The organism is Enterobacter cloacae complex sp. P47BA, assembly GCF_014930485.1.
GTDB lineage: Bacteria > Pseudomonadota > Gammaproteobacteria > Enterobacterales > Enterobacteriaceae > Enterobacter > Enterobacter bugandensis.
This window is the reverse complement of the sequence record NZ_JADBRF010000011.1, coordinates 114,743-171,205: the sequence shown is the minus strand read 5'-3', so window position 1 is coordinate 171,205 and position 56,463 is coordinate 114,743. Positions and strand designations below refer to the sequence as shown.

Annotated in this window: 55 protein-coding genes and 1 riboswitch (2 of these 56 only partly in view); of the genes, 27 read left to right on the top strand and 28 right to left on the bottom strand. The window is 57.9% G+C overall.

Going from position 1 to position 56,463, the window contains the following annotated elements; translation table 11 throughout:
* The 4 genes from galT to modE all read right to left on the bottom strand — a co-directional run.
* Positions 1-850, bottom strand: partial view of a galactose-1-phosphate uridylyltransferase gene (gene galT / locus IM299_RS13255; RefSeq protein WP_048957134.1) — the 5' portion only. Its footprint begins 197 nt before the window's first position; 850 of the gene's 1,047 nt are visible here — the first part of the coding sequence; the start codon lies at positions 848-850; its stop codon lies beyond the left edge, outside the window.
* Positions 851-859: 9 nt separating this feature from the next.
* On the bottom strand, positions 860-1,876 hold the full coding sequence (gene galE, locus IM299_RS13250; RefSeq protein WP_041910754.1) for a UDP-glucose 4-epimerase GalE: 1,017 nt from the start codon (positions 1,874-1,876) through the stop codon (positions 860-862).
* 200 nt (positions 1,877-2,076) lie between these two features.
* Positions 2,077-3,549 (bottom strand): molybdate ABC transporter ATP-binding protein ModF, encoded by a 1,473-nt coding sequence (modF, locus tag IM299_RS13245; protein WP_193357626.1) that lies wholly within the window; start codon positions 3,547-3,549, stop codon positions 2,077-2,079.
* Positions 3,550-3,616: 67 nt separating this feature from the next.
* Positions 3,617-4,405 carry a molybdenum-dependent transcriptional regulator gene (gene modE / locus IM299_RS13240; protein WP_047367754.1) on the bottom strand — a complete coding sequence of 263 codons (789 nt, stop codon included), beginning with the start codon at positions 4,403-4,405 and terminating at the stop codon, positions 3,617-3,619.
* Between the two features lie 127 nt (positions 4,406-4,532).
* On the opposite strand from modE, the gene IM299_RS13235 reads away from it, so the two are divergent.
* The 4 genes from IM299_RS13235 to modC all read left to right on the top strand — a co-directional run bounded on the left by IM299_RS13235 (position 4,533) and on the right by modC (position 7,384).
* A complete protein-coding gene (locus IM299_RS13235; RefSeq protein WP_041910751.1) occupies positions 4,533-4,682 on the top strand; it encodes an AcrZ family multidrug efflux pump-associated protein in 150 nt (49 codons plus the stop codon).
* Positions 4,683-4,860: 178 nt separating this feature from the next.
* Positions 4,861-5,634 carry a molybdate ABC transporter substrate-binding protein gene (gene modA, locus IM299_RS13230; RefSeq protein WP_193357625.1) on the top strand — a complete coding sequence of 258 codons (774 nt, stop codon included), beginning with the start codon at positions 4,861-4,863 and terminating at the stop codon, positions 5,632-5,634.
* On the top strand, positions 5,634-6,323 hold the full coding sequence (modB, locus tag IM299_RS13225; protein WP_041910749.1) for a molybdate ABC transporter permease subunit: 690 nt from the start codon (positions 5,634-5,636) through the stop codon (positions 6,321-6,323). The genes modA and modB overlap by 1 nt, the downstream gene beginning before the upstream one ends.
* A 2-nt stretch (positions 6,324-6,325) precedes the next feature.
* Positions 6,326-7,384 (top strand): molybdenum ABC transporter ATP-binding protein ModC, encoded by a 1,059-nt coding sequence (gene modC / locus IM299_RS13220; RefSeq protein ID WP_028012403.1) that lies wholly within the window; start codon positions 6,326-6,328, stop codon positions 7,382-7,384.
* Here the strand turns inward: modC and IM299_RS13215 are convergent, their stop codons facing one another.
* Positions 7,385-8,203 (bottom strand): pyridoxal phosphatase, encoded by an 819-nt coding sequence (locus IM299_RS13215; RefSeq protein WP_045259940.1) that lies wholly within the window; start codon positions 8,201-8,203, stop codon positions 7,385-7,387. It abuts the gene before it with no gap.
* Positions 8,204-8,343: 140 nt separating this feature from the next.
* Here IM299_RS13215 and pgl point away from each other — a divergent pair, with 140 nt between their 5' ends.
* Both pgl and tisB read left to right on the top strand, forming a co-directional pair.
* Positions 8,344-9,339: a 6-phosphogluconolactonase gene (pgl, locus tag IM299_RS13210; protein WP_193357624.1), complete on the top strand. Its 996-nt coding sequence runs from the start codon at positions 8,344-8,346 to the stop codon at positions 9,337-9,339.
* Between the two features lie 443 nt (positions 9,340-9,782).
* Entirely contained in the window at positions 9,783-9,872 is a 90-nt protein-coding gene (gene tisB / locus IM299_RS13205) for a type I toxin-antitoxin system toxin TisB (protein ID WP_023332440.1), read from the top strand.
* A 55-nt stretch (positions 9,873-9,927) separates the two neighbouring features.
* On the opposite strand, the gene IM299_RS13200 is transcribed toward tisB, so the two are convergent.
* Complete coding sequence (locus tag IM299_RS13200; protein WP_041910745.1) at positions 9,928-11,211, bottom strand: putative acyl-CoA thioester hydrolase; 1,284 nt, start codon at positions 11,209-11,211, stop codon at positions 9,928-9,930.
* A 224-nt stretch (positions 11,212-11,435) separates the two neighbouring features.
* Here IM299_RS13200 and hutI point away from each other — a divergent pair, with 224 nt between their 5' ends.
* From hutI to hutH, 5 genes are all read left to right on the top strand, one after another.
* The gene (gene hutI / locus IM299_RS13195; protein WP_048957138.1) at positions 11,436-12,656 is read left to right on the top strand and encodes an imidazolonepropionase; all 1,221 of its coding nucleotides are present in this window, start codon (positions 11,436-11,438) and stop codon (positions 12,654-12,656) included.
* Positions 12,653-13,591 carry a formimidoylglutamase gene (gene hutG / locus IM299_RS13190; protein ID WP_049136995.1) on the top strand — a complete coding sequence of 313 codons (939 nt, stop codon included), beginning with the start codon at positions 12,653-12,655 and terminating at the stop codon, positions 13,589-13,591. The genes hutI and hutG overlap by 4 nt, the downstream gene beginning before the upstream one ends.
* A 19-nt stretch (positions 13,592-13,610) precedes the next feature.
* Positions 13,611-14,345: a histidine utilization repressor gene (locus IM299_RS13185; RefSeq protein ID WP_193357623.1), complete on the top strand. Its 735-nt coding sequence runs from the start codon at positions 13,611-13,613 to the stop codon at positions 14,343-14,345.
* Positions 14,346-14,471: 126 nt separating this feature from the next.
* Positions 14,472-16,160: a urocanate hydratase gene (gene hutU / locus IM299_RS13180; protein WP_047363797.1), complete on the top strand. Its 1,689-nt coding sequence runs from the start codon at positions 14,472-14,474 to the stop codon at positions 16,158-16,160.
* Entirely contained in the window at positions 16,157-17,677 is a 1,521-nt protein-coding gene (hutH, locus tag IM299_RS13175) for a histidine ammonia-lyase (RefSeq protein ID WP_047363795.1), read from the top strand. The genes hutU and hutH overlap by 4 nt, the downstream gene beginning before the upstream one ends.
* An 84-nt stretch (positions 17,678-17,761) precedes the next feature.
* On the opposite strand, the gene IM299_RS13170 is transcribed toward hutH, so the two are convergent.
* Entirely contained in the window at positions 17,762-18,238 is a 477-nt protein-coding gene (locus tag IM299_RS13170) for a kinase inhibitor (protein ID WP_028012412.1), read from the bottom strand.
* Between the two features lie 48 nt (positions 18,239-18,286).
* Positions 18,287-19,594, bottom strand: a complete 1,308-nt coding sequence (gene bioA / locus IM299_RS13165; protein ID WP_063942844.1) for an adenosylmethionine--8-amino-7-oxononanoate transaminase — start codon at positions 19,592-19,594, stop codon at positions 18,287-18,289.
* Between the two features lie 68 nt (positions 19,595-19,662).
* Between bioA and bioB the strand changes: the two genes are divergently transcribed.
* The 4 genes from bioB to bioD are packed head-to-tail and all read left to right on the top strand — an operon-like array spanning position 19,663 to position 23,290.
* Complete coding sequence (gene bioB, locus IM299_RS13160; RefSeq protein WP_193357622.1) at positions 19,663-20,703, top strand: biotin synthase BioB; 1,041 nt, start codon at positions 19,663-19,665, stop codon at positions 20,701-20,703.
* Positions 20,700-21,857: an 8-amino-7-oxononanoate synthase gene (gene bioF, locus IM299_RS13155; protein ID WP_193357621.1), complete on the top strand. Its 1,158-nt coding sequence runs from the start codon at positions 20,700-20,702 to the stop codon at positions 21,855-21,857. Before bioB ends, bioF begins: the two co-directional genes overlap by 4 nt.
* The gene (bioC, locus tag IM299_RS13150) at positions 21,841-22,596 is read left to right on the top strand and encodes a malonyl-ACP O-methyltransferase BioC (RefSeq protein WP_060573559.1); all 756 of its coding nucleotides are present in this window, start codon (positions 21,841-21,843) and stop codon (positions 22,594-22,596) included. Before bioF ends, bioC begins: the two co-directional genes overlap by 17 nt.
* Positions 22,589-23,290, top strand: a complete 702-nt coding sequence (gene bioD / locus IM299_RS13145) for a dethiobiotin synthase (protein WP_060573558.1) — start codon at positions 22,589-22,591, stop codon at positions 23,288-23,290. The genes bioC and bioD overlap by 8 nt, the downstream gene beginning before the upstream one ends.
* Here the strand turns inward: bioD and IM299_RS13140 are convergent.
* Complete coding sequence (locus IM299_RS13140; protein WP_047363785.1) at positions 23,253-23,975, bottom strand: ABC transporter ATP-binding protein; 723 nt, start codon at positions 23,973-23,975, stop codon at positions 23,253-23,255. The two genes, bioD and IM299_RS13140, sit on opposite strands and share 38 nt — an antisense overlap.
* Positions 23,976-24,725: 750 nt before the next feature.
* On the opposite strand from IM299_RS13140, the gene uvrB reads away from it, so the two are divergent.
* Positions 24,726-26,741, top strand: coding sequence for an excinuclease ABC subunit UvrB (gene uvrB, locus IM299_RS13135; protein WP_028012419.1), 2,016 nt, complete (start codon positions 24,726-24,728; stop codon positions 26,739-26,741).
* Between the two features lie 74 nt (positions 26,742-26,815).
* Here the strand turns inward: uvrB and yvcK are convergent, their stop codons facing one another.
* Positions 26,816-27,724: a uridine diphosphate-N-acetylglucosamine-binding protein YvcK gene (yvcK, locus tag IM299_RS13130; RefSeq protein ID WP_193357620.1), complete on the bottom strand. Its 909-nt coding sequence runs from the start codon at positions 27,722-27,724 to the stop codon at positions 26,816-26,818.
* A gap of 225 nt (positions 27,725-27,949) precedes the next feature.
* Positions 27,950-28,083: riboswitch (molybdenum cofactor riboswitch) on the top strand.
* Between yvcK and moaA the strand changes: the two genes are divergently transcribed.
* The 6 genes from moaA to IM299_RS13100 all read left to right on the top strand — a co-directional run bounded on the left by moaA (position 28,071) and on the right by IM299_RS13100 (position 31,550).
* Entirely contained in the window at positions 28,071-29,060 is a 990-nt protein-coding gene (gene moaA, locus IM299_RS13125) for a GTP 3',8-cyclase MoaA (RefSeq protein WP_193357619.1), read from the top strand. It overlaps the preceding riboswitch by 13 nt.
* A 24-nt stretch (positions 29,061-29,084) precedes the next feature.
* On the top strand, positions 29,085-29,597 hold the full coding sequence (gene moaB / locus IM299_RS13120; RefSeq protein ID WP_028012422.1) for a molybdenum cofactor biosynthesis protein B: 513 nt from the start codon (positions 29,085-29,087) through the stop codon (positions 29,595-29,597).
* Positions 29,598-29,600: 3 nt separating this feature from the next.
* Positions 29,601-30,086, top strand: coding sequence for a cyclic pyranopterin monophosphate synthase MoaC (moaC, locus tag IM299_RS13115; protein ID WP_193357618.1), 486 nt, complete (start codon positions 29,601-29,603; stop codon positions 30,084-30,086).
* A complete protein-coding gene (moaD, locus tag IM299_RS13110; protein ID WP_193357617.1) occupies positions 30,079-30,324 on the top strand; it encodes a molybdopterin synthase sulfur carrier subunit in 246 nt (81 codons plus the stop codon). The genes moaC and moaD overlap by 8 nt, the downstream gene beginning before the upstream one ends.
* Position 30,325: 1 nt before the next feature.
* Positions 30,326-30,778, top strand: a complete 453-nt coding sequence (gene moaE / locus IM299_RS13105) for a molybdopterin synthase catalytic subunit MoaE (protein ID WP_028012424.1) — start codon at positions 30,326-30,328, stop codon at positions 30,776-30,778.
* A gap of 64 nt (positions 30,779-30,842) precedes the next feature.
* Positions 30,843-31,550, top strand: coding sequence for a Bax inhibitor-1/YccA family protein (locus IM299_RS13100; RefSeq protein ID WP_193357616.1), 708 nt, complete (start codon positions 30,843-30,845; stop codon positions 31,548-31,550).
* Positions 31,551-31,654: 104 nt separating this feature from the next.
* Here IM299_RS13100 and IM299_RS13095 read toward each other — a convergent pair whose 3' ends face one another.
* From IM299_RS13095 to IM299_RS13085, 3 genes are read right to left on the bottom strand one after another with little or no spacing between them, the layout of a single operon-like run.
* A complete protein-coding gene (locus IM299_RS13095) occupies positions 31,655-32,617 on the bottom strand; it encodes a YbhN family protein (RefSeq protein ID WP_193357615.1) in 963 nt (320 codons plus the stop codon).
* Positions 32,617-33,855 (bottom strand): cardiolipin synthase ClsB, encoded by a 1,239-nt coding sequence (clsB, locus tag IM299_RS13090; protein WP_045259955.1) that lies wholly within the window; start codon positions 33,853-33,855, stop codon positions 32,617-32,619. The genes IM299_RS13095 and clsB overlap by 1 nt, the downstream gene beginning before the upstream one ends.
* Positions 33,852-34,613, bottom strand: coding sequence for an endonuclease/exonuclease/phosphatase family protein (locus IM299_RS13085; RefSeq protein ID WP_193357614.1), 762 nt, complete (start codon positions 34,611-34,613; stop codon positions 33,852-33,854). The genes clsB and IM299_RS13085 overlap by 4 nt, the downstream gene beginning before the upstream one ends.
* Positions 34,614-34,746: 133 nt before the next feature.
* Between IM299_RS13085 and IM299_RS13080 the strand changes: the two genes are divergently transcribed.
* Positions 34,747-35,157 (top strand): YbhQ family protein, encoded by a 411-nt coding sequence (locus IM299_RS13080; protein WP_028012428.1) that lies wholly within the window; start codon positions 34,747-34,749, stop codon positions 35,155-35,157.
* On the opposite strand, the gene IM299_RS13075 is transcribed toward IM299_RS13080, so the two are convergent.
* The 5 genes from IM299_RS13075 to cecR are packed head-to-tail and all read right to left on the bottom strand — an operon-like array spanning position 35,119 to position 40,759.
* Positions 35,119-36,225: an ABC transporter permease gene (locus IM299_RS13075; RefSeq protein WP_193357613.1), complete on the bottom strand. Its 1,107-nt coding sequence runs from the start codon at positions 36,223-36,225 to the stop codon at positions 35,119-35,121. The two genes, IM299_RS13080 and IM299_RS13075, sit on opposite strands and share 39 nt — an antisense overlap.
* A 9-nt stretch (positions 36,226-36,234) precedes the next feature.
* Positions 36,235-37,368 (bottom strand): ABC transporter permease, encoded by a 1,134-nt coding sequence (locus IM299_RS13070; RefSeq protein WP_193357612.1) that lies wholly within the window; start codon positions 37,366-37,368, stop codon positions 36,235-36,237.
* Positions 37,358-39,097 (bottom strand): ATP-binding cassette domain-containing protein, encoded by a 1,740-nt coding sequence (locus IM299_RS13065; protein WP_041910725.1) that lies wholly within the window; start codon positions 39,095-39,097, stop codon positions 37,358-37,360. The genes IM299_RS13070 and IM299_RS13065 overlap by 11 nt, the downstream gene beginning before the upstream one ends.
* Positions 39,090-40,085 carry a secretion protein HlyD gene (hlyD, locus tag IM299_RS13060; protein WP_188245782.1) on the bottom strand — a complete coding sequence of 332 codons (996 nt, stop codon included), beginning with the start codon at positions 40,083-40,085 and terminating at the stop codon, positions 39,090-39,092. Before hlyD ends, IM299_RS13065 begins: the two co-directional genes overlap by 8 nt.
* On the bottom strand, positions 40,085-40,759 hold the full coding sequence (cecR, locus tag IM299_RS13055) for a transcriptional regulator CecR (RefSeq protein WP_045630915.1): 675 nt from the start codon (positions 40,757-40,759) through the stop codon (positions 40,085-40,087). The genes hlyD and cecR overlap by 1 nt, the downstream gene beginning before the upstream one ends.
* A gap of 205 nt (positions 40,760-40,964) precedes the next feature.
* On the opposite strand from cecR, the gene rhlE reads away from it, so the two are divergent.
* A complete protein-coding gene (gene rhlE / locus IM299_RS13050) occupies positions 40,965-42,347 on the top strand; it encodes an ATP-dependent RNA helicase RhlE (protein WP_028012434.1) in 1,383 nt (460 codons plus the stop codon).
* Between the two features lie 97 nt (positions 42,348-42,444).
* Positions 42,445-44,622, top strand: coding sequence for an ATP-dependent DNA helicase DinG (gene dinG / locus IM299_RS13045; protein ID WP_193357611.1), 2,178 nt, complete (start codon positions 42,445-42,447; stop codon positions 44,620-44,622).
* Here dinG and IM299_RS13040 read toward each other — a convergent pair.
* The 5 genes from IM299_RS13040 to IM299_RS13020 all read right to left on the bottom strand — a co-directional run bounded on the left by IM299_RS13040 (position 44,609) and on the right by IM299_RS13020 (position 49,978).
* The gene (locus IM299_RS13040; protein WP_047362738.1) at positions 44,609-45,112 is read right to left on the bottom strand and encodes a fimbrial protein; all 504 of its coding nucleotides are present in this window, start codon (positions 45,110-45,112) and stop codon (positions 44,609-44,611) included. The genes dinG and IM299_RS13040 overlap by 14 nt on opposite strands.
* Before the next feature lie 5 nt (positions 45,113-45,117).
* Entirely contained in the window at positions 45,118-46,107 is a 990-nt protein-coding gene (locus IM299_RS13035) for a fimbrial protein (protein WP_193357610.1), read from the bottom strand.
* A 22-nt stretch (positions 46,108-46,129) separates the two neighbouring features.
* Complete coding sequence (locus IM299_RS13030) at positions 46,130-48,673, bottom strand: fimbria/pilus outer membrane usher protein (RefSeq protein WP_193357609.1); 2,544 nt, start codon at positions 48,671-48,673, stop codon at positions 46,130-46,132.
* 24 nt (positions 48,674-48,697) lie between these two features.
* Positions 48,698-49,372 (bottom strand): molecular chaperone, encoded by a 675-nt coding sequence (locus IM299_RS13025; RefSeq protein ID WP_193357608.1) that lies wholly within the window; start codon positions 49,370-49,372, stop codon positions 48,698-48,700.
* 69 nt (positions 49,373-49,441) lie between these two features.
* The gene (locus tag IM299_RS13020) at positions 49,442-49,978 is read right to left on the bottom strand and encodes a fimbrial protein (RefSeq protein ID WP_028012440.1); all 537 of its coding nucleotides are present in this window, start codon (positions 49,976-49,978) and stop codon (positions 49,442-49,444) included.
* A 255-nt stretch (positions 49,979-50,233) separates the two neighbouring features.
* Here IM299_RS13020 and ybiB point away from each other — a divergent pair, with 255 nt between their 5' ends.
* Complete coding sequence (gene ybiB / locus IM299_RS13015; RefSeq protein WP_047368145.1) at positions 50,234-51,196, top strand: DNA-binding protein YbiB; 963 nt, start codon at positions 50,234-50,236, stop codon at positions 51,194-51,196.
* 119 nt (positions 51,197-51,315) lie between these two features.
* On the opposite strand, the gene ybiJ is transcribed toward ybiB, so the two are convergent.
* From ybiJ to mcbA, 3 genes are all read right to left on the bottom strand, one after another.
* Complete coding sequence (ybiJ, locus tag IM299_RS13010) at positions 51,316-51,576, bottom strand: DUF1471 family protein YbiJ (protein ID WP_048957009.1); 261 nt, start codon at positions 51,574-51,576, stop codon at positions 51,316-51,318.
* A 286-nt stretch (positions 51,577-51,862) separates the two neighbouring features.
* Complete coding sequence (locus IM299_RS13005) at positions 51,863-52,129, bottom strand: DksA/TraR family C4-type zinc finger protein (protein ID WP_193357607.1); 267 nt, start codon at positions 52,127-52,129, stop codon at positions 51,863-51,865.
* A gap of 124 nt (positions 52,130-52,253) precedes the next feature.
* Entirely contained in the window at positions 52,254-52,520 is a 267-nt protein-coding gene (gene mcbA / locus IM299_RS13000) for a DUF1471 family periplasmic protein McbA (RefSeq protein ID WP_028012443.1), read from the bottom strand.
* A gap of 243 nt (positions 52,521-52,763) precedes the next feature.
* On the opposite strand from mcbA, the gene rlmF reads away from it, so the two are divergent.
* A complete protein-coding gene (rlmF, locus tag IM299_RS12995) occupies positions 52,764-53,675 on the top strand; it encodes a 23S rRNA (adenine(1618)-N(6))-methyltransferase RlmF (protein WP_041910718.1) in 912 nt (303 codons plus the stop codon).
* 45 nt (positions 53,676-53,720) lie between these two features.
* Here rlmF and ybiO read toward each other — a convergent pair whose 3' ends face one another.
* A complete protein-coding gene (gene ybiO / locus IM299_RS12990; RefSeq protein WP_028012445.1) occupies positions 53,721-55,934 on the bottom strand; it encodes a mechanosensitive channel protein in 2,214 nt (737 codons plus the stop codon).
* 124 nt (positions 55,935-56,058) lie between these two features.
* Positions 56,059-56,463 carry the 3' portion of a glutamine ABC transporter ATP-binding protein GlnQ gene (gene glnQ / locus IM299_RS12985; RefSeq protein ID WP_028012446.1) on the bottom strand. It continues 318 nt past the right edge of the window, so the window shows 405 of its 723 coding nt (coding positions 319-723); the start codon falls outside the window, past its right edge — the gene reads right to left on this strand; the stop codon is at positions 56,059-56,061.

The following is a 56,463-nucleotide window of genomic DNA, read 5'->3' as shown; positions in this document are numbered from 1 at the left end:
GCGCGCCGTGCCAGCCCATGGAGTACGGGAAGGAGCACTGGAACAGGTTGTCGTAACGGCTGGTCAGCTTTTTCAGCGCCAGCGCCAGGTCGTCGCGCTGCGCGTCGCTGAGATCGGTAATGCGCTGAACGTGCGCTTTCGGCAGCAGCAGCGTCTCAAACGGCCAGGCGGCCCAGTAAGGCACGACCGCCAGCCAGTGTTCGGTTTCCACTACGGTACGGCTGCCGTCGGCCAGCTCGCGCTGGGTGTAGTCCACCAGCATGGGTGAGCCGTTTTCTGCGAAATAGTCCTTCTGGAGACGGTCTTCACGCTCGGCTTCGTTGGGCAGGAAGCTGTTCGCCCAGATCTGGCCGTGCGGATGCGGGTTAGAGCAGCCCATCGCCGCGCCTTTGTTTTCGAACACCTGCACCCACGGATAGCTCTGCCCCAGCTCAGCGGTTTGCGCCTGCCAGGTGCTGACCACCTCTTTCAGCGCGTCCACGCTCAGCTCCGGCAGCGTTTTGCTGTGATCGGGCGAGAAGCAGATCACGCGGCTGGTACCGCGCGCGCTTTCGCAGCGCATCAGCGGGTCGTGGCTCGCGGGGGCATCCGGGGTGTCGGTCATCAGGGCGGCAAAATCGTTGGTAAACACGAAGGTGCCTTTGTAGTCCGGGTTTTTATCCCCGGTCACGCGCGTGTTGCCCGGACAGAGGAAGCAATCCGGGTCGTGCTGCGGCAGGGTCTGTTTTGCAGGCGTCTCCTGCGCCCCTTGCCAGGGACGCTTGGCGCGATGCGGAGAGACCAAAATCCATTGCCCGCTTAGCGGGTTAAAACGACGATGCGGATGATCGACGGGATTAAACGAAGTCATGACGGATCCTTAGTCCGGATAACCCTGCGGGTGGCGTGACTGCCAGTGCCAGGTATCCTGTGCCATTTCATCAAGCGTGCGGGTGACACGCCAGTTAAGTTCTTTATCGGCTTTGGTGGCATCGGCCCAGTAAGCAGGCAGGTCGCCATCACGACGCGGAGCGAAGTGGTAGTTCACCGGCTTACCGCAGGCTTTGCTGAAGGCGTTAACCACGTCCAGCACGCTGCTGCCGACCCCGGCACCGAGGTTATAAATATGCACGCCCGGTTTGTCAGCCAGCTGCTGCATGGCTGCAACGTGGCCGTCTGCTAAATCCATCACGTGGATATAGTCACGCACGCCGGTGCCGTCTTCGGTCGGGTAGTCATTGCCAAAAATGGCCAGCGACTCGCGACGGCCTACCGCCACCTGGGCGATGTACGGCATCAGGTTGTTCGGGATACCCTGCGGATCTTCACCCATATCGCCAGACGGATGGGCGCCGACCGGGTTGAAGTAGCGCAGCAATGCGATGCTCCACTCCGGCTGGGCTTTTTGCAGGTCGGTCAGGATCTGCTCTACCATCAGCTTGCTTTTGCCGTATGGGCTTTGCGGCGTACCGGTCGGGAAGCTTTCAACGTAAGGAATTTTTGGCTGATCGCCATAGACGGTGGCGGAGGAGCTAAAGATAAAGTTTTTGACGTTTGCCGCGCGCATGGCGGAGATCAGACGCAGGGTACCGTTGACGTTGTTGTCGTAATACTCAAGCGGTTTCGCAACGGATTCACCGACCGCTTTCAGCCCCGCGAAGTGGATCACCGCTTCGATGGCGTGGTCGTGAAGGATCTCGGTCATCAGCGCTTCGTTGCGGATGTCGCCTTCTACGAAAGTCGGCTGTTTACCGCCAAGACGTTCAATCACCGGCAGCACGCTGCGCTTACTATTGCACAGGTTGTCGAGGATGATCACATCGTGACCATTTTGCAGCAGCTGCACACAGGTATGACTTCCGATGTAACCGCTACCACCTGTTACCAGAACTCGCATAATTCGCTCCATTGGGCCTATGGTATGTAATAACCATAGCATAACAGAGACGCAAAAAGTGTGACATGGGATAAAATAGTGGAATCGTTTACACTCGTTTTCACACTCGCTTTTTCGATGACGTAGAGCATTCTAGATCAAAGAGATAGCGATGTATTGATGCAAGTTATCTGAAAAGAGGAGGGCGGTGCCCTCCGCGGTTAATTTACGTTGCTGAGAAGATAGCGATAACCCTCACCGTCCGCGACAAACTCGAGGCGGTGGGTGATGCAGGAGGGGGCATCTTCGGCATGGTGTGAAACGAACAGCAGCTGCGTTTCACCTTCGCTAATCAGCACGTCCACAAAGCGGCGGACCAGCTGTCGGTTAAGCGGATCCAGCCCCTGCAGCGGCTCGTCGAGGATCAGGAGCGTAGGGTGTTTTACCAGCGCGCGAACGATCAGTGCCAGGCGCTGCTGCCCCCACGACAGGCTATGAAACGGCGCGTCAGCCACCCGGTTATCCATCCCCAGAATATCCAGCCACTGCTGGGCCAGCTTGTGCTGTTTATCTGACACCGCCTGATAAATGCCGATGGAATCAAAATAGCCGGAAAGGATCACGTTGCGTACCGTGGTACTGACCCGGTAATCCAGATGCAGGCTGCTGCTAACGTAGCCAATGTGCTTTTTGATATCCCAGATGGTTTCGCCGCTGCCGCGACGGCGGCCAAACAGCGTCAGATCGTTACTGTAGCCCTGCGGGTGATCGCCGGTTATCAGGCTCAGCAGCGTGGATTTCCCCGCGCCGTTGGGACCGACAATCTGCCAGTGTTCGCCAGGATTGACCGTCCAGCTGAGGTGATTCAGGATCGGTCGTTCGTCATAGGAGACTACGCCATCGCGCAGGACGATAAGCGGCTGCCTGGGGTCGAGACCGTGGCGTGCTGCCGGCGCGTCGGGATCCGGCAGCGCAATGCCCGCCAGCTTTTCGCTGTGCGCAAGCTGGGCAATCAGCGCCTGTCGGAGCAGCGCGGATTTTTCTCCGGTTTCGATCAGGCTACAGTCTGCCAGCACGCCCGCGTTTTGCACGAAGTCAGGAATTTCATCGAAGCGGTTCAGCACCAGTACGATCGTATAGCCTTCCTGATTCAGAGAGTCCAGCAGGGCAGCCAGCTGGGCGCGGGAGTGGACATCCAGCCCGTCAAAGGGCTCATCCAGAATCAGCAGCTCCGGCTGGCTCATGAGCGCCTGGCACAGCAGCGTTTTCCGCGTCTCGCCGGTAGAGAGGTACTTAAAGCGCCGGTTCAGCAGCGCGGAAATGCCAAACTGTTCCGCCAGATGCTGACAGCGGGCGGGATCTTTCACCTCATCCTGAATAATTTCCGCCGCCGTGCGGCCGGTATCTTCTTCGCCAGGACTGAGTAAATCGGTATTGTTGCGCTGCCACTCGTCGCTGACCAGCTTCTGCAGCTGTTCAAAGGACAGGCGCGTCAGGCGCGTGAAATCGCTCCGGCATTCGCCTTTGAGAAGGGTAAGCTCTCCGGCCAGCGCGCGGGCCAGCGCGGATTTACCGCTGCCGTTAGTGCCGACAAACGCCCAGCTTTCACCCGCGCGTATTGTCAGATCGGCAATCGTCAGCGTTCGGGTATCGCTAAGACGAAACGTACCTTGCGAAATATGCAATGATGACATGATATATCCCATTTTTTGCAGCAATAGATATCAGGGATACGCACTGTCGTCACGATTGTCAATGCGCTCAGCACAATGTGGCGATAATCACACGGTCCGCGTTGAAATATGCGGTGACGACAGCACCTTCTTCTAAATCGTTCGCCTCGCTGAGCGGGACCGTGGCGCAAAGCGCCTGTCCGTCTGCCAGGGGCATCAGCACTTCGCACTGCTCCTTGCCGCGTTCGATATGGCTGATGGTACCCCGCAGCTGGTTATCAGCCGCCTTTGCCTTGTCCGGATCGCGTGTGATATTGACCCAGGGTGCTTTCAGCAACACCAGCACCTCTTTACCTTCATCCAGGTCAAGGCGCTCTGCGCTCTGGGCCGTTATCGCCGCTTTCAGACGGGTGACACCATCGGCAAGCAGGATCTCAACATGCTGCTGTACCTGGAGATTATCGCGCGCCGTCACCGTACCAAACCACTGGTTGCGGGCGCTGGTCTGCAACGAGAAGCGGGAAATGGCTGCCAGCAAGCTGTCCAGCGGAACGTTGTCGTCGTCACTCAATACATCGAACGCTTTTTGCTGAATCTGGCCCAGGAGATCGTAGAGCTGAATCAGGCGCAGGCCGTAGCGTGTGACGACAGCACCTCCACCGCCTTTGCCCCCTGTGGCTCTGTCCACCAGCGGATGCTCGCTCAGGGTGTTCATGTCATTGATGGCATCCCAGGCGCTTTTATAGCTAATCCCGGCGTTCTTAGCGCCCTGGCTAATTGAGCCGGTTTGTTCTATCTGTTTAAGCAGGGCAATACGTCGGGGATCGGCGAAAAGCTTTTGCTGAAGTCGGAGAGTAAGAAGAATTTCGGCCTGCATAACAGTGTCCTGGCAAAAAGAATATTGTGACCCAAATGGTGCAGGGCGCAAAGGGCACCGCACAAAAGGGGATGTTTTTCTTACTTTTCAGGGTAGAATAGCCCATTCACAAAATCTGGAGAAAACCATGTTAGAGTTGTTGAAAAGTCTGGTATTCGCCGTGATCATGGTACCAGTAGTGATGGCCATCATCCTCGGTGCCATCTACGGCCTGGGTGAAGTGTTCAACATCTTTTCGAATATCGGTCACAGAGACCGTGCGAAAAAGCAGCATTAATTTCCCACAAAACGCCCGGCTTGCCCGGGCGTTTTGCTCTCAAGCTTTTCTTACTTTCGCCGATATAATTTAACGTAACACACCGTGTTACCCCTTGAGCGGTACGAATTACCGCTGGGATCTCCCTGATGATACCGTTATATTAATATGTATATAACGCTACTCACAGGAGTTACAGATGGCACGTTCATGGGTACGCCTTTTCGCAGGGGCAACGCTGACGCTTTCACTTACCGGACACGCGCTGGCGGACGAAGGTAAAATCACGGTCTTTGCGGCGGCGTCGTTGACCAACGCGCTGCAGGATATTGCGGCGGCGTATAAAAAAGAGAAAAACGTCGAGGTAGTCTCCTCTTTTGCCTCTTCCTCTACGCTGGCACGGCAGATAGAAGCGGGCGCTCCGGCAGATCTGTTTATCTCTGCTGACCAGAAGTGGATGGACTACGCGGTGGAGAAGAAATCGATTGATGCGGCGACCCGCGAAACGCTGCTGGGCAATAGCCTTGTTGTGGTTGCACCGAAGGCCAGCGCGCAGGGTGAAATCACCATCAATAAAGAGACAAACTGGACCCGCCTGCTGAACGGTGGCCGTCTGGCGGTGGGTGACCCGGAACACGTTCCGGCCGGGATTTACGCCAAAGAAGCGCTGCAAAAGCTGGGCGCGTGGGAGACCCTGTCACCAAAACTGGCCCCGGCGGAAGATGTGCGCGGCGCGCTGGCGCTGGTGGAGCGTAACGAAGCTCCGCTGGGCATTGTGTATGGTTCCGATGCCGTTGCCAGCAAGGGCGTAAAAGTGGTTGGCGCCTTCCCGGAAGACTCCCACAAGAAAGTGGAATATCCTGTGGCGATTGTTGATGGACATAAAAATGCGACCGTAACGGCCTTCCGCGATTATCTGAAGGGGCCGGAGGCGTCCGCAATCTTTAAACGTTATGGATTTACGACTCACTGATGATACTGACCGATCCTGAATGGCAGGCTGTTCTGCTGAGCCTTAAAGTCTCTTCCCTGGCGGTTGCGCTGAGTTTGCCCTTTGGGATCTTTTTTGCCTGGCTACTGGTTCGCTGTCGGTTCCCCGGCAAAGCGCTGCTCGACAGCGTCCTTCATCTTCCCCTGGTTTTACCGCCCGTGGTGGTCGGTTATCTGCTGCTGATTTCGATGGGGCGACGCGGTTTTATCGGCGAAAAGCTCTACGACTGGTTCGGAATCACCTTTGCCTTTAGCTGGCGCGGTGCGGTACTGGCGGCGGCGGTGATGTCATTCCCGCTGATGGTCAGAGCGATCCGCCTCGCGCTGGAAGGCGTGGATATGAAGCTCGAACAGGCAGCCCGCACGCTCGGTGCCGGGCGCTGGCGCGTCTTTTTTACCATCACGCTTCCGCTTACGCTGCCGGGCATCATTGTCGGGACGGTGCTGGCGTTCGCCCGCTCGCTGGGCGAGTTTGGTGCGACCATCACCTTTGTGTCGAACATTCCCGGCGAGACGCGGACCATCCCATCGGCCATGTATACCCTGATTCAGACGCCAGGGGGAGAGAGTGCCGCAGCGCGGCTGTGCATCATCTCTATCGTATTAGCCCTGGTTTCGCTGCTGGTTTCTGAATGGCTGGCACGGCTAAGCCGCGAACGGATGGGGAAATAACGATGCTGGAACTGAATTTCACCCAGACGCTGGGAAACCATACTCTGACGCTTAACGAGACGCTGCCTGCAAGCGGCATCACCGCCGTCTTCGGCGTGTCGGGCGCGGGTAAAACGTCTCTGATTAACGCCATCAGCGGCCTGACGCGCCCGCAGTCAGGGCGCATTGTCCTGAACAACCGCGTCCTGAATGACGTGGAGAACAAGATTTACCTTTCGCCGGATAAACGCCGCATCGGCTATGTTTTTCAGGACGCGCGCTTATTCCCGCACTACAGCGTGCGCGGCAACCTGCGCTACGGCATGGCGAAAAGCATGGCCGGGCAGTTTGATAAGCTGGTGACGCTTTTAGGCATTGAACCCCTGCTCGACAGGCTGCCGTCCTCGCTCTCCGGCGGGGAGAAACAGCGTGTGGCTATAGGCCGCGCGTTGCTGACCGCCCCCGAACTGCTGCTGCTCGACGAGCCGCTGGCCTCGCTGGATATACCGCGCAAGCGCGAGCTTTTGCCTTACCTGCAGCGTCTGACCCGCGAAATTAATATTCCGATGCTCTACGTCAGCCATTCGCTGGATGAGATCCTGCATCTGGCCGACAAAGTGCTGGTGCTGGAAGAGGGCAGCGTGAAGGCCTTCGGCAACCTGGAAGAGGTGTGGGGCAGTAGCGTGATGCACCCCTGGTTACCCAGGGAGCAGCAGAGCAGCATCCTGAAGGTGAGCGTTCTGGAGCATCATCCGCACTACGCGATGACCGCCCTGGCGCTGGGCGACCAGCATCTTTGGGTCAATAAGATCGACAAACCGTTGCAGTCCGCGCTGCGGATCCGCATCCAGGCGTCGGACGTCTCGCTGGTGCTGCAGCCGCCGCTGCAAACCAGTATTCGAAATATTCTGCGCGCCAAAGTGGCGGAGTGTTTTGATGATAACGGGCAGGTAGAGGTGAAGCTCGACGTGGGCAGCAGGACGCTCTGGGCGCGCATCAGCCCGTGGGCCAGGGATGAGTTAGCAATCAAGCCCGGCCTGTGGCTTTACGCGCAAATCAAGAGCGTTTCGATCACCGCCTGATTACAGCAGGTGGGTATAGATGTACTGCGCGATGCTGTCGGTGGTGTTGTCGCCAATTACCACGTTAGCGCGCGCTTTTACCGCGTCGTCGGCATTGCCCATCGCCACGCCCGTACCGACGGCTTCCAGCATGCTGATGTCGTTGTAGTTGTCGCCGAAGGCGATCGCGTCCTGCATTGACCAGCCCTGCGATTCCACGTACTGCGTCAGACGCTTGCCTTTGCTGTTGCCTTTGCGGGCAATATCCACCTGATCGTGCCAGGACCATTCGCACTCCAGCCCCAGCGTGTCCTCGACGTGTTTCGCGAAGGTATTCAGTTTGGTGGTGTCTTCATCCGTCAGGGCAAACTTCCAGATAGCCTCAACGTCCTGGGCCGCCTGACGCAGAGAGGATACCTGGGTAAAGACCGGACGCTGCGCTTCTGGCAGGGACAACGCCCAGTTGCTGGTGCGTACCACATGGCCGGTTGGGCGCTCGTACACCATCGCGTTATCCACATACATCAGGCCGTGAACATTATGCTCATCCAGCAGATCGATCAGCTGCAGCGCCTGGGGAACCGGCAGCGGGTCGGAGGCTAAAACCTTTTTTGCCTGATAATCATACAAATAAGTGCCATTACAACAAATTGCAGGTGTATCCAGCGCCAGTGCCTGATAAAAAGGGTGAATGGCTACGTGATGTCGACCCGTTACGATAAGGAGTTGATATCCCACTTCCTGCGCGCGTTTAAGCGCTTCAAGGGAGGAGGGGAGCAGGGTTTTCTGAGGGGTAAGTAATGTTCCGTCTAAATCCAGTGCAATCACACGCGAGGTCATTTGTTCTTCCGGGTTAATGTTGAATTTTAGGTCTCAGGGGATGTTACACCGAGAGTAAATCGCTGCAAAATTCCTGGCTAAAATTCAGCATTCACCGTTAAAAATAATCACTTTCACGTGCAGTGAGGAAAGGAGTATTCATGAAACAAACCGTTTATACCGCCAGTCCTGAAAGTCAGCAGATCCACGTCTGGCGCTTGAATGCAGAAGGTTCGCTCACGCTGGTTCAGGTTGTTGATGTGCCGGGCCAGGTGCAACCGATGGTCGTCAGCCCGGATAAACGTTTCTTATACGTGGGTGTGCGCCCGGAGTTTCGCGTGCTGGCCTACCGCATCTCTCCTGACGACGGCGCGCTGACCTACACCGCTGAAGCGCCACTGCCGGGCAGCCCAACCCACATCTCGACCGATCGTAAAGGCCGCTTCATTTTTAGCGGTTCTTACAATGCCGGTTGCGTCAGCGTGACCCGTCTTGACGATGGTATTCCGGTAGAAACTGTCGACGTGGTGGAAGGGCTGGAAGGCTGCCATTCGGCGAATATCTCCCCGGACAACCGCACGCTGTGGGTGCCTGCGCTGAAGCAGGATCGAATCTGCCTGTTCACCCTGAGCGACGATGGTCACCTGGTGGCGCAGAATCCGGCTGAAATCACCACCGTTGAGGGCGCAGGTCCTCGCCATATGGTCTTCCACCCGAACCAGCAATATGCCTACGTCGTTAACGAACTGAACAGCTCGGTGGACGTATGGGCGCTGAAAGATCCAAACGGCCAGATTGAGTGCGTGCAGACGCTGGATATGATGCCATCTGATTTCTCCGACACCCGCTGGGCGGCAGATATCCACATTACGCCAGATGGCCGTCATCTGTACGCCTGTGACCGTACCTCCAGCCTGATTACCGTGTTTAGCGTTTCCGAAGACGGCAGCGTGCTGGCGGTTGAAGGCTTCCAACCGACGGAAACTCAGCCGCGCGGCTTTAATATCGATCACAGCGGTAAATACCTGATTGCGGCGGGGCAGAAATCCCACCACATCGCGCTGTATGAAATCAAAGGCGAGCAGGGCCTGCTGGAAGAGAAAGGACGCTATGCGGTAGGTCAGGGGCCAATGTGGGTGGTGGTTAACGCGCACTAAGCGGCTTAAAACAAAAAACCTCGCGAATGCGAGGTTTTTTTATGCCCGGTGGTAGCCGGGTGAGCACATCAAAACGTAACCAACAGGATCATCATAATGTCGACTCAAGGCGATGTAAATTCATCGTCAACGAACAAAGGAGAACACGGAATGATCAGTGAATAGTATATAAATAATAATCAGTCACTTAAGTGCTTTTGCTTTATAAATTCCTAAATTGGTTTTAACTGTTTTTATGTACAGTGGTGATTTGATATCATTCTGTGCGTTGGTTCGATGTGTTGCAGTTCCGCGATTCAGGATCCTTTTTAAGTCCTGGCTGTCGGGTGGTGCCGACGGTGCCTAAACTGCGGAGCACATCAAAACATAACCAACACACCTCTGGTGACAGGCAGCGGAAAGGTAAACCAGAGGAGAAGTGCTCTATACCAAAGGAGTGGCGTATGAGCGGTGTGGAATGGGCAATTCTGTTCCTGCAACTCATGGTTGCGATTATGCAACTATTGGATGCGTATCTTAAGTTTGGAGCCTGACGCATTCAGTCGCAGTAAAAAGGGGGATTAAACTCCCCCTTTTACTCTCATCTCGTTACTGCTTCGGCTCAGCAACCACGTTGCTGCCCAGACCGCGGTTGTTGTATTCCCACATGCGGTTGAAGTTCGCGTCGTTCAGGTTGCGCTGCACGTTTCCTTTATCGTCCACCGCACCGGTGTTGCCGGAGAACGGACGTTTGGAGACAGCCGCATCAGCCCACGGCTTCGCCACGTTAAAGCCTTCGTTGATCACGCTGTCGCGGATAACGACCTGGCCGTTGGTCGCAGAGTCCACGTCCAGGGAGCGTCCCAGCTGCGCCACGCCGTCACCGGCCGCGTTAAAGCGGCTGTTCACGGCCAGGAAGCCGTAAAACAGGTTAGACTGGGTTGCCGGAGCAAACACATAGCCTTCCTGCTGGGTACGGGAATTCACCACGCGGAAATCGGTGTTATCAAACACTACCGCGCCGCGACCGGACACCAGATCAACGTCACCTTCAACATAGCTGTTGGTCACCAGCGTACGGGTCAGACGGTTGTTCTGCAGCGTGTTCTGTACGCCGCTGTTGGTCACGAAGAAGGTGTTCTGACGGCCCAGAATATTGACGTTGTTAATCTGCACCTTATCGCCGTCGCTACGCAGCGCAACGGCCTGGTGGTTACCGGCATCCACGCTGTCACCCAGGGTATTCTGAATGGTCAGGTTCTGCAGTTGCAGGCCATTATTCTGCGACCAGAACACCGCCGAGCACATCACGCCAATGGTGGCGGAACGCTTGCTCTGGCAGTTATCGAACATATACCACGCCGGTTTGCCCGGCATATATTTGCCTGCCGGGTTTACCAGGTGACGCCAGGCGGTGCTGTCGATTTCGGAATCAATCGCCAGGCCAATTTTTACGTCGATGGCTTTTTCACCCAGACCGTAAATCGTAATGCTGCCAGGAGCCGCCGGAACATACACGGTGCCTTCGTATTCACCCGGCAGGATCGCGATGTACTGGCGAGACGCGCTGTGTTTAGTGATTGCCGCGTCAACCGCTGCCTGGATAGTGGTATGCGTTACGCCCTGCGCGCCAGCCGGGCCAACAACGAAGTCAGGCTGTTTAGGCAGGTTAATAGAAGACGGTGTCCACGGCGCGGCGTTAGGATCCATCGCCGAGAAGTAATGGGCGCGGTCGAAATTCTTCGCTTCATCCGCGGACAAAATCGGGCGGGAGGCGGTACCGGGCGCTACCTGCTCAGAAGGACGCTGATCCGGTGGTGTAGAACTGCATGCGGATAATGTCACGCCAAAGGCGAGCGCTAACGCCAGACGGGAAATCCTGGAAATGTTCAAGGTGAAGCTCCTGGGTATGCAAGTCTTTACGGGATAGACGAAATAGCCTGCTTTTTTATACTAAGTTGAGCGAAACGGGAAGATAAAAAGGGTAAAAGTTGCATTTTTTGCCCGGAGGTGACGGGAAAGTCATCACAAATAAATAACATTTTCCCTTAAGGCGGTTGACAGCAGACGATGGATGCAAATAAATGTCTATACAACCCATGACAAGTGGAATGCCCATGCAGCTTCAACCTGACGATGTTATATGGCGAAATGCGCGCCTGGCAACAATGGTTCCCGATACATCCGCGCCTTATGGCCTGAAAGAGCAGCACGCGCTGGTCGTGCGCGGCCAAACTATCCTTGGCGTGCTTCCTGAATCTGACCTTCCTTCCGGACACCGTCACGTCATCGATCTTGAGGGACGTCTGGTCACGCCTGGCCTGATTGACTGCCATACCCATCTGGTATTTGGCGGCGACCGCGCGGCGGAGTGGGAACAGCGTCTGAACGGCGTCTCTTACCAGACCATCAGCGCTCAGGGGGGCGGGATTAACGCCACCGTGACGGCAACGCGCAGCAGTTCCCTGGAAACCCTGCTGAAACTTGCGCAGCAGCGGCTCCAGCGTCTGATGAATGAAGGCGTCACCACGGTTGAAATCAAATCGGGATACGGACTCAACGCCGAGGCCGAAGAGAAGATGCTGCAGGTTGCCCGCCAGTTGAGCCTCAATAATCCGGTTGATATCAGCCCAACGCTGCTGGCGGCCCATGCGGTTCCGGCAGAATATCGACAGGATCCAGATGCGTACCTCACGCTGGTTTGCGAGCAGATACTGCCCACGCTGTGGCAAAAAGAGTTATATGAAGCAGTAGACGTGTTTTGTGAAAACGTCGGCTTTACCCCGTCGCAAACCGAGCGCCTCTTTAAGGCGGCGACCGCGCTCGGTATCCCGGTGAAAGGGCATGTTGAACAGCTGTCGAATCAGGGCGGAGCGGCGCTGGTCAGCCAATATAACGGACTGTCGGCCGATCATATCGAATATCTCGACGACGCGGGCGTTCAGGCGATGGCGCAAAGCGGTACGGTTGCGGTACTGCTCCCCGGCGCGTTCTATTTTCTGCAGGAGCGCCAGCGTCCGCCGGTTGATCAGCTCCGAAAACGTGGTGTGCCGATGGCCGTCGCCACCGACTATAACCCCGGCACCAGCCCGTTTGCCAGCCTGCACCTGGCGATGAATATGGCCTGCGTCCAGTTTGGCCTCACCCCCGAAGAGGCCTGGGCTGGCGTCACGCGGCATGCGGCGCAGGCGCTGGGCCGCGGCGCAACGCACGGGCAGCTGCAGTCGGGGTTTGTCGCTGATTTTATCGTCTGGGATGCTCACCATCCTGTAGAGATGGTCTACGAGCCGGGACGCAATCCGCTGTATCAAAGTATTTTCCGTGGGGAGGCAGTATGAAGTTATGGCGGCCCGTCGCCGAAACGGTCTGGCAGGGGCGAGACGACAGTGCCGAAGCCAGCAATGCAACGCGCATTTTCCAGACGATACAACAGCAGGCGCTGTTCACGCCGCTTTCATCCGGCATCGCGCTGATAGGATTTGAATGCGATGCAGGGGTTAAACGCAATCAGGGCAGGCCCGGCGCCGCGCAGGCCCCTGATATTCTGCGCAAAGCACTGGCGAATATGGCAAGCCATCAGGGACACGAACGGCTGGCGGATATGGGCTCGGTGTACGTTGAAAGCGATGAGCTTGAACCCGCGCAGCGGGCGTTAAGCGATGCCGTGACGGCCTGCCAGCAGTCCGGGATGCGCACCCTGGTGTTTGGCGGCGGGCATGAAACCGCCTGGGCGCACGGTCGGGGTGTTCTGGATGCGTTCCCCGGCGAGCGCGTGGCGGTGATAAACCTGGATGCGCATCTCGACCTGCGCAAGGCCGACCGGGCGACGTCCGGTACGCCGTTTCGTCAGCTGGCTCAATACTGCGATGAATGCGGGCGCGAGTTTCGCTACGCCTGCTTTGGCGTCAGCCGCGCGGCGAACACCCAGGCACTGTGGGATGAGGCCGAACGCCTGAACGTCACGCTGGTGGAGGATCTTCATTTCAGACGCGAGGCATTATCGGCCTTGGAAAAGGTGCTGGCGCAGGCCGATCGTATCTATCTGACGATCGATCTGGACGTCCTGCCCGCGGGCGAAATGCCCGCCGTTTCCGCCCCTGCGGCGTTAGGCGTCCCGGCAATGGATCTAATGCCGGTTATTGAACAAATCTGCCGCAGCGGTAAGCTGCAGGCCGCCGATCTGGTAGAGTTTAACCCGCAGTACGATCGGGACGGGCAGGGCGCAAAGCTCGCCGCCCGTCTGGCCTGGCAAATTGCTCACTGGTGGGCATAACACTATTAAAGGAGTCACGATGTTTTCACGCTCACCCCTGCCGCAACCGAGCCCGCCCGCGCCTTTCTATGAAAAGGTGAAGCAGGCGATCAGCGAAAAAATCGCCACCGGCGTCTGGCGCCCGCACGATCGCATTCCGTCGGAGGCCGAGCTGGTGGCGCAGTTCGGTTTTAGCCGGATGACCGTCAACCGGGCGCTGCGCGAGCTGACCGACGAAGGGCTTCTGGTGCGTCTGCAGGGCGTCGGGACGTTTGTGGCGGAACCGAAAGGGCAATCCGCCCTGTTTGAAATCCGCAGTATTGCGGACGAAATTGCCGCGCGTAATCATCAGCACCGCTGTGAAGTGCTGGTGCTCGAAGAGACCCAGGCCAGCGCCGAGCAGGCGGCAGAGCTGAATGTCAAAGAGGGAAACCGCATCTTCCACTCCGTGATGGTGCATTTCGAAAACGATATTCCGGTGCAGATTGAAGATCGCTGCGTGAACGCCGAACGGATACCGGACTATCTGAACCAGGATTACACCCAGACCACCCCGCACGCCTATCTGTCGCTTGTCGCACCGCTGACGGAAGGGGAGCACATTGTGGAGGCCGTGCGCGCCACGCCGCAGGAGTGCGAGCGGCTGCGCATTAAAGAGCACGACCCGTGCCTGCTGATCCGCCGTCGAACCTGGTCCTCGTCGCACATTGTGTCGCATGCCCGGCTGCTTTTCCCGGGGAACCGTTACCGGCTGCAGGGCCACTTTATGTCATAAGTTTTATAAGCGTGATCGCTAACGCAATATAACAAAATTGTATCTTTTTTGTTAAATCTGACCTTGTGTGTGCTTGTCTATACAAGTATATCTAAATGCATCATCTGTCCCGTATAGGAGCACACAATGTCGTCAGGTAAATACCGCCAGCAGGATGTCCGCGCCGCGCGTGGCACCACGCTTACTGCCAAAAGCTGGCTCACCGAAGCCCCGCTGCGCATGTTGATGAACAACCTCGATCCTGAAGTGGCGGAAAACCCCCACGAACTGGTGGTCTACGGCGGCATAGGCCGTGCCGCACGCAACTGGGAATGCTATGACGCAATTGTAAAATCCCTGACCGAACTCGAACACGACGAAACCCTGCTGGTGCAGTCCGGCAAACCGGTTGGCGTATTCAAAACCCATAAGAACGCGCCGCGCGTGCTGATCGCCAACTCTAACCTCGTGCCACACTGGGCCACCTGGGAACACTTCAACGAGCTGGACGCGAAAGGGCTGGCGATGTATGGCCAGATGACCGCCGGGAGCTGGATCTACATCGGCAGCCAGGGGATTGTGCAGGGCACCTACGAAACCTTCGTGGAAGCGGGGCGCCAGCACTATAACGGCTCGCTGAAAGGCCGCTGGGTGCTTACCGCCGGTCTGGGCGGGATGGGCGGCGCGCAGCCGCTGGCCGCTACGCTGGCCGGCGCGTGCTCGCTGAACATTGAATGCCAGCAGAGCCGCATTGATTTCCGTCTGCGTACCCGTTACGTCGACGAACAGGCCGAGAATCTCGATGACGCGCTGGCGCGCATCAAAAAGTACACCGCTGAAGGCAAAGCGGTGTCGATTGCCCTGTGCGGCAACGCGGCGGATATTCTGCCGGAGCTGGTTGCCCGCGGCGTGCGTCCGGATCTCGTTACCGACCAGACCAGCGCCCATGACCCGCTGCACGGTTACCTGCCAAAAGGCTGGACGTGGGAAGACTACCAGCAAAAAGCGGAAACCGACCCTGAAGGCACGGTACTGGCGGCTAAGCGTTCGATGGCGGAACACGTCTCCGCGATGCTGGCCTTCAGCCAGTTGGGCATTCCAACCTTTGACTACGGCAACAACATCCGCCAGATGGCGAAAGAGATGGGCGTGAATAACGCCTTCGACTTTCCCGGCTTCGTGCCTGCCTATATCCGTCCGCTGTTCTGCCGCGGCATCGGCCCGTTCCGCTGGGTGGCCTTGTCCGGCGATCCGCAGGATATCTACAAAACTGACGCCAAAGTGAAGGAGATCGTCGCAGACGACGAACACCTGCACCACTGGCTGGATATGGCTCGCGAACGCATCAGCTTCCAGGGCTTGCCGGCGCGCATCTGCTGGGTAGGGCTGGAGTGGCGGCAAAAGCTGGGTCTGGCCTTCAACGAAATGGTGCGCAGCGGTGAAGTCTCCGCGCCTATCGTCATTGGCCGCGACCATCTGGACTCCGGCTCCGTCGCCAGCCCAAACCGTGAAACCGAAGCCATGCGCGACGGATCTGACGCGGTCTCCGACTGGCCATTGCTTAATGCCTTGCTGAATACCGCCAGCGGCGCCACCTGGGTCTCTCTGCACCACGGCGGCGGCGTCGGGATGGGCTTCTCTCAGCACTCAGGGATGGTCATCGTCTGTGACGGAACCGATGAAGCGGCTGCGCGCATCGCCCGCGTGCTGCACAACGACCCGGCAACCGGCGTGATGCGTCACGCGGATGCGGGTTACGAGATTGCCATTGACTGTGCCAAAGAGCAGGGACTGAACCTGCCGATGATCCCTGCCACACAAGGAAAGCATGCATGAACGCGTTAACACTCACTCCCGGCTCGCTGACGCTCAAACAGCTGCGTAACGTCTGGCGCCAGCCGGTCACCCTTTCACTTGATGAAAGCGCCCACGCCGCGATAAACGACAGCGTCGCCTGCGTAGAAGCGATTGTTGCCGAAGGGCGCACCGCCTACGGGATTAACACCGGCTTTGGCCTGCTGGCGCAGACCCGCATCGCCACGCACGATCTGGAAAACTTACAGCGTTCGCTGGTGCTGTCGCACGCGGCGGGCGTCGGCCAGCCGCTGGATGATGAGATTGTCCGTCTGATGATGGTGCTCAAAATCAACAGCCTGGCGCGCGGTTTCTCGGGCATTCGCCTGAGCGTGATCCAGGCGCTGATGGCCCTGGTGAATGCAGAAGTCTATCCGTGGATCCCGGCAAAAGGTTCCGTCGGCGCCTCCGGCGATCTCGCCCCGCTGGCGCACATGTCGCTGCTGCTGCTGGGTGAGGGCAAAGCGCGCTGGCAGGGCGAGTGGCTCCCTGCGAAAGAAGCGCTGGCAAAAGCCGGCTTAACGCCAATCACCCTCGCGGCAAAAGAGGGGCTGGCGCTGCTCAACGGCACGCAGGCGTCGACGGCCTTTGCGCTGCGCGGCCTGTTTGAAGCGGAAGATCTCTTTGCCTCCGCGGTGGTGTGCGGTGCGCTGACCACCGAGGCGGTGCTTGGCTCGCGTCGTCCGTTTGACGCGCGTATTCACGCGGTGCGCGGCCAGCGCGGGCAGATTGATGCCGCCGCCATGTACCGCCACGTGCTTACCGACACGAGTGATATTGCGGATTCACACCATAACTGCGAGAAGGTACAGGATCCGTATTCCCTGCGCTGTCAGCCGCAGGTGATGGGCGCGTGCCTGACGCAGCTGCGCCAGGCAGCAGAGGTGCTGCTGGTGGAGGCCAACGCGGTCTCCGACAACCCGCTGGTATTCGCCGAGGAAAACGAGGTGGTCTCCGGGGGCAACTTCCACGCCGAGCCGGTGGCGATGGCGGCGGATAATATCGCGCTGGCGATTGCCGAAGTCGGGGCGTTATCCGAGCGCCGCATCGCGCTGATGATGGATAAACACATGTCCCAGCTGCCACCGTTCCTGGTGCGTAACGGCGGGGTTAACTCAGGCTTTATGATCGCTCAGGTGACGGCCGCAGCGCTGGCAAGCGAAAACAAAGCGCTGTCGCACCCGCACAGCGTGGACAGCCTGCCAACCTCGGCGAACCAGGAAGATCACGTGTCGATGGCCCCGGCGGCCGGGCGTCGTCTGTGGGAGATGGCCTCCAACACCCGCGGCGTGCTGGCGGTGGAGTGGCTGGCGGCGTGTCAGGGTATCGATCTGCGCGAAGGGCTTAAATCCAGCCCGCTGCTGGAGCAGGCGCGCCATGTGCTGCGCGAGCACGTCACGCATTACGATGACGACCGCTTCTTTGCGCCGGATATTGATAAGGCGATGCAGCTTCTGGAAGAGGGACGCCTTGTGGGACTGCTACCTTCGGTGCTGTGATGTTTTGCCCGGTAGCGCTGCGCTTACCGGGCCAACGAATGCGAAATCCAGGCCGGGTAAGGCATAGCCGCCACCCGGCTTTTTTCAGGAATACATCGCCGTAATCGACGCGCTCCCCAGGGAATGGAAATGCACGTTAAACCCGACCATCGCGCCGCTCGCGCCTTCATCGACCTCAATCTTCTCCACATCCAGCGCGTGCACCGTGAAGATATAGCGGTGGGTTTCCCCTTTTGGTGGCGCTGCGCCGCCGTAGCCCGCTTTACCAAAGTCAGTGCGCGTCTGAATGGCACCTTCAGGCAGGGCAACCAGGTCTGAACCGGAACCCTGCGGCAGCACGCGCGTGTCGGCGGGCAGGTTCGCCACAACCCAGTGCCACCAGCCCGAGCCGGTCGGCGCGTCCGGGTCGTAGCAGGTCACGACAAAGCTTTTGGTTCCTGCAGGAACGTCGTCCCACGCCAGGTGCGGGGAGATATTATCCCCCTGATAGCCCATGCCGTTGAAAACGTGGCGTTCGGGGAGTTTTTCACCGTCGCGCAGATCTTTACTGATGATTTTCATACGGTTTACCCTCGTTATTCACTCGTTCAGGAAGTGTAACGCATGGGATTAAATCGCGAAATGCGCGGGAATGTTAACGGCTGTTACGACCGCGTCGGTTAATTTACGCAGCTGCTCCGGCGTGATGCTGTACGGCGGCATCAGGTAGATAAGCTTGCCGAAAGGCCGCACCCAGACGCCCTGCTCAACGAAGAAGCGCTGCAGCGCCGCCATGTTCACCGGGCGGGTGGTTTCAATCACCCCGATGGCACCCAGCACGCGCACGTCCGCCACAAAATTCGCCCCCGAGGCGGCGCTCAGCTCTCCTTTCAGCTGTGCCTCAATCGCCGCGACCTGCGTCTGCCACTCGCCGCTCTCCAGAATGGCGAGGCTTTCGCTTGCCACGGCGCAGGCCAGTGGGTTGCCCATAAACGTTGGGCCGTGCATAAAGCAGCCCGCCTCGCCGTCGCTGATGGTGTCGGCAACCTGACGAGTGGTGAGGGTGGCGGAGAGCGTCATGGTGCCGCCGGTCAGCGCTTTACCCAGACACAGAATATCCGGCGCAATGCCCGCGTGTTCGCAGGCAAACAGCTTGCCGGTGCGGCCAAAGCCGGTGGCAATTTCATCGGCAATCAGCAGAATGCCCTCGCGGTCGCACATCTTGCGAATGCGCCTCAGCCATTCCGGATGGTACATCCGCATTCCGCCCGCGCCCTGCACGATCGGCTCAAGAATAACGGCGGCTATCTCATGGCGATGCGCCGCCATCAGCCGCGCGAAGCCCACCATGTCCATCTCGTTCCACTCGCCGTCGAAGCGGCTCTGTGGCGCAGGGGCAAACAGGTTTTCCGGCAGATAGCCCTTCCACAGGCTGTGCATGGAGTTGTCCGGATCGCAGACCGACATCGCCCCGAAGGTATCCCCGTGATAGCCGTTGCGGAAGGTGAGGAACCGCTGGCGCGTTTCGCCCTTCGCATGCCAGTACTGCAGCGCCATCTTCATCGCCACTTCCACCGCCACCGAGCCGGAATCGGCCAGGAAAACGCACTCCAGTGAGTCAGGCGTCATCGCCACCAGGCGACGGCATAAATCCACCGCGGGCTGATGGGTGATTCCGCCAAACATCACGTGCGACATCTGGTCAATCTGGGCCTTCATCGCCGCGTTCAGGCGCGGATGGTTGTATCCGTGAATGGCCGCCCACCAGGAGGACATTCCGTCAACCAGCCGCTCGCCGCTGGCGAGATGCAGCTCGCAGCCGTGGGCAGAGGCCACCGGATAGACGGGAAGGGGGCGGGTCGTGGAGGTGTAAGGGTGCCAGATATGCTGCTTGTCGAAGGCGAGATCGTCCTGGGTCATAATCGACTTGTAAACCATTTTGAAAAGTTTTAGGTTTACGAGTATAAACCGAACCGAAAATTAACAAAACCCTTTGGAGAAGCCCCATGGCTCACCACGCACGCTGGACGATGTCGCAAGTTACTGAATTATTCAACAAACCTTTCCTTGAGCTGATGTTTGAAGCGCAACAGGTGCATCGTCAGCACTTCGATCCGCGTCATGTTCAGGTCAGCACGCTGCTGTCGATCAAGACCGGCGCCTGTCCTGAAGACTGCAAATATTGCCCGCAGAGCGCGCGCTACAAAACCGGTCTCGAATCCGAGCGTCTGATGGAAGTCGAGCAGGTCCTCGACTCCGCGCGCAAGGCGAAAAACGCCGGTTCAACCCGCTTCTGCATGGGCGCCGCGTGGAAGAATCCACATGACCGCGACATGCCCTATCTGGAGCAGATGGTGAAGGGCGTGAAGGAGATGGGCCTCGAAGCCTGCATGACCCTCGGTACGCTCAACGAGGAGCAGGCGCTGCGCCTCTCTGCCGCGGGGCTGGACTACTACAACCACAACCTCGACACCTCCCCGGAATTTTACGGCAACATCATCACCACGCGCACCTATCAGGAGCGCCTGGACACGCTGGACAAAGTGCGTGATGCAGGGATCAAGGTCTGCTCCGGCGGCATCGTGGGCTTAGGCGAAACGGTGAAAGACCGCGCGGGTCTGCTGCTGCAGCTGGCGAACCTGCCGACCCCGCCGGAAAGCGTGCCCATCAACATGCTGGTGAAGGTCAAGGGCACGCCGCTGGCGGATAACGAGGACGTGGATGCGTTTGATTTTATTCGCACTATCGCGGTGGCGCGCATCATGATGCCAACCTCTTACGTCCGCCTTTCTGCGGGCCGCGAGCAGATGAACGAGCAGACCCAGGCGATGTGCTTTATGGCCGGAGCCAACTCCATCTTCTACGGCTGCAAGCTGCTGACCACGCCGAACCCTGAAGAGGACAAAGACGTCCAGCTGTTCCGCAAGCTGGGGCTGAACCCGCACCAGACCGGGGTGCTGACGGGCGATAACGAGCAACAGCAGCAGCTGGAGCAGCAGATTTTCAACGCCGACACCGACCAATTCTACAACGCGGCAGCCGTATGACCTGGCAGGCACGGATTAATGCCGCGCTGGAAGAACGCCGGGCGGCAGAGGCGTTTCGCGTTCGCAGAGTGGTGGAAAACGGCGCGGGCCGTTTTCTGACCCGCGAGGAACGGCAGTTTTGTAATTTCTCCAGCAATGACTATCTCGGGCTGAGCCAGCATCCGGCCATCGTCCGCGCCTGGCAGCAGGGCGCGGAGCGGTTTGGCGTGGGCAGCGGTGGCTCGGGGCACGTCAGCGGATACACCACGGCGCATCAGGCGCTGGAGGAAGAACTGGCTGACTGGCTGGGCTACCCGCGTGCGCTGCTGTTTATCTCCGGGTTTGCCGCCAACCAGGCGGTCATCACGGCCCTGATGGGTAAAGAGGACCGCATTGTCGCCGACCGTTTAAGCCACGCCTCGCTGCTGGAGGCGGCAAACTTAAGTCCCGCCCAGCTGCGCCGCTTTGCCCATAACGATGCGTCACAGCTCGCCTCGCTGCTTGATAAACCCTGCGATGGGCAACAGCTGGCGGTCACGGAAGGGGTGTTCAGCATGGACGGCGACAGTGCGCCGCTTGCCGCGCTTCACGAGGCCGCAAAGCGGCAAAACGCCTGGCTGCTGGTCGATGATGCTCACGGCACTGGCGTGATGGGCGATGAAGGACGCGGCAGCGCCCATCAACAAAACGTGAAGCCGGAACTGCTGGTGGTTACCTTCGGCAAAGGCTTTGGCGTCAGCGGCGCTGCCGTGCTGTGCAGCGAATCTGTCGCCGACTATCTGCTGCAGTTTGCCCGACACCTCATCTACAGCACCAGCATGCCCCCGGCGCAGGCCGTGGCGCTGTCGGCGTCGCTGGCGGTGATCCGTAGCGCAGAAGGGGATGAACGCCGTCAGCAGCTGGCAGAGCACATCTCCTGCTTCCGTCAGGGACTGGCGGCGCTTCCCTTCCAGAGTCCCGATTCGCAGAGCGCCATCCAGCCCGTGATTGTCGGCGAAAACGGCCGCGCGCTGGCGCTGGCCCAGGCGCTGCGCGAGCGGGGGATGTGGGTAACGGCCATTCGTCCGCCAACCGTTCCGCCGGGCACCGCGCGTCTGCGCTTAACCCTGACGGCGGCGCATGAGGCGCAGGATATCCAGACGCTGCTGGAGGCGCTTCATGATGCCGGTGAATAAGCAGGCCGTTGCGGCGGCGTTTGGCCGGGCCGCGCGGAGCTATTCGCAGCACGATGAACTCCAGCGCCAGAGCGCGCAGGGGCTTCTGGCCGCGCTTGGCGAGAACCGCTTCCCGCAGGTGCTGGACGCCGGCTGTGGTCCCGGCAGCAACAGCCGCTACTGGCGCGAGGCGGGGAGCGAGGTGACGGCCATCGACCTGTCGCCCGCCATGCTGGACGAGGCGCGCCAGCAGCAGGCGGCGCACCACTATGTAGTGGCGGATATCGAGGCTATCCCGCTGGCGGACGCGCAGTTCGATCTGGTCTGGAGCCATCTGGCGGTGCAGTGGTGCAGCAGCCTGCCGCAGGCGTTACGCGAGCTTTATCGCGTCGCACGACCGGGCGGAAAGGTGGCCTTTACCACCTTGCTGGAAAGTTCGCTGCCGGAGCTGAATCAGGCGTGGAAAGCGGTGGATGAGCAGCCGCACGCGAACCGCTTTTTATCGTATGAGCAGGTGACGCAGGCGCTGGCTGGCTGGCGCTGTCGCAGCACGGTGCAAAACATCACGCTTAATTTTAGCGACGCGTTCAGCGCCATGCGCTCTCTGAAGGGCATCGGCGCCACGCACCTGCACGCCGGGCGGGAGAAAAAACCGCTGACCCGGGGGCAGCTGCAACGCCTGGAGCTGGCCTGGCCGCAGCAGCGGGGCCTTTTCCCGCTCTCTTATCAACTTTTTCATGGGATTATCGAACGTGACTGAACGTTATTTTGTTACCGGCACGGATACGGAAGTGGGCAAAACGGTTGCCAGCGCTGCGCTGCTGCAGGCGGCACGACTGCTCGGAAAAAACACCGCCGGATATAAGCCCGTGGCTTCCGGCAGCGAGATGACGGCGGAAGGGTTACGCAACACCGACGCGCTGGCGCTCCAGCGTAACAGTAGCCTTGAGCTTGCCTATTCGGCGGTGAATCCCTATACCTTTGCCGAGCCGACGTCGCCGCACATTATCAGCGCTGAGGAAGGCCGTCCGATTGATTTCGCCGTGCTGTCTGCCGGGTTACGGACGCTGGAAAGCCAGGCCGACTGGGTGCTGGTGGAAGGCGCGGGAGGCTGGTTTACGCCACTTTCGGACACGCAGACCTTTGCTGACTGGGTGCAGGCCGAGCGGCTTCCGGTCATTCTGGTCGTCGGCGTGAAGCTGGGCTGCATCAATCACGCCATGCTGACGGCGCAGGCCGTTCAGCAGGCAGGGCTGACGCTGGCAGGCTGGATAGCCAACGACGTGGTTGCGCCGGGCAGGCGGCATCAGGAGTATCTGGCGACCCTCAAGCGCGTGCTCCCGGCACCGTTCCTCGGGGAAATTCCCTGGATTGCTGGCGATGCTGAGCAGGCCGAAACCGGGCGTTATCTCGACCTCAGCGTCTTGCTTCCCGCGACATCCAGTGGGCGATAAGCTCATCGTTCAGCTCGCTAACGTGGCCCTGAGCCACGTTACGCCCGCGATAAAGCATGCAAAACCGATCCGCCACCCGGCGGATAAACGACAGCTGCTGCTCTGCCAGCAGCACCGTCATGCCTAACTCCCGGTTTAAGCGCACCAGCAGCTGCGCCAGCTTCTGGGCAAATCCGTGTCCTGCCCCATGCGTAGGCTCATCCAGAATCAGCATCCGCGGGCGGTTGACCAGTGCATTCGCCAGGGCAAGCTGATACTGATCCTCTGGCGAAAGGGCATTGCCCCGCGTCTGACGTCGCGCGTAGAGTTCCGGGAACAGATCGTATACGTCGCTTTTCGCCGCCGGGTCGGGTTTCCCCATCGCCCGCATGGCAATATGCAGATTCTCCTCAATCGTCAGTTGAGAAAAAATACGCCTGTCCTGCGGCACATAGCCTATTCCCGGCTCTGAACGTTGTTCCGGTGCCGGGCTGAGCAAATCACGCGGCGGTGCGCCCGCTTCATGCCAGATAATCGTGCCGCTTTCGACGGGGATGTTTCCGGTAATGCAGTTCATCAGGGTGGTTTTGCCCATCCCCGGCAGGCCTATGACGCCTGTACACATCCCTTGCGGAAAATCCAAATCCACGTTCCATAGCGTATGTTGGCTTCCGTAAAACTGATTCACTGCACGCAGACTCAACATCTTTCTCTCCTTAAAAATGCGTAGGGATAGGCCTGACGTGAAGCTGCAAAACGCTTGCCAGAAACCTGAAATCGATTAAAAAAACGACTTTTTTAGGAATAAGCCACAGGAGAGCAGGGTAAAAACGCGTGGCTTGCACATCGACGGTGCCGGCAATGATGAGTTGTGGTGCAGGACGAAAAATGGCTGAAATGTGAGCAGGATCGCATCTGTTGGTTATGAATGACTCAACTGTTTATCGTCAAAAAAGAGCTATAAAAATTTTTTGTTGCCGCCTCGTGGGAAAATCCGGGAATTTGCTGAGCGGCGGTCTACACGGGCTGGAAGCAGTTATCCACTATTCCTGTGGATAACCATGTGCATTAGAGTTAGAAAACACGCGATAAGCGAGAGAAGACGCGGCTTTCGCCCAAATTGACGCGAAACGCGGCTTTAGAAAATATCGTTTAAAATTTAATTGCTTAGATAAAAGCAATTACCGTAATGAAAGTGTCACTCGTTGCCATAAAACTATCATTACCTGGCTTGACAAATGTTAAAAAAGAAAAAGTTCTGGGGATAACCCAACCTGGCTGGTTTTTTATCTCGTCAGAGCCTAAATTTTGTCCGCTAACGCGCTAATGAATCCGCCGCTACGCTAAATATCCTGACACGCTACTGGTTTTTCATCCAGTGTTTTTTACTGGCATTCCTGGCAACAACGAGTAAAATTACTCACCTGCCGCTTTTAACGTCATCAGGTCGTCGCCCATGAGTAAACCGTTCAAACTGAATTCTGCTTTCCGCCCCTCTGGCGATCAGCCTGAGGCGATCCGTCGTCTTAAAGAGGGGCTGGAAGACGGGCTGGCGCACCAGACGCTGCTGGGGGTAACCGGCTCGGGCAAAACGTTTACTGTCGCCAACGTGATCGCTGACCTGCAGCGCCCCACGATGGTGCTTGCACCCAATAAAACCCTCGCGGCACAGCTTTACGGCGAGATGAAAGAGTTCTTCCCGGAAAACGCGGTGGAGTATTTTGTCTCCTACTACGATTACTACCAGCCGGAAGCCTATGTGCCGAGCTCTGATACCTTCATCGAGAAAGATGCTTCGGTGAACGAACACATCGAACAGATGCGACTGTCTGCGACCAAGGCGCTGCTTGAGCGACGCGATGTGGTTGTGGTCGCGTCTGTTTCGGCAATTTACGGCCTGGGCGATCCGGATCTCTATCTCAAGATGATGCTGCACCTGACGCAGGGGATGATCATCGATCAGCGCGCAATTTTGCGCCGTCTGGCCGAGCTGCAGTACACCCGTAATGACCAGGCCTTCCAGCGCGGGACGTTCCGCGTGCGCGGTGAGGTGATCGACATCTTCCCGGCGGAATCGGACGATATGGCGCTGCGCGTCGAGCTGTTTGACGAAGAGGTCGAGCGTTTGTCACTGTTCGACCCGCTGACCGGCCACGTTGAGTCGGTGATACAGCGTTTTACCATCTACCCTAAAACGCACTACGTGACGCCACGAGAGCGTATCGTGCAGGCGATGGAAGAGATCAAAGAGGAGCTTGCAGAGCGCCGTAAGGTGCTTCTGGCTAACAATAAGCTGCTGGAAGAGCAGCGCCTGAGCCAGCGCACCCAGTTCGATCTGGAGATGATGAACGAGCTGGGCTACTGCTCGGGTATCGAAAACTACTCGCGCTTCCTCTCCGGACGCGGGCCGGGCGAGCCACCGCCGACGCTGTTTGACTACCTTCCGGCCGACGGTCTGCTGGTGATCGACGAATCCCACGTCACGATCCCGCAGATCGGCGGGATGTACCGCGGTGACCGCGCGCGTAAAGAGACGCTGGTGGAGTACGGCTTCCGCCTGCCGTCAGCGCTGGATAACCGTCCGATGAAGTTTGAAGAGTTTGAGGCGCTGGCGCCGCAGACCATCTACGTGTCGGCTACGCCGGGCAACTACGAGCTGGAAAAATCGGGCGATGAGGTGATCGACCAGGTGGTCCGTCCGACCGGGCTGCTGGACCCGATTATCGAAGTGCGCCCGGTGGCGACCCAGGTGGACGATCTGCTCTCTGAGATCCGCGCCCGTTCCGCCATCAACGAGCGCGTGCTGGTGACGACGCTCACCAAGCGCATGGCGGAAGACCTGACCGAGTATCTTGAAGAACACGGTGAGAAGGTGCGCTATCTGCACTCGGATATCGACACCGTGGAGCGCATGGAGATTATCCGCGATCTGCGTCTGGGCGAGTTTGACGTGCTGGTGGGGATCAACCTGTTGCGAGAAGGTCTGGATATGCCGGAAGTTTCGCTGGTGGCGATTCTGGACGCCGATAAAGAGGGCTTCCTGCGCTCTGAACGCTCCCTGATCCAGACCATTGGCCGCGCCGCGCGTAACGTCAACGGGAAAGCGATTCTGTACGGCGACAAAATCACCCCGTCGATGGCGAAAGCGATTGGCGAAACGGAACGCCGACGCGAGAAGCAGCAGCGCTACAACGAAGAGCACGGCATTACGCCGCAGGGGTTGAACAAGAAGGTGGTGGATATTCTGGCACTGGGTCAGAACATTGCGAAGACCAAAGCGAAAGGCCGCGGCAAGGCGCGTTCAGTGGTGGAAGAAGATACCGTCGTACTGACGCCGAAAGCGCTGCAGCAGAAAATCCACGAGCTGGAAGGGCAGATGATGCAGCACGCCCAGAACCTGGAGTTCGAAGAGGCGGCGCAGATCCGCGACCAGCTGCATCAGCTGCGGGATCTGTTTATCGCGGCATCATAGGTAAAGCGGCGTGTATTCCCCCTCTCCCCGTGGGAGAGGGCTGGGGTGAGGGCATCAGGCCGCAGAAAGCGAACCTAACCCAATTCCTGAATCGCTTTCTCCAGCGCCTCGCGCAGCAGGTGGCGGTCGTGACGATATTTAATATCGCTGGCTTCCAGCGGCTCCTGCACCACCACGCGATCGCCAATCCCTGTCACATCCACTTTTGGCCCAACCACGACACCGTCGATAATTTTCTTACCGACGTACTGCTCCATCAGGCCCAGCTTGTCCGCCAGCGACAGGCTCGCCGCTGCCGGACTCAGCTCACGGCCCAGGTTACCGATATAGACCATCGGGGCAGGGGTGCGACGCAGCGCCTGCGCCAGCTCTTTTACCAGCAGAATGGGCATCAGGCTGGTATAAAAACTGCCTGGACCGATCAGGATAAGATCCGCTTCACCAATGGCCTCTACCGCTTCCCGCGTGGCGGGCACGCTCGGATAGGTCATCAACTCCGTTGGCGGCAGGAGGAGCTGGTCAATATTCACCTCGCCGTAAACTTCATGCCCTTCGGCATCGATTGCCATCAAGTCAACCGGTTGTTCAGACATGGGGATCAGGAATGCGTCCACCTTGAGCAGATTACGGATTAAGTTGATGGCTTCCAGAGGCCGTACGCTCAGGTGATCCAGCGCCTTTAACATCAGATTTCCGAGGTTATGCCCGGAAAGTTCGCCATTGCCGCCAAAACGGTACTCAAACATCGCCGACGCGACGCTCGGCTCGGTAATTAACTGGTTCAGGCAGTTGCGCATATCTCCCCAGGCAATGCCGCCTTCAGCCCGCCTGATCCGCCCGGTTGAGCCGCCGTTGTCGGTGGTTGTCACTATCCCTGTCAGCCGTGAGCCCAGTGACGACAAAGAGGACATGACGCGGCCCAGGCCGTGGCCTCCGCCAAGAGCGACCACTCGGTCAAGATCCGCAAAAGTGCGATTGCGCATACGTATTCCTTATCACGTTCGATCGCGTAACAGTAACCTAACTACCCCCAAAAGACGATGCCTCACCCAATGCAAAATGACGTATATCAATGCGAAAATGCGGTTTTTAGGTATTCTGTAGCGAAAATGCAGGACTGAATCGCTATATACATAATTATATAGCGAAAAGCGACAATGGCGGAGTGTCGATTTCCACGCTACTATCGCCATAACCACGTTTTCAAAACCGAAAACATACACTCTAGCCTTGGCGCCTGTGTCGAATGATATGGCGCCCTGGCCGTGGCGGATTTGCCACCAGGGTACAGAAAGAAATGACTGTGCCTCCCGATCTGGAAAGGTGTACATGGCTTCACAACTTACTGATGCTTTCGCGCGTAAGTTTTACTACTTGCGTCTGTCGATTACCGATGTGTGCAACTTCCGTTGCACCTACTGTCTGCCCGATGGCTACAAGCCGGGCAGCGTCACCAATAATGGCTTTCTCTCCGTGGATGAAGTGCGCCGCGTCACGCGTGCGTTTTCTGAGCTGGGTACCGAAAAAGTCCGTCTGACCGGTGGCGAACCCTCCCTGCGCCGCGATTTCCCCGACATCATTGCCGCCGTAAGCGAAAACGAACGCATCCGCCAGATCGCGGTGACCACCAACGGTTATCGCATGGCGCGTGACGTGGCCAACTGGCGCGACGCTGGCCTAACCGCGATCAACGTCAGCGTGGACAGCCTTGATGCCCGGCAGTTTCACGCCATTACCGGTCAGGACAAGTTCCGCCAGGTGATGGACGGCATCGATGCGGCGTTTACCGCCGGGTTCGAAAAAGTCAAAGTCAACACGGTGCTGATGCGCGACGTAAACCACCATCAGTTGGACACCTTCCTGGCGTGGATTAAATCCCGTCCCATTCAACTGCGTTTTATCGAGCTGATGGAAACGGGCGAGGGCAGCGAGCTGTTCCGCCGTCACCATATTTCCGGCATGGTGTTGCGCGACGCGCTGCTGAAACGCGGCTGGATCCACCAGATCCGCCAGCGCAGCGACGGCCCGGCACAGGTCTTTTGTCACCCGGATTACGAAGGCGAAATTGGGCTTATCATGCCCTATGAGAAAGACTTCTGCGCCAGCTGCAACCGCCTGCGCGTCTCTTCCGTCGGCAAACTCCATCTCTGCCTGTTTGGCGACGGTGGCGTGGATCTTCGCGATCTGCTGGAAGACGATGCGCAGCAGGCCGCGCTTGAAGCGCGCATTTCTGAAGCGCTGACGCACAAAAAGCAGACCCACTTCCTGCATCAGGGCAATACCGGCATTACTCAGAACCTGTCCTACATCGGCGGGTAATTAGTCTTTAGAAGGAACCAGAAGATGAGTCAGGTCAGCGCAGAATTTATCCCGACACGCATTGCTATTCTTACCGTTTCCGACCGCCGTGGAGAAGAGGATGATACCTCCGGCCACTGGCTGCGTGAGGCGGCCCATGACGCGGGGCATACCATCGTCGATAAAGCGATTGTGAAAGAGAACCGCTACGCCATTCGCGCGCAGGTCTCTCAGTGGATCGCCAGTGCTGAGGTGCAGGTGGTGCTGATCACCGGTGGCACCGGCTTTACCGCGGGCGATCAGGCCCCCGAGGCGCTGATCCCGCTGTTTGACCGCGAGGTGGAAGGCTTCGGCGAAGTGTTCCGCATGCTCTCCTTTGAAGAGATTGGCACCTCCACGCTGCAGTCGCGCGCGGTGGCCGGCGTGGCAAACAACACGCTGATTTTCGCCATGCCGGGCTCGACCAAAGCCTGCCGCACCGCGTGGGAAAATATTATTGCCCCGCAGCTGGATGCCCGTACTCGTCCGTGTAATTTTCATCCCCATTTGAAGAAGTAAACTATGTCACAACTGACCCACATTAACGCCGCTGGCGAAGCGCATATGGTGGATGTCTCCGCCAAGGCCGAAACGGTGCGCGAGGCGCGTGCTGAGGCATTCGTCACCATGCTGCCGGAGACGCTGGCGATGATTATCGACGGCAGCCACCATAAGGGCGACGTCTTTGCCACCGCCCGCATCGCCGGTATTCAGGCTGCAAAACGGACCTGGGACCTCATCCCGCTCTGCCATCCGCTGATGCTAAGCAAGGTGGAAGTGAACCTGCAGGCGCAGCCGGAGCACAACCTCGTGCGTATTGAGTCCCTCTGCCGCTTAACCGGCAAAACCGGCGTGGAGATGGAAGCCCTGACGGCGGCCTCCGTCGCCGCGCTGACCATCTACGACATGTGCAAAGCGGTGCAGAAAGATATGGTGATTGGCCCGGTTCGTCTGCTGGCGAAAAGCGGCGGCAAATCCGGTGATTTTAAGGTGGACAGCCATGATTAAGGTGCTCTTTTTCGCCCAGGTGCGTGAGCTGGTTAATACCGACAGCCTGACGCTGGACGGCTCTTTTGAAAACGTCGCCGCCCTGCGCGCGCACCTGGCGGCACAAAGCGACCGCTGGGCGCTGGCGCTCGACGAAGGCAAGCTGCTGGCGGCCGTTAACCAGACGCTGGTGGAGTTCACCCACCCGCTGAATGAAGGAGATGAAGTGGCCTTCTTCCCGCCGGTCACAGGGGGCTAAGATGGCTGAAACCCGAATTCTGGTCGGTCCCGAGCGCTTTAACGTCGGTACAGAATATGACTGGCTGGCGGAGCGCGATGAAGACGGCGCGGTCGTTACTTTCACCGGTAAAGTGCGTAACCACAATCTCGGCGACAGCGTAAAAGCGCTGACGCTGGAGCACTATCCGGGCATGACGGAGAAATCGCTGGCGGCAATTGTGGATGAAGCGCGAGGCCGCTGGCCGCTCGGGCGGGTCACGGTGATCCACCGCATCGGCGAGATGTGGCCCGGCGAAGAGATTGTCTTTGTCGGCGTGACCAGCGCGCACCGCGGTAGCGCCTTTGCGGCAGGGGAGTTCATTATGGATTACCTCAAAACCAAAGCGCCGTTCTGGAAGCGCGAAGCCACGCCGGAAGGCGACCGCTGGGTGGAATCTCGTGACAGCGATAAACAGGCCGCCAGCCGTTGGTAGTCGGTTTACGTGGATGTGTTACTCTTAACGTGTGTGTCTTCTTAACCTTAATCAGGAGTGAATCATGGACCGATTTCCGCGTTCCGATTCAATAGTACAGCAGGCCCGTAGCGGCCTGCAGACGTATATGGCTCAGGTGTACGGCTGGATGACGGTCGGCCTGCTGCTTACCGCGTTTATTGCGTGGTATGCGGCGAACACGCCTGAACTGATGATGTTTATCTTCTCCAGCAAAATCACCTTCTTTGGGCTGATTATCGCGCAGCTTGCGCTGGTGTTTGTGCTTTCTGGCCTGGTTCAAAAGCTGAGTGCCGGAATGGCGACCACGCTGTTTATGCTCTATTCGGCGCTGACCGGTTTGACGCTCTCCAGTATTTTCATCGTCTACACCTACTCCTCCATCGCCAGCACCTTCGTGGTGACCGGCGGGATGTTCGGCGTGATGAGCCTGTACGGTTACACCACCAAACGTGACCTGAGCGGCTTAGGTAATATGCTGTTTATGGGGTTGATCGGGATTGTGCTGGCATCGCTGGTGAACCTGTGGCTCAAGAGCGACGCGCTGATGTGGGCCGTGACCTATATCGGGGTGGTGGTCTTTGTCGGGCTGACGGCCTATGACACTCAGAAGCTGAAAAACATCGGCGAGCAGATTGACGTGCGCGACAGTTCCAACCTGCGCAAATACTCGATTCTGGGCGCGCTGACGCTGTATCTGGATTTCATCAACCTGTTCCTGATGCTGCTGCGGATTTTCGGTAACCGTCGCTGAGGTTGCTTTGCCGGGTGGCGGTGCGGTCTGGTGCCCTCACCCTGACCCTCTCCCACGGGAGAGGGAACAAACACTAAAAACGCAACAAAGTTGCCGTTTTGCTTTTATTTCGCCATTGCCTTCTCATTTTTCGCCCGTAACTTTTTCGCCCGGCTCTCCAGCACCAGATAACAGACCGTTGCCAGCGCCAGCGGCAGGAAGTAATAGAGCATGCGGTAGGCGAGCAGGGCGGCAATAATCGTCCCCTGTGAAACATGTTCTCCGGCCAGCAGCGCGATAAACACCGCCTCCAGCACACCAATTCCCGCCGGAATATGCACGATAACCCCGGCGATACTGCTCACCAGCAGCACGCCCAGCACGAAGAAGTAGTTCACGTCCTCGCCAATCAACAGCCAGATGATCGCCCCCATCGCCATCCAGTTGGCGCTGGATACCGCCATCTGCAGCACCGCGAACTTCCACGACGGCAGTACCAGTTTCTGCCCTTTAATGGTCATATGGCGGCGTTTGGCAAAGGCGCAGGCCCACAGATACACGGCGATGATCAGCAGCAGCACGATGCCGAGAATGCGCAGCGTGGCCTCGTCGATATACCAGTGCGCGGGCAGCTGCACCACGTCGATGGTGAAAATCACCCCGCCCAGCAGAATGTACCCCAGCCAGTTGGTGGTGATACTCAGCGAGAAAATGCGGGTGATGGTGCCACCCGGTAATCCGAGACGCGAGTACAGGCGATAGCGCATGCCGATGCCGCCCACCCAGGTGCTCAGCGTCAGGTTGAAGGCGTAGCAGATAAACGACACCAGCATCACCTGACGTTTAGCCAGCTTGTGGCCGCAGTAGGCGCGACCGAGCAGGTCGTAGCAGCCGTACATAAGGTAGCTGACGATAACCAGCCCTACGGCACCCAGCAGCACCAGCCGGTTATAGTTGCGGATAACCTTCCACACCTCTTCCCAGTCCACTTTCTGCGCGTAGACCACCAGCAGTACCGCGACCGCGATAAAAAATACCCAGGTGAGGATTTTTTTCGCCAGCCGCCAGCGAGGATGAGATTTTGACATCAGGGTTTGCCTCCATCTTCCGCTTCAACGCGGTCCTGGGTTTCCATTTCGGGTTGTACCGGCGGATCAACCTGCGCCAGCTTCGGCGTATGCGCCGGCAGCCAGCCGACCATCGCCGGGAAGTGGCGCAGGAAGTGGAACACCACCACGCCGATGCCAACGTTCCACCAGCTCCGTTTCGGCACCATGGACTCATCCACCCGTACGCAGTCCTTATGGATAAGCCCCTGAAGGTTATCCCGCAGGGTCTGGTTAAACTGACGGTCGTGGATGATCAGGTTCGCTTCCAGGTTCAGCGACAGGCTCAGCGGATCGAGGTTACTGGAGCCGACGGTTGCCCAGTGGTCATCCATGACGGCCACTTTGCCGTGCAGCGGGCGGCGGCGGTATTCATATATCTGCACGCCGCTTTTCACCAGGTAGCGGTAGAGCAGGCGCGCGCCCACCTTCACAATCGGCATATCCGGCTCGCCCTGCACAATCAGTTTAACGCTCACGCCGCGTCGGGCCGCGTTGCGCATGGCGTGCAGAATACGGTAGCCGGGGAAGAAATAGGCGTTGGCGATAATCACTTCGCGCTTCGCATTGGCCAGCATCTTCAGGTAATGACGTTCAATATCGTCCCGATGCTCCTCGTTGTCCCGCCAGACAAACAGCGCCTGCGCTTCGCCGGGCTTGCGGTTCTCTTCCGGGCGATGACGGCGTCGCCACCAGCGGCGAGCGGCCTCTTTACCGGGCAAGTTTTCCAGCACGAACAGCTGGATGTCCTGAACCACCGGTCCCTCAATGCGGATCGCGTAGTCCTGCTTGGCCTCCGGGCCGTAATCCGACATATGCTCGGCGGAGTAGTTAATGCCGCCCACGAACGCCACCGTTTCGTCCACTACGACGATTTTGCGGTGCATGCGGCGGAACAGGTTGGTGCGCATGCCGAACAGACGCGGACCGGGATCGTAATAGCGGAACACCACGCCGGCGGCGGTGAGCTCGTTAACAAATTCATCGCTAAGATCCGGCGAGCCATATCCATCGAGCAAGGCCTCGATTTTTATCCCGCGCCGGGCGGCATGCAGCAGTACGCTGTGCAGCTGCCTGCCAACGTCGTCTTCAAACCAGATAAACGTTTCAAGGTAGACTTTCTGCTGTGCGTGGCTAATCGCCTCAAAGACCGCCGGATAAAAGTTATCGCCGTTTTCCAGCAGCGTAATACGGTTACCTTCCTGCCAGGTGCATTTCATAAGTGGATCTCCGCGCTCAGCGGGGCATGGTCGGAAAGATGTCGCCAGTTCAGTAACGCCAGCGCCGTCGGGCTGCTGGCATGCGCATTTTTCACGTAGATGCGGTCCAGGCGCAGCAGGGGGAAGCGCACCGGAAACGTCCGTGCGGGACGACCATGTGCCCGGGTGAAAATTTCCTCCAGTCCCGCTTTGACCTTCAGCGGATGGTTGGCGCGCTGCCGCCAGTCGTTAAAATCCCCGGCGACCACCACGGGTTCGCCTTCCGGCAGCGCATTGGTCCAGTCCGCCAGCATCTGCAGCTGCGCCTGGCGGTGGGCTTCACGCAGTCCGAGGTGAACGCAGCCCACGTGAACCGGAACGTCAAGTTCCGGCGGCGTGATGCGGCAGTAAAGCAGCCCGCGCTTTTCGCTCTCCCCGACGGAAACGTCCCGGTTCTCATAATGTTCTATAGGAAAACGCGACAGCACCGCATTACCGTGATGGCCTTCCGGATAGACCGCGTTGCGGCCGTAAGCGTAATCGCTCCACATGGTGTCGGCCAGGAATTCATAGTGCGGCGTATCGGGCCAGTTTTCGAAATGCATGGGGTGTATCTCGTGCGCGCCCATCACCTCCTGCAGGCAGACAATGTCCGCGCTGACGGTGCGTACCGCGTCGCGCAGCTCCGGTAAAATGAAGCGGCGGTTAAATGCTGTGAAGCCCTTATGAATGTTTATCGTCAGCACCTTAAGCGAGAAATGCTGCGTTTTTTTGCTCATAAACACCTTCCTGGGTGACTATCCCGATGAAAATAAAGTGTAGTCGGCGTCACAAAAAGATGCGGCGTTACGGAATTTTCCGTAAAGTGCGGTAGTCTGATTAAGCAGAGAAAAATCCTTCAGGAGAGAAGCCATGAAGTGGCAACAACGTGTTCGTGTCGCAACGGGTTTGAGTTGCTGGCAGATAATGTTGCATTTACTGGTCGTGGCCGTACTGGTGATGGGCTTGATGAGCGGCACGCTGGTGCGTGTTGGCTTAGGGCTATGCGTCCTCTATGGCGTCACCGTGCTGTCGATGCTGTTCTTACAGCGCCACCATGACGCGCGCTGGCGCGAGGTGGGTGATGTGCTCGAAGAGCTCACCACCACCTGGTACTTTGGTGCCGCGATGATCGTGCTGTGGCTGCTGTCGCGCGTGCTGCAAAACAACCTGCTGCTGGCCCTCGCGGGTCTGGCAATCCTTGCAGGGCCAGCAGTAGTGTCGCTGCTCACTAAAGAGAAAAAGCTACGCAATGTTGCGTCTAAACATCGCATAGGCCACTGACCCCGTCGTGGCCGCTATGACCAGTAGCGGCCACAAACTTCCCCACACAATGTCCAGACTCGCATCCTTCAGATAGATCTGCTTGGTGATATCCGTAAAATGTCGAATCGGGTTTATCCACGTCAAATCCTGCAGCCACACCGGCATGTTCTCGACGGGGGAAACGTACCCGGAGAGCAGAATCGCCGGCATCATAAAGACGAATACCCCGATAAACGCCTGCTGCTGCGTGGAGCAGAGCGCTGAAATCAGCAGCCCAAACCCCACCAGCGACAGCCCGTAAATCACCATCGTGAAGTAAAACAGCGCCAGCGATCCGGCGAACGGGATCTCGTAGGCCCAAATTCCCACCCCCAGCACGATGGTGGCCTGGAAGGTGGCGACGATCAGCGCCGGCACCGCTTTGCCGACGAAAATCTGCCAGGTGGCGAGCGGGGAAACCAGCAACTGATCCAGCGTGCCCTGTTCGCGCTCGCGGGCCACGGACAGGGAGGTCACGATCATCACCCCGATGGTGGTGATCATGGCGATCAGCGACGGCACCACAAACCACTTGTAGTCCAGATTCGGGTTGTACCAGTTGCGCACCACCAGCTCGCTGTTATTGGGCTTCGGTTTGCCCTCCATCAGCTCCTGCTGATACTCCTTCACTATCTGCTGCAGGTAGTTGGCCGCTATCTGGGCGCTGTTGGAGTTGCGCCCGTCGAGGATCAGCTGCATTGGCGCGGTCTGGAAGGTATCCAGATTGCGGGAGAAATCCGCCGGGAAACGCACCAGCAGCAGCGCTTTTTGCGTGTCGATAGTGGGCTGGATCTCCTGCGGGCTTTTCAGCAGCAGGATGTGGGTAAAGGCCTTCGCCCGGGCAAAACGCTGCGTCAGCTCGACGGCGTGTTTGCCGTTGTCTCCATTATAAATGGCAATGGTGGCGTTAGTTACCTCAAGGGTGGCGGCAAACGGGAACAATAAAACCTGAAGCAGCACCGGCAGCACCAGAATGGCGCGGGTTTGCGGCTCGCGCAGCAGGGACTGCAGCTCTTTGCGGATCAATGTCCATAAGCGGTGAAACATGTGCGCTCCTTAATCCAGTCGCCGTTTGGTTTTCAGCCACGTCAACCCGATAAACATCACCGCCGACGCCAGCAAAAACAGGGTATTGATAATCAGCACCACCGGGATATTCCCCGCCAGAAACAGGCTCTGCAGCGTGCTCACGAAGTAGCGCGCCGGAATGATGTAGGTCACAGCGCGGATCACCGCAGGCATGCTGTCTATCTGGAAGATAAACCCGGAGAGCATAATCGATGGCAGGAAAGCGGCGTTCAGCGCCACCTGCGCGGCGTTAAACTGGTTGCGGGTGATGGTGGAGATGAGCAGCCCCATCCCCAGCGTGCTGAGCAAAAACAGGCTGGTAATAAAGAACAGTACCACCAGCGAGCCGCGGTACGGCACGCCAAGAATAAAGACCGCGACCAGCATGCAGAGCAGCATCGCCAGCATGCCGAGGAAGTAGTAGGGGATGAGCTTGCACAGCAGCAGCTCAACCCGCGTCACCTCGGTGGAGAGCAGCGCCTCCATGGTGCCGCGCTCCCACTCGCGGGCGATGACCAGCGAGGTGAGGATCGCGCCAATCACCGTCATAATGATGGTCACCGCCCCCGGAATAATAAAGTGCTGGCTGATGGCGGCGGGGTTAAACCAGTAGCGCGTCTGCACATCGATGAGCGGTTCAAACGTTTCGCCCCGGTCTTTGGCGCGCTGCATCTGCCAGAGCTGCCAGATCCCCTCCGCATAGCCCTGCACGAAGTTGGCGGTATTCGGCTCGCTGCCGTCGGTAATCACCTGAATCGGCGCATCGGCGCCAGGGCGCGCCATGTTGGCGGCGAAATCCACCGGGATGACGATCAGGCCGCGAATTTTCCCGGCCTGCATTTTCTGAATCAGTTCCTGCCGGTTGTCGCTGACGGTGGCGTCAATGTAGGGTGAGCCGGTCATGGCATGGGTGAAGTCCAGCGCCTCTTCGCTCTGCTGCTCCAGCAAAATACCGACCCGCAGCTTGCTGGAGTCGAGGTTAATGCCGTAGCCAAAAATAAACAGCAGCAGCAGGGGGATCACCACCGCAATCAGCCAACTGCTGGGATCGCGCACGATCTGCCGCGTCTCTTTGATGCACAGGGCGCGCACCCGGCGCCAGGAAAGGGCGTTACTGCGCATGAGCATTCTCCTTATCCCAGTCGTGGATGAGGGTGATAAACGCCTGCTCCATGGTCGGGTCTGGCTGTGCGTCGTCGGCGGCCTGCGCTTTCAGGTCATCCGGCGTACCGTGGGCAATCAGCTTGCCGCGATAGACCAGCCCGATGCGGTCGCAGTACTCCGCCTCATCCATAAAGTGGGTGGTGACCATCACGGTCACGCCTTTTTCCACCATGCTGTTGATGTGCAGCCAGAATTCACGGCGTGTGAGGGGGTCCACGCCTGACGTGGGTTCATCAAGAAACAGGATATCCGGCTCGTGCATCAACGAGCAGGCCAGCGCCAGCCGCTGCTTAAAGCCGAGCGGCAGCTCGTCGGTGGCGTGGGACGCAATATTCGTTAACCCGAAGGCGTCGCTCATGCGGCGGATTTTTTCATTCTGCGCCCGCCCGCGCAGGCCGTACACGCCGGAGAAAAAGCGCAGATTCTGCTCGACCGTCAGGTTGCCGTACAGCGAGAACTTCTGCGCCATATAGCCGAGATGCTGGCGCGCTTTGCCGGAGCTGACCTTGAGATCCATGTCCAGCACCAGCGCCTTGCCGGACGTCGGGACCAGCAGGCCGCACATCATCTTAAAGGTGGTGGATTTTCCCGCGCCGTTCGGCCCGAGCAGGCCAAATATCTCGCCGCGCTTCACCGCAAAGTTGACGTTGTCGGTGGCGGCGAAGTCCCCGAATTTTTTGGTGAGCGATTTTGCTTCGATCACCGTTTCGCCCGGCGTGCCTTCCACCGTGTGCAGGATTGCGCCAAGGGGCGATTCCGACGTGCCTGCACCGCCCAGCAGGTCGATAAACGCATCTTCAAAGCGCGGGGCGGTCTCGTCCATTTCAATCTCAGGCATGCCCGGCGCACGGCGAATATCGTCGACGGTGGCCTCTTTTTTGAGGATCACGCGCACCGAGCGGCCCTGAATCATCCCGTCGCTCACCTGCGGCAGCTTCAGCACCCGCTGCAGCAGCCTGCGGTTGGACTCCTGCGGGCTGTGCAGAAGAAAACTGCGCCCGGCCATGGTGTGCGTCAGCTCGGTCGGTTCGCCCTGATAGAGCAGTTCGCCCTCGTTCATCAGCAGCACGTCCCGGCACTGCTCCGCTTCGTCGAGGTAGGAGGTGCTCCAGAGGATCAGCATCCCGTCGCCCGCCAGCTCGTGCACCATCTGCCACAGCTCGCGGCGGGAGATCGGGTCCACGCCGACGCCGGGCTCATCGAGCAACAGCACCTTCGGCTCGCCCACCAGCGTACAGGCCAGCCCCAGCTTCTGCTTCATCCCGCCGGAAAGCTTGCCCGCCAGCCGGTCGGTGAACGGGCCGAGGGAGGTAAATTCGAGCAGTCGGGCAAAGGTTTTCTGCCGGGTTTCACCGGTGACGCTGCGCAGGTCGGCGTACAGATTGAGGTTCTCCATCACCGTTAAATCTTCGTACAGGCCAAACTTCTGCGGCATATAGCCGAGCATGGCGTGGAGCGCGCCGTCGTCTTTTATCGGGTCAAGGCCAAGCACGCTGGCCGAGCCTTCATCCGGCTTCAGCAGCCCCGCCAGCATCCGCATCAGCGTGGTTTTGCCCGCGCCGTCCGGGCCCACCAGTCCGGTCACGTAGCCTTTCTGAATGGTGCAGTTCAGCGGCGCGACCGCCGGTTTATCCATTCCGGGGAAGCGTTTGACCAGATTGTTGAGCTGGATAACCGCATCATTCATGTCGTTCCCCGTCGTTTAAGGTCACGGTAACAGGCATGCCCTGACGCAGCGCGTCGTCCGCGTCGGTGACGATGATGCGCAGACGGTACACGAGGTCGGTACGCAGATCCGGCGTTTCAACGGTTTTCGGCGTGAATTCGGCGGTAGGGGAGACAAAGCCCACTTTGCCGTGATACGGCTTGTCCGGGCGACCGTCGGTATAGAGCAGCAGCTCGCGGCCCGGCTGCATCTGGCCGAGATTCGGCTCATCAATGTAGGCCCGCACCCATACCGGACGGGTTAAGGACAGCGTCAAGACGGTGCTGCCCGCGCTGAGCATGCTGCCCGGCTCTACCGCGCGGGTCATCAGCGTGCCGTCAGACGGGGCAGTTAAGATAGTGTCGCGCAGATCCAGCTCCGCCTGAGCCAGCTGCGCCTGCGCCTGCTCGAGGCTGGCCTTCGCCTGGGCGATGTCCTGCTCGCGGTTACCGGAGCGGTACTGGCTTAATTTATCCTGCGCGGATTTCAGCGTCGCCTGCGCCTGGTCGCGGGATGAACGCGCGTTTTCCAGATCGTTGGCGGAAATGGTGCGGCTTTTCCACAGTCCCTGCTGGCGGTTATAGAAGTTCTGCGCGTAGTCGTAGGCGGCTTTGGCCTGCTTAACGGCGGCAGCGGCCTGGGCAATCTCCTCATCGCGATAGCCTGCCAGCATCAGGTCATACTGCGCCTGGGCGACGGAGACGCCGGCTTTTGCCTGCATCAGCGCGTTCTCAAAGGGGGCTTTATCCAGCACGCCCAGCGTCTGCCCGGCTTTGATGGCGTCGCCTTCGTCAACGCTCAGCGAGGCGAGACGTCCGCCGACGCGGAAGCTCATATTCACCGTGCGAATATCCACGTTACCGTACAGCGTCAGGCCCCGATCCTGCTGGCTCTGATACCACAGCCAGCCACCGATTCCCGCGGCAAGCAAAACAACAACCACCAGAACGATGGCGACAGGTTTTTTCATCACTTCAGGCTCCTTTGCGTTAAGCCTTGCAGGATCAGATCGAGATGACAGGTGATGACCTGGCTAATCTGCGCGGCTTTATCCTCATCGAATTGTGCCCAGCCCGTGCGTAACAGGATGGTTTCACGCCCCAGACGGAAGGCGAGAATTTCGCCCAGCAGGGCGTGGGTATGCAAAATGGTGTCGGTATCGCTGGCGTCCCGCCCAGTGTAGGCGGCAATCAGCCGGGTCAGATGGGTGTGCATCGGGGCAATCACCTGATCGTGTACCAGCTGATAAGCGGCAGTGGGGGAGAGCTGCTCGCGGGAGATAAATTTGCTCAGGTTGAGCGTATCGTCGTGCGTCAGCAGGCGGATCATATTGTGGCAGGCATTGAGGATAAGTTGCCTGATAGCGGTACGATCCGGCGTCGGCTGGCTCAGCAGCGCGCAGGCCTCCTCAACGTGCGGGCGAAAATTGTTGCCAATAAAATCGGCAATCCACTGGGCGCAGGCGAGGTATAAATCCTCTTTTGAGCCAAAATAGTAGGTAATGGCCGCGATGTTTTGCCCGGCCTGGGCGGCGATATCCCGCGTGGTGGCATGCAGGCCATACTCGCCAAACTGCGCCAGCGCGGCGGCGATAAGCTGGCTTTTGGCCTGTTCACCTTTGGTTGTCGTCGGTGTCGTATTCATGTCGGCATTAAAAATTAATCAATCGATTGATTAAAATTATACCTGAATCGCTAAATCGTCGAGGGATACGACAGGGATATTTTATGCGCCACGTCACAAAAGCTGCTACACTCCGCACCTTCGCGACATTGTGGTTTTTGTCCTTCTATTCGTGATATCTCCCTGAAAACTACACCTGTGATGGTCGGGGCGGTTCGGAGTTTTTATGTCTTTTGATTCCCTTGGCCTGAACCCGGAAATTCTGCGCGCGATCGCAGAGCAGGGCTACGTTGAGCCAACCCCTATCCAGCAGCAGGCTATTCCGGCCGTGCTTCAGGGCCGTGACCTGATGGCCAGCGCCCAGACCGGCACCGGTAAAACCGCGGGCTTTACCCTGCCGCTGTTAGAGTTGCTGGTAAAAAACCAGCCGCACGCCAAAGGCCGTCGTCCGGTGCGCGCGCTGATCCTCACCCCAACCCGCGAGCTGGCAGCCCAGATTGGCGAGAACGTGCGTGAGTACAGCCGCTATCTCAACATTCGCTCGCTGGTGGTTTTCGGTGGCGTGAGCATTAACCCGCAGATGATGAAGCTGCGCGGCGGCGTGGACGTGCTGGTGGCAACGCCGGGCCGTCTGCTGGATCTGGAACACCAGAACGCGGTGAAGCTCGACAGCATTGAAATTCTGGTGCTGGACGAAGCCGACCGCATGCTCGATATGGGCTTTATTCACGACATTCGCCGCGTGCTGGCCAAGCTGCCGCCGCGTCGCCAGAACCTGCTCTTCTCCGCGACCTTCTCTGATGAGATCAAGGCGCTGGCGGAAAAGCTGCTGCATAACCCGCTGGAAGTGGAAGTGGCGCGCCGCAACACCGCTTCCGAGCAGGTGACGCAGCACGTTCACTTTGTGGATAAAAAGCGCAAGCGGGAGCTGCTCTCCCAGATGATCGGTCAGGGCAACTGGCAGCAGGTGCTGGTCTTTACCCGCACCAAGCACGGCGCGAACCACCTGGCGGAACAGCTGAATAAAGACGGCATCCGCAGCGCGGCGATCCACGGTAACAAGAGCCAGGGCGCGCGTACCCGCGCGCTGGCGGACTTCAAGTCCGGCGACATCCGCGTGCTGGTGGCGACCGACATCGCTGCCCGTGGCCTCGATATTGAAGAGCTGCCGCACGTGGTGAACTACGAGCTGCCAAACGTCCCGGAAGATTACGTTCACCGTATCGGTCGTACCGGCCGTGCGGCAGCAACAGGTGAGGCGCTCTCTCTGGTCTGCGTGGACGAGCACAAGCTGCTGCGCGACATCGAACGCCTGCTGAAGAAAGAGATCCCGCGCATCGAAACCCCGGGCTATGAAGTGGACCCGTCCATCAAAGCGGAGCCGATTCAGAACGGTCGTCAGGGTGGTGGTCGCGGTCAGGGCGGCGGTGGTCGCGGCCAGCAGCCGCGTCGTGCAGAAGGTGGCGCGCCGAAGTCATCCGGCAAACCGCCGCGTCGTAATAACGACGGCAAGCCGGCCGGTGAAAGCCCGTGGCGCAGCGGCGAAGGGAAACCGGCAGGCGAGGGGCAGCGCCGACGCCGCCCGCGCAAGCCTGCTAACCCGCAGTAATCTGGAAGCCCGGTCGTAAAGCCGGGCTTTTCTTTTTGCGACGGCGAAGAGAAAGTGCCACAATAGTGGCTGTTTATACAGTATTTCAGGTTTTCCAATGGCTTTAACCGCGGCGCTGAAAGCGCAAATAGGCGCCTGGTATAAGGCGCTTCAGCAGCAGATCCCCGATTTTATCCCCCGAGCGCCGCAGCGGCAGATGATTGCCGACGTGGCAAAAACGCTCGCCGGGGACGACGGGCGACATCTGGCGATTGAAGCCCCGACCGGCGTCGGGAAAACCCTGTCGTATCTCATTCCCGGCATCGCTATTGCGCGGGAAGAGGACAAAACGCTGGTGGTCAGCACTGCGAACGTGGCCTTGCAGGATCAGATCTTCAGCAAAGATTTGCCGCTGCTGCGCAAAATCATCCCCGATCTCCGCTTCACCGCCGCCTTTGGGCGCGGGCGCTACGTCTGTCCGCGTAACCTGGCGGCGCTGGCCAGCAGCGAGCCCTCGCAGCAGGATCTGCTCGCCTTTCTGGATGACGAGCTGACGCCAAACAACAAAGCCGAGCAGGAGCAGTGCGCAAAGCTGAAAGCCGAGCTCGACGGCTATAAGTGGGACGGCCTGCGGGATCACACCAGCCTGGCGATTAGCGACGACCTGTGGCGCAGGCTCAGTACCGATAAAGCAAGCTGCCTGAACCGCAACTGTCACTACTACCGGGAATGCCCGTTCTTCGTCGCCCGGCGCGAGATCCAGGAGGCGGAGGTGGTTGTCGCCAACCACGCGCTGGTGATGGCGGCGCTGGAGAGCGAAGCGGTGCTGCCGGAGCCGAAAAACCTGTTGCTGGTGCTCGACGAAGGCCACCACCTGCCTGACGTGGCGCGGGACGCGCTGGAGATGAGCGCGGAAATCACCGCTCCGTGGTTCCGACTTCAGCTGGATCTGTTCTGCAAACTGGTGGCGACCTGCATGGAGCAGTTTCGCCCGAAAACCACGCCGCCGCTGGCGGTACCCGAGCGTCTGAGCGACCACTGCGAAGAGGTTTACAGCCTTATCTCGTCTCTGAACAACATCCTCAATCTTTATCTTCCGGCAGCCCAGGAGGCAGAACACCGCTTCGCGATGGGCGAGTTGCCGGAAGAGGTGATGGAGATCTGCCAGCAGCTGGCGAAGCATCTCGAAAAGCTGCGCGGGCTGGCGGAGATGTTCCTGAACGACCTCAGCGAGAAAACTGGCTCGCACGACGTGGTGCGGCTGCACCGCATCCTGCTGCAAATGAACCGCGCGCTGGGGATGTTTGAGGCGCAGAGCAAGCTCTGGCGGCTGGCCTCGATGGCGCAGGCGTCGGGCGCGCCGGTCACCAAATGGGCCACCCGCGAGGTGCGCGACGGGCAGGTTCACCTCTTTTTCCACTGCGTGGGCATCCGCGTGGCCGATCAGCTGGAAAAGCTGATCTGGCGCAGCGTGCCGCACGTGGTCGTTACCTCTGCGACGCTGCGCTCTCTGAACAGCTTTTCACGGTTGCAGGAGATGAGCGGCCTGAAAGAAAAAGCGGGCGATCGTTTTGTCGCGCTGGACTCGCCGTTCAACCACTGCGAGCAGGGCAAGCTGGTCATTCCACGCATGAAATACGAGCCGCTTATCGACAACGAAGAGCAGCACATTGCGGAAATGGCGGCCTACTTCCGCGAGCAGGTCGAAAGTAAAAAATATCCCGGCATGCTGGTGCTGTTTGCCAGCGGGCGGGCGATGCAGCGCTTCCTGGAGCACGTCACCGACCTGCGTTTACTCCTGCTGGTGCAGGGCGACCAGCCCCGTTACCGGCTGGTGGAAACGCACCGCAAACGTATTGATAACGGCGAGCGCAGCGTGCTGGTGGGGCTACAGTCCTTCGCGGAAGGGCTGGATTTGAAGGGGGATTACCTGACGCAGGTGCATATCCATAAGATCGCCTTCCCGCCTATCGACAGCCCGGTGGTGATCACCGAAGGCGAATGGCTGAAGAGCCTCAACCGCTATCCGTTTGAGGTGCAGAGCCTGCCTGCGGCGTCGTTTAACCTGATTCAGCAGGTCGGGCGCTTGATCCGTAGCCACGGATGCTGGGGCGAGGTGGTGATTTATGACAAACGTCTGCTCACCAAAAACTACGGCCAGCGGCTGCTGAATGCGCTGCCGATCTTCCCGATCGAGCAGCCGGACGTGCCGGAAGTAAAAAAACGCCCGGCAAAACTGGCTGCCGGGCGTCGAAAAAGCCTCCGTGCTAAGGGGCGCGGTCCTACTGGTAAGTGAATGTCACCTGAATCACGCTGCTGAACGTACCCGCGCTCACCGGCATGGAGGTGGCGTAATAACGTGCGGAAAGCGGAAACGTCGCCGTGTGGTCACTCGGATTAATGGCGACGTTAAAGGCGGCCTGTGGGGCAATGAGTATCTTGTCCTGACGGTCAGCCAGCTCCAGCGCCAGCCCTTTCGCGCTGCCTATATTGGCAAATTTTGTCGGGTGCGCGCTGTCTGCCTGGCCGTAGAAATAGGCGGTGGCGAGGGCAAGCGTGGCCGGACAATGCGACACCGAAAGGGAAAAGTCTTTCCACTCGCCAGTATCGCCTACATCTTTAAAATTGCCCGACACCGCCTGACCTAAATCTACCGTCAGGTTGCGGCTGGCACTGTCTACGACGCAAGTATTAGCGTAAATATTACCCGTCATCTGGATCTGGATATCATCCGCGTTAGCGTACGATGTCAGACCCAACAGCAGAATTATCAGTATTTTTTTCATGGCAGTTATTTATAGGCGAGAGTGAGGGTGGCGACCGTGTTCGCCGGGCCAGGGAGAACCGCCGGTTGCGTTTGCATGTAACGAACCTGGAACGGGATCTCCAGCGTTTCATTGGCTTCTGCCGGGCGCTGGGTGCTGACGTAGTTGTCGAAGGTGGCGATGTTGCCGTCAAACAGCATCCTGACGCCCACCCCTTTTGCCGCTCCGCTCTCGGGGGTCAGTTTTATCACCCCTTCAAATCCCTCTTCGTACCCGTTCGCACTGGTGATCTTCACTTCCGGCTGTACGGTAGTATTACAGTTCACGCTAACGTTGAATTCCTGAGCAGGTTGTGAGAGCGTGCCCACGCCAATAAAGTCGCTCACCGGGAAATCGCCCAGGTCGATGGTGAGGTTTTTTGGCAGCACAGAACATGTGACGGTTTGCAGGTTGATGTTTCCGGCGTAAGCGATATGGTTTGGCGAGCCGATCCCTTCATGGCCGAAGACGCCGATGCCAAACTCAGTTTGCGACTGCACCAGCGTACCGGACGTCACTTCGCTACTGGTTTTAACCAGTTCCAGCGTCACATCAAAATTGAAGGACAGTTGCCCGTCATCAGAGACATAGCCAATGGGCATGGCGCGCGAGTCGCACTGCACGCCACCGGCTCCGCTGATGCGTTGCCCTTTGTCGTTCATCAGCGCGATACCGATACCTGGAACACCGGAATCATAGACACCTTTCATGCCGGGGATTTCCGCACCGGTACCGTAATAGCAGGCGACGATTTCCAGCCCGCTGTCGATGGATTGATCGCAGTGCCCCGCAACATGCGCCGTCTGTTCAGTTCCGGGAATGGTTTCGCCCACCGCAAGCGTGGTCGGAACTGAAATCGAGGCGACGTTAATCATCTTCGGCATATCCGGCGTGGAACAGGTGGCCTTTGCATGCGGCATAAATAACGCGGCGGTTCCCAGAACCAGTACAAAAAAGCATTGTTTCATCATGTTCATAATCGTTAGCCTGAACGGTGGATCAGTGACACTGCGCGGCAGCGTTAATGATGCTGGTTTTCTCTTTCTCATCCGTTAGTACATAGTCAGCGATGCAGTGCTCGCTCGCGTCCTGTCCCCAGGAAACGGCGAGATGCCCCTGCTGCGGCAGACCCGAAAGATAGGTCTGGCCGTCATTACCCACAATAAACTCGCTGTCCTTATCCTCTGTGGTGACCGTCGCGCCGAACGGCAGCGGTTTGCCGTTGTGCGTCAGCGTCATCAGCACGCGGTTGCCCACGCGGGTGTTAAAGCTGGCGCGCACCACGGCCCCGCGAGTTGGGGTGACGACCTGCGCGGCGTGGGTGACGTCGGCATTGTCCGGCAGCGTTTCGGTATCCAGCGCAATGGTGTTGTGGCGATACGCGGTCACAAACGGGACAACGGTGTAGCCGCGGAAGTCGGTTTCAACGCCGGTCTGATTAGTGATATGCGTCCCGTGCGTGCCCGGCGCTTTCACCAGCGCGATGGTCTCACCGAGCGGCTGGCTCAGGGTGATGCCGTTCGCATGGGCAACCACGCCGCCCTGCAGGCCGACGTTCACGGTCTGCTGATATTTGTCCTGGCTGACGCCGCCGCTCAGTTCGCCGTACGTTGCTTTGTAATCGGCGTTGAGGCTGGTGGAGTTGCCGCTGCCGGTACTGCTCACCCCCTCCTGAATATTCCAGTTGAGGTTATCTTCTTTCAGCGCCGTGCCGTTCAGACCGATATTCTGCGTGGTGCCATCTTTGGTGTTGTTCAGGTTGTAGGTGGCCCAGGTGTTATGCATCCAGTGGTCCAGCGGCACCGAGACGCTCAGCGCGAACTGGTTGTCGTTCGTCACCTCATTGCCGTCTTCGTCGCTGTCGCGGGTGTTTTTGTTCATGCTGTAGCTGAGGCTGTAGCTCACGCCGTGCCAGCTGTTGTTGTAGCTGACGCTCACCGAGGTCATGTCCTGGCTCTGGGTCCAGTAGGTCTCTTTCACCAGGCTCAGGGTTAGGGAACCCCAGCCTTCCGGCAGCGTCTGGTCGACGGTGGCTTCGGTACGGGCGCGGCGCTGCTGCGGTTCAGACCAGTCGTCAGAGCGGGTATACGACTCCATGGTGTCTTCCAGGGTGTAAAACCCTTTGCTGTTATAGCGGTAGCCGGCCAGCGAGAAGTTGGTGCCTGACTGGGCGATATCTTTGCTGTAGCGCACGCGCCACGACTGGCCTTTGCTGGCCTGCTGTTTTTTCAGCAGGGCTTTGGCGCGAGTGACGTCAATGGAGAAGGCGCCTAAATCGCCCATGTTTTTCCCGACGCCCACCGCCTGAGACTGATAATGGCTGCTCTGCTGAACGCCGCCGTAGGCGGTGATACCGTAGGGTAAACCGTAGATGGCGCTGCCCTGGGCAAACGGGGTCTTTTCGACATCGTTGTCATAGGAACGATAACGCCCGGCGGTCACGCTGTAGCGCAGGTTTTTTTCACGCTGCAAGACCGGCACGGAGGCAAACGGCACGACAAAATGGCTTTCGCTGCCGTCGGTCTCTTTCACGGTAACCTGCAGGTCGCCGCTACTGCCGGTGGGGTAGAGATCGTTAATTTCGAAGGCACCCGGCGCGACCGTGTTCTGATAAATGACGTAGCCGTTCTGGCGAACCACCACCAGCGCGTTGCTGTGTGCCGTGCCGCGGATAATCGGCGCATAGCCTTTCTCGCTGTCCGGCAGCATGTCGCTGTCGGATTTCAGCTCCACCCCGGTGTAGGGAACGCTGTCAAACACGTCGGCAGGGGATGAGCTCTGGCCGACGGTGATGTCGCTTTTCATTGCCACGATATCGCGTTGCGCATAGGTATAAACGGAGGTGAATTTCTGCTCCTCCTCATGGCCCGTGGTGCTGCGATTCCAGGTGGAATAGTTGCGAATGCGCCATGCGCCAACGTTCAGGCCTGGGCGCAGGTTTACGTACTGGCTGCTGTTATCCTGCTCACCGTGCTGTCGCGCGCGGCTGTGGCTGGCATTGGCGCTGTAATTAAGCAGGCCCGCAGTGATCCCTTCGTCAAACTCTTTCGGGTCAATGTAACCGCGAGGCACCTGGCCCAGCGCCGTTTGAGGGATGCTCATCAGCAGCTGCTGGTTGCGAACGCGAAAGGTGGCGGATGCCGCAGGAATGACATGTAAATCAGCACACTGGCCTTTGGCCATTAGCTGCGGAAATTTTTTGGTTTTGATGCCGAGGCTTTTTAATTCCTCAAGGCTAAAGCAAGGCTGCAGCGTGCTGTTGCCCTGCGAATCTTTCTGAAGCGTAAAGGTCACGTTGCGGGTATCAATTTTATTATTATTGATAAATACCGCGACCTCATATTTCCCCGGCGCCTGGCCGGGGCCTTTTTCATAGATGGACAGATCGGTTTTACCCTGCTGGGGATTATCAACATCCAGCAGGGCAGGGTTAAAATAATCATCAGCCATAACCTGCTGCGCAAAGATCGCCATTGCCAGGCCACAGAGAATGACCAGCAATGACGACAATCGGCAGGTGAACGGCTTTTTATGGCTGTACATAATTATTTTATTAACGGGAAAAAATTAATGAACGGATTTCGACCAGGTATGGCTGATGCTGCCGTAGTCGGTAATAATGGAATACGTCACGTCCGCGCCCCCGACATTACCCGGTAAGATAAAATGTGTTTCCGTTTTCGGAACAGCCCAGGTGGCTTTCGCGACTTTATGACCATTCAGCGTAACGGTCTGGAAATTCATATAGAACGGCGTGGGGTTATTCACCACCAGATCGTTCCCTTCGCGGCGCCATTCAAGTTTATCCGCCACATCTTCTGGTCTGCCTTTTACCGCAGACGGGCGATACAGTAATTTGATTCGAGTATTAATGGCGATTTGCAGCGTATTTACCCCCTCAACGTGTTTTGAGGAAGGGATTGCTTTAATGTTCAACCAGTACAGGGATTCCCTGTCTTCCGGTAAATTTCCGCCCGTACGCACCACGCGCAGAACGTTATCTTCGTGCGCATCCAGACGGAAAAGCGGCGGGGTGATCAGGAACGGGGCTTTGGCCTGGTTTTTACCACCGGAATCAACCCAGGACTGCACCAGATAATCCGTCGCATCTGGATTTGAAAGACCAAGAGAAGATTCCTTTTTATCTCCCTGATAGACCAGTCGGGTGCCGTTAATAATGACCCCAGCATGTGAAGCAGTTGCTACCAGTAAAAGCGTGCTCAGTAAATAACCGTGGCGCATAAAGATTTCTCAATGAACAGAGAAGATATTAATGCTCGCGAAAGCATTAATATCTCCGGATTGATAAGATCAGTTATAAATAACGGTGAAGGTTGAAACGGAGTTAGCAGGGCCTGCGGTAATTGCCGGGCCGGTTTGGATATAGCGTGCGCCGAACTCCAGATCGTTAACCGCCGTGCCGGAGGTTAACTGATACTGCTGAGACGGCGTATACAGGCTGACAGGCTGCTGCGAGGCATCCACCAGCTGAATCGCCACCCCTGTCGCCGCATCGGTATCTGGCGTTAAGGCAAGCGTTGAATTGTTATTCGCATCCGGTGTTCCGCCGAAGTTAATGGCGGCGGAGGTGACCGTGTCAGGACAATTCGTTAACTGAATATCAAACTTCGTTAAGGTGCTGGTAGAGCCTGCACCGGTAAATACCGTTTTAGACACTTTCCCCAGCTGTACATTTAATGGATTACTTAATCCATTTACGACCTGACAAGCAGAATCGATAATTTCGCCGGTGAAGTTTATTTGCCCTTCACCGTTCGTTGCCGCAAACGTGGATGCAGAACATCCCACCGCTGCGGCGATGATTAAACCTAAAGCAACCTTGTTCATAGCAAATCCTGATATGTTTCGGGTGAGAGCGTTGCCTGGACGTTTTCACCGTTGACCCTTAATGACTTTCCGCTGGTTATTTAATCAAAAAATGTATGAATACGAATCTGCTATAGAAATCACAAATAATTGAAAAAAAGCTTGTGTTTATTTTTTGCTATTAAAACAGAAGGTTGTCTTAAGGGATAAAAAACTAACGGATAGCCATTCATCAGGGCTATAGTGTTAACAAGATAGGCTGTCAGGAGGAATGTCGTGGATTATCGCAAAATTATCAAAGAGGTAGGACGTGGGAAAAACCACGCCCGCGACCTGGACCATGAAACCGCTCGCGCGCTTTACACCCGTATGCTCAACGGCGAGGTACCGGACCTGGAAATGGGCGGCATCCTGATTGCGCTGCGTATCAAAGGCGAAGGCGAAGCGGAGATGCGTGGTTTCTACGAGGCGATGCAGGCGCAAACGCTGCGCTTAACGCCGCCAGTGGCAAAACCGATGCCGATTGTGATCCCGAGCTATAACGGGGCGCGCAAGCAGGCAAACCTGACGCCGCTGCTGGCGATATTGTTACATAAGCTGGGGTTCCCTGTGGTGGTACATGGGGTCAGCGAAGATCCCACGCGCGTACTGACAGAAACCATCTTTGAACTGCTGGGCATTGAACCGACCCTCCATGCCGGCCAGGCGCAGGCAAAGCTGGAGGGGAACCAGCCGGTCTATATTCCCGTTCGTGCGCTCTGCCCGCCTTTGGAAAAGCAGCTGGACATGCGCTGGCGCATGGGCGTGCGTAACAGTGCGCACACCCTGGCGAAGCTGGCAACGCCGTTTGCTGAGGATGCCGCACTGCGCCTTTCCAGTGTTTCTCATCCGGAGTACGTGACGCGCGTCGGTCAGTTCTTTGCCGAAATCGGTGGACGCGCACTGCTGATGCACGGAACAGAAGGGGAGGTGTACGCCAACCCGCAGCGTTGCCCACAGCTGATGCTGATCGATTCTGTCGGTACGCGCGTTGTGCTTGAACGCGGGGAAGAAAACAGCGATGTGATTCTGCCGGAGTCAAAAGATCCGCAGGTTACCGCACACTGGATTACGCAGTGCCTGGCCGGAAACGTGCCGGTCCCACAGTCGATCAAACTGCAAATGGCCTGCTGCTTGCTGGCGACAGGGGAGGTAGAGACGGTGGAAGCGGGGTTACAGCGGGTGGCACAGTCGTTTTAAGCAAAAAAAAGCCCGTCCAGTGGCGGACGGGCAAGCAAGGGTAACAAACAACAGGGTCAATGAGGGTTGGAGCAGCTCACCAGAGGGTTTGGCGAGGATACAGCATTCATTTCAGGCGATTATTTGTAGATAACCGCAGTACCGCTCAGCTTGTTATTGGTGTTAGCGGAGGTGATGGTGTATCCGCTTGCACCGGCAGCAGCGGCTTTCTCAGCCAGCTTGGCTTCCAGGCCGTCCAGCGTGGTCGCGCCTTCTGCACTTACCACACCGATTTTATTCATGCTCTGGGCCTGAGTGGTTGAAACAGGCTCTACGGCGAATGCGCCAAAAGACAGAGCGGACAGGGCAACAGCAGCTACAGCATATTTGATGGTTTTCATAATTAATCTCTCGCAGGTGTTTTCTGTTAAGGGGACGATGTTCCGTCGATGTGATAAGTATCACGTTTTTTCCTGACGGATAAAATCGAAGAGAATTGACGTGGTCAGTCAAAAAAATTGAATGACAAATAACTTATTGAATATTAATAAATTCAAACCAGCGCTTTACACTTCTTGTGGATGCGCTTTACAGAAGAAAGATGAAGGGCACATTTTGCTACGCGGTTCGCTAAAAACCGTGAGCGTAAAGGTAAGTGCAGGCAGGGTTAACTTAGGTAAAGGAGAGTCAGCGTAACTGGCTATCTTTCGATCCTCTGCGATTATAACCTGAATGTGAGGCATTTTTTGAATCTTTATCCTGCTGGCAGGTAATGCATAAACTTACGCCTGGAATGGCTTTACGCCGTGCCTCCGGGATCGGCTCTCCGCATTCTTCGCACTCCTTCAAACTTTCGCCGCGCGGAATCTCACCGCGAGCGCGCGCAACCGCATCTTCAATGGTACTGTTGATCTGTTCGTTAACGGCGTCGTCATTCGCCCAACCGGAAGCCATGGCATCCTCCTGAAATCGGTTTATACCCTGCTTTTAATATGGGGTTAAAAAATGAACAATCAAGATAAAGCGGAAATGAACTGCATCCGGCAGGCAGATGCAGTCTTGTTGTGGAGGAAAAAAATTATTTATAGATGGTTGCTGTGCCGTACATATGGTTATCTCCGCCAGCGGAGTTCACGACAAAGCCTTTCGCACCTTCCTGGCGGGCTTTTTCGGCCAGTTTATTCTGCAGATCGTCCAGGTTACTTGCGCGACTTACCGAGACGGTGCCCGCCGGACGCAGCTGGCTAGTATCGGTACTTTCATTCAGTGACTGAACGGCCATCGCAGAAAATGAAGCCGTTGCCAGGGCGCCGGCGATAACAGCAAGGGTCAGGTACTTTTTCATAATCACATCCTCATGAGGAAACAACAGGTGATTCCCTTTAAGTTTAGAAGCCTGACGAGTGTGACTTAGCGCAAATATTTGATGATGATCTGCTTATTTTTTGAACGATAAAAACTGACAATTCGCTGACAGATCATAGACGTAGAGGTGTTTGATTTACGGTGTTTTTTTAAGCGCCGCAGAGAAAGATTTACCGCAGGGCCAGCACAGGGTATCTTACGCCGCTGTTTAAAGGAGAACGCCATGACTTCCCAAAAGCCGGGATTGCACCCACGAAATCGCCACCGCAGCCGCTACGACATGAACGCCCTGTGCCAGAGCTGCCCTGCGCTGCAGGACTATATTGTCCAGACCCCAGCGGGTGAGCCGACCGTCAATTTTGCCGATCCGCAGGCGGTGAAAACGCTGAACAAAGCCCTGCTGGCGCATTTTTACGGTGTGGCTCACTGGGATATTCCGGAAGGCTTTCTCTGCCCCCCTGTGCCGGGCCGCGCTGATTACGTTCATCACCTTGCCGATCTGCTTGCCGAAGATCGTGACGGCGCTGTACCGCAGCAGGCTTCCATCCTGGATATAGGCACCGGGGCAAACCTGATTTACCCGCTGATTGGCGTACATGAATATCACTGGCGCTTTACCGGGAGCGAAATCGGCGCCGAGGCCTTTGCCAGCGCGCAGGCGATTATCAGCGCGAACCCTGGCCTGAGCCGTTCCATTCGTCTGCGTCGTCAGAAAGAGGCGGCTTCCATCTTCAACGGCATAATTCATAAAAACGAAAGCTATGACGCTACGATGTGCAACCCGCCGTTTCATGATTCGGCGGCAGCGGCTCGCGCGGGCAGCGAACGTAAACGCCGCAACCTCGGTCAGGCGGAAGACGCCGCGCTGAACTTCGGCGGGCAGCAGCAGGAGCTGTGGTGCGAGGGCGGTGAAGTTGCCTTCATCCTGCGCATGATTGCGGAAAGCCAACAGTTTGGCCGTCAGGTGAAGTGGTTTACGACGCTGGTTTCCCGCGGGGATAACCTGCCGCCGCTCTACCGCGCGCTGAGCGAAGCGGGTGCCGTAAAAGTGGTGAAAAAAGAGATGGCGCAGGGCCAGAAGCAGAGCCGCTTTATCGCCTGGTCGTTTATGGACGATAACAAACGTCGCAAATAGTATCCCGCCCCAGGCCGGGTAGGGCAAAGCCGCCACCCGGCTCGGTTACAGCGTCGGCTCCTGCGGAGGGAGCGGCGAGGCGGGCGGCGACAATACCTGATACGTCTGCACCGGCGTTCGCACGTTCGCCAGATCGAAGTGCTTTTTCACCATGCTGTCGAGGGCAAAGCGCACCGTCCACTGCTTCAACGGCTGGGTGGTGAACGACACGCGCAGGGTGAACGCCGTGTTGGTCAGCCCAACGATGCCGGCAAACGACGGTTCGCCAATCACCAGCCCGCGAATATCCTCCATTTCCATCAGTTCACTGACCGCATCCCGCAGCGCCTGCTTCGCTTTGTCGGCATCTTCATGACGATCCACATCGTAGTTGGCCACAACGGAGCCAATGCCGCGCACAAAGTTGGCGAAGGTAGTGATCGATGACCAGGGAATGATGTGATATGCCCCGGTATCCTGACGCACGCCTACCGAGCGAATCGACATCCTCTCCACGGTACCGGTCAGCGGCCCGATGGTCACCAGATCCCCTGTGTTCATCCCGTTCTCAAACTGGATAAAGATGCCGGTAATAATATCCTTCACCAGCGTTTGCGAGCCGAAGGAGATCGCCAGACCCAGCGCGCCAGCACCCGCCAGCAGCGGGGCGATATTCACGCCGATTTCCGACAGCACAATCATGATGGTGATGGTGCTGATTATCACCGCCAGTGCATTGCGGAACAGGGTCAACAGCGTGCGCGCGCGGGCGCTGGGGAGCGGTCTGCCGTGAATATCCGATACCAGACGGTTCTCGATAAGGCTCGCCAGCAGCGTCCAGCCGACGGCGGAGAAGAACAGAATCAGCGCGATACGAATTAAAATATCGACGGTCTTCTCGCCTGCACCGTTATGCAGCCAGTTCCAGAAATCAAACAGGCTCCACGCATTCAGCAGCAGCATGATCGCCACGCAGACGGTAAGAATGCGCGCCACCTTAAGCGATACCGACATCCAGCCGTTCACCCGTTTTTGCAGTTCCGGATAATTACGCTGGACCTGCGGCGACAGGGTGATGGTTTTCGAGATCCAGCGGGACAACAGCCCGGACACAAACGCCGCGATGCCGATAATCGCCAGGCTTTTAAACGTCGCCCCCATCATAAATTTCAGGCTGTTTCCCGGGTCGAACAGCGAGAAGAAGCACAGCACAATAAAATACGCGCTTGCCAGCCAGTGCCACACCAGCGCGAAGGCGCGGATAAACAGACTGAAGAAAGAGAGGGAACGGTCGGCCAGATGCAGCAGACTCTCGGTGATCGTCCTTTTATTGTGAAAGATAAGGTACAGAGACCAGACGGTAATACAGAGCATAATCAGCACGTTCGCCAGCGCGCCAAACTGCACGTTGACCTGGTTGGAGATAATCGGCACGGCAACCAGCAGGCCGTATCCTATCAGCCCGCTGAGCACGCTTAGCCGCACGGCCCAGTATTTCGCGCTGTCGTCGTTGATGTTGAAAGGGCGAAGTTCAGGCACGCGCGGGCAAAAGATGACGCGCAGCACCGCTTTAAAAAATTCGATGAGCGCAAACGCATTCAGGAAGAGCGCCTGCTGGAAGGCAATGGTTTTGTTGCCCGTATTGAGGCGGTCCGCCAGCACCTGACCGACAAACAGCGTCAGGGCCAGCAGCAGTAAATCGATGATAAACGCTCCGGTAATCATGGCCGGGAGGTGCAGCCAGCTGCTTTTATGCTGATTTTTTTTCCGCCCCCAGTGGCCCATCTTCCGGTAGAGCGGCCAGGCGCACAGGCGCAGCAGCCAGTAAAAAATGAACACGGCACCCGCCAGAATCGCAAACTGCGTGGCGGCTGCGGTGAAGGTGTGGGGATTAAAAGGTTTATGCGAGGTGCCAACAAGATTTCGATAGAGCTGGGCAAAACGTGACGACAGGGCTTCCCCGTAGCGGCGGCTGATGTCGGTGACATTTTCCAGTACCGTCTTTTCCTCTTCGATCTGCGGTGGCGTAATGGTCGGAACCGGATCCTGAGGCGGCGTGGCGGCCACCTTCCTCAACTGATCGATCAGCTCCTGCCGGGAGGTGTCATTCTCAAGGACGTCGGCAAGTGCGCTATAGGCCGCTTTTTTTTGTTCTGCATCCGGCTCCGGAGGCGGCGTATTTTGCTGAGTAGCAGTTGCTCCGGTGGTGACGCCGGGGATTGCCACGGCGAGCGATGGCGTACTAAACAGGCTTATCAACAGCAGCAGGATCCACGGCACGGCGTCCTCCGACAAAAATATCGTGCAAAATGATAAGTATAGAGGGCGAGAGGCGGAGGGGAGTTTTTGGGAACAATCTGGCGTAAAAAAGCCGGGCAAGCCCGGCTCGGTATGTAGCGAGGGATCAGGAGACGTGCTGCAGGAACTCCTGCAGACGCTGGCTAGGCGGATTCGCGATCAATTCCTGCGGGTTACCGTCTTCGGCGATGCGGCCTTTATCAATAAAGATCAGGCGGGAAGCCACTTTCTCAGCAAAGCCGATTTCGTGGGTCACGATCACCATCGTCATCCCTTCTTCCGCCAGATCCTGCATGACTTTCAGCACCTCGTGGCGCAGCTCCGGGTCGAGTGCGGACGTCGGCTCATCAAACAGCATCATCTTCGGTTTCACCGCCAGCGCGCGGGCAATCGCCACGCGCTGCTGCTGGCCACCGGAGAGCTCGGAAGGGTAGTGGTGCGCACGCTCCGCCAGGCCAACCTTCGCCAACAGATCTTTTGCCAGCGCTTCCGCCGCCGCTTTGTTGGCACC

Bases quoted from the DNA above. Each gene is read 5' to 3' on its own strand.
- rlmF (WP_041910718.1), top strand. From the start codon at position 52,764: ATGACTTCCCAAAAGCCGGGATTGCACCCACGAAATCGCCACCGCAGC.
- IM299_RS13075 (WP_193357613.1), bottom strand. From the start codon at position 36,225: ATGTTTCACCGCTTATGGACATTGATCCGCAAAGAGCTGCAGTCCCTG.
- IM299_RS13005 (WP_193357607.1), bottom strand. From the start codon at position 52,129: ATGGCTTCCGGTTGGGCGAATGACGACGCCGTTAACGAACAGATCAAC.
- IM299_RS13095 (WP_193357615.1), bottom strand. From the start codon at position 32,617: ATGTCAAAATCTCATCCTCGCTGGCGGCTGGCGAAAAAAATCCTCACC.
- IM299_RS13035 (WP_193357610.1), bottom strand. From the start codon at position 46,107: ATGAACATGATGAAACAATGCTTTTTTGTACTGGTTCTGGGAACCGCC.
- moaD (WP_193357617.1), top strand. From the start codon at position 30,079: ATGATTAAGGTGCTCTTTTTCGCCCAGGTGCGTGAGCTGGTTAATACC.
- moaC (WP_193357618.1), top strand. From the start codon at position 29,601: ATGTCACAACTGACCCACATTAACGCCGCTGGCGAAGCGCATATGGTG.
- cecR (WP_045630915.1), bottom strand. From the start codon at position 40,759: ATGAATACGACACCGACGACAACCAAAGGTGAACAGGCCAAAAGCCAG.
- ybiJ (WP_048957009.1), bottom strand. From the start codon at position 51,576: ATGAAAACCATCAAATATGCTGTAGCTGCTGTTGCCCTGTCCGCTCTG.
- moaB (WP_028012422.1), top strand. From the start codon at position 29,085: ATGAGTCAGGTCAGCGCAGAATTTATCCCGACACGCATTGCTATTCTT.
- IM299_RS13140 (WP_047363785.1), bottom strand. From the start codon at position 23,975: ATGTTGAGTCTGCGTGCAGTGAATCAGTTTTACGGAAGCCAACATACG.
- modC (WP_028012403.1), top strand. From the start codon at position 6,326: ATGCTGGAACTGAATTTCACCCAGACGCTGGGAAACCATACTCTGACG.
- tisB (WP_023332440.1), top strand. From the start codon at position 9,783: ATGAGCGGTGTGGAATGGGCAATTCTGTTCCTGCAACTCATGGTTGCG.
- clsB (WP_045259955.1), bottom strand. From the start codon at position 33,855: ATGAAATGCACCTGGCAGGAAGGTAACCGTATTACGCTGCTGGAAAAC.
- hutG (WP_049136995.1), top strand. From the start codon at position 12,653: ATGAAGTTATGGCGGCCCGTCGCCGAAACGGTCTGGCAGGGGCGAGAC.
- hlyD (WP_188245782.1), bottom strand. From the start codon at position 40,085: ATGAAAAAACCTGTCGCCATCGTTCTGGTGGTTGTTGTTTTGCTTGCC.
- IM299_RS13070 (WP_193357612.1), bottom strand. From the start codon at position 37,368: ATGCGCAGTAACGCCCTTTCCTGGCGCCGGGTGCGCGCCCTGTGCATC.
- IM299_RS13030 (WP_193357609.1), bottom strand. From the start codon at position 48,673: ATGTACAGCCATAAAAAGCCGTTCACCTGCCGATTGTCGTCATTGCTG.
- yvcK (WP_193357620.1), bottom strand. From the start codon at position 27,724: ATGCGCAATCGCACTTTTGCGGATCTTGACCGAGTGGTCGCTCTTGGC.
- bioB (WP_193357622.1), top strand. From the start codon at position 19,663: ATGGCTCACCACGCACGCTGGACGATGTCGCAAGTTACTGAATTATTC.
- IM299_RS13215 (WP_045259940.1), bottom strand. From the start codon at position 8,203: ATGACCTCGCGTGTGATTGCACTGGATTTAGACGGAACATTACTTACC.
- mcbA (WP_028012443.1), bottom strand. From the start codon at position 52,520: ATGAAAAAGTACCTGACCCTTGCTGTTATCGCCGGCGCCCTGGCAACG.
- hutI (WP_048957138.1), top strand. From the start codon at position 11,436: ATGCAGCTTCAACCTGACGATGTTATATGGCGAAATGCGCGCCTGGCA.
- IM299_RS13040 (WP_047362738.1), bottom strand. From the start codon at position 45,112: ATGAAAAAAATACTGATAATTCTGCTGTTGGGTCTGACATCGTACGCT.
- moaA (WP_193357619.1), top strand. From the start codon at position 28,071: ATGGCTTCACAACTTACTGATGCTTTCGCGCGTAAGTTTTACTACTTG.
- moaE (WP_028012424.1), top strand. From the start codon at position 30,326: ATGGCTGAAACCCGAATTCTGGTCGGTCCCGAGCGCTTTAACGTCGGT.
- IM299_RS13080 (WP_028012428.1), top strand. From the start codon at position 34,747: ATGAAGTGGCAACAACGTGTTCGTGTCGCAACGGGTTTGAGTTGCTGG.
- modF (WP_193357626.1), bottom strand. From the start codon at position 3,549: ATGTCATCATTGCATATTTCGCAAGGTACGTTTCGTCTTAGCGATACC.
- rhlE (WP_028012434.1), top strand. From the start codon at position 40,965: ATGTCTTTTGATTCCCTTGGCCTGAACCCGGAAATTCTGCGCGCGATC.
- pgl (WP_193357624.1), top strand. From the start codon at position 8,344: ATGAAACAAACCGTTTATACCGCCAGTCCTGAAAGTCAGCAGATCCAC.
- bioC (WP_060573559.1), top strand. From the start codon at position 21,841: ATGATGCCGGTGAATAAGCAGGCCGTTGCGGCGGCGTTTGGCCGGGCC.
- hutH (WP_047363795.1), top strand. From the start codon at position 16,157: ATGAACGCGTTAACACTCACTCCCGGCTCGCTGACGCTCAAACAGCTG.
- IM299_RS13025 (WP_193357608.1), bottom strand. From the start codon at position 49,372: ATGCGCCACGGTTATTTACTGAGCACGCTTTTACTGGTAGCAACTGCT.
- modB (WP_041910749.1), top strand. From the start codon at position 5,634: ATGATACTGACCGATCCTGAATGGCAGGCTGTTCTGCTGAGCCTTAAA.
- IM299_RS13085 (WP_193357614.1), bottom strand. From the start codon at position 34,613: ATGAGCAAAAAAACGCAGCATTTCTCGCTTAAGGTGCTGACGATAAAC.
- dinG (WP_193357611.1), top strand. From the start codon at position 42,445: ATGGCTTTAACCGCGGCGCTGAAAGCGCAAATAGGCGCCTGGTATAAG.
- IM299_RS13235 (WP_041910751.1), top strand. From the start codon at position 4,533: ATGTTAGAGTTGTTGAAAAGTCTGGTATTCGCCGTGATCATGGTACCA.
- modE (WP_047367754.1), bottom strand. From the start codon at position 4,405: ATGCAGGCCGAAATTCTTCTTACTCTCCGACTTCAGCAAAAGCTTTTC.
- hutU (WP_047363797.1), top strand. From the start codon at position 14,472: ATGTCGTCAGGTAAATACCGCCAGCAGGATGTCCGCGCCGCGCGTGGC.
- IM299_RS13185 (WP_193357623.1), top strand. From the start codon at position 13,611: ATGTTTTCACGCTCACCCCTGCCGCAACCGAGCCCGCCCGCGCCTTTC.
- IM299_RS13020 (WP_028012440.1), bottom strand. From the start codon at position 49,978: ATGAACAAGGTTGCTTTAGGTTTAATCATCGCCGCAGCGGTGGGATGT.
- modA (WP_193357625.1), top strand. From the start codon at position 4,861: ATGGCACGTTCATGGGTACGCCTTTTCGCAGGGGCAACGCTGACGCTT.
- bioF (WP_193357621.1), top strand. From the start codon at position 20,700: ATGACCTGGCAGGCACGGATTAATGCCGCGCTGGAAGAACGCCGGGCG.
- IM299_RS13065 (WP_041910725.1), bottom strand. From the start codon at position 39,097: ATGAATGATGCGGTTATCCAGCTCAACAATCTGGTCAAACGCTTCCCC.
- galE (WP_041910754.1), bottom strand. From the start codon at position 1,876: ATGCGAGTTCTGGTAACAGGTGGTAGCGGTTACATCGGAAGTCATACC.
- IM299_RS13170 (WP_028012412.1), bottom strand. From the start codon at position 18,238: ATGAAAATCATCAGTAAAGATCTGCGCGACGGTGAAAAACTCCCCGAA.
- IM299_RS13100 (WP_193357616.1), top strand. From the start codon at position 30,843: ATGGACCGATTTCCGCGTTCCGATTCAATAGTACAGCAGGCCCGTAGC.
- uvrB (WP_028012419.1), top strand. From the start codon at position 24,726: ATGAGTAAACCGTTCAAACTGAATTCTGCTTTCCGCCCCTCTGGCGAT.
- bioA (WP_063942844.1), bottom strand. From the start codon at position 19,594: ATGGTTTACAAGTCGATTATGACCCAGGACGATCTCGCCTTCGACAAG.